We start from the raw sequence: 57671 nt of genomic DNA, 5'->3' as shown, positions 1-57671 counted from the left end.
TAAAATGGAGCACTTCCGGGGCCATTTGTATAACTGGTATGACACCCTCACCCTCGCCCCGCTCAGCCCGCGCTATGTCTCAAGCGTCGACAGCGGCAATATGGCAGGGCATTTATTGACCCTGCGCGAAGGGCTGTCAGCCATGCGCCATCAGCCGGTATTAAACAGCGCCCAGGTGCTGGCCGGACTGAACGATACGCTCAGTATTCTGGAAAAATACTGGGGGCAGAATGCGCCGACGGGGTTGCGGCTTTTGCGCAAGCACTGTATTAACGCCAGCGCACTCTCCCCGGCGCAGCTGTTTATTGAACTGAAACAGATGCGAACCCAAAGCAACCATCTGTATACCTTATGCGATCACGAGGACAAACGGGCTCTGCGCTGGATCGCCCATCTCCAGCACCAGCTGGTCCTGCTGTGTAATGAATGGTCGCATCTGCTTGGCTGGTTAACCGCGGCTTATGATGCGCCAGAACTGCCGTCGTTGAGCGCGATTGCCCGGGAGACCTATCGCGGCGAAGGCACGCCTCCGGCATCTGCGATTGCGCAGGCACGCCAGCGACTTAACATCATCACCGAACTGGAGCAGCGGCTGAACGCACATGCGCGGATGGATTTCACGTTCCTGTACAGCGAGGTGACCAGCCTGCTCAGCATTGGCTATAACTGCGACAGCAATATGCTGGATAAAAGCCACTACGACCTGCTGCCATCCGAAATTCGCCTCACCAGTTTTGTTGCCATCGCAACGAACCAGCTGCCACTGAAAAGCTGGTACGCGCTGGGAAGACTGTTCACTACTATTGATAACGAAACCGCGCTGATGTCCTGGAGTGGGTCGATGTTTGAATATCTGATGCCTAACCTTGTCATGCCCACCTGGCCCGGTAGTCTGCTGGATGAGATGAGCCAGTCGGCAGTCATGCGACAGATCCACTGGGGGAAAGAACGCGGCGTACCGTGGGGCGTATCCGAGTCCGGCTATCACGCCTTTGATGTACAGCAAAATTATCAGTATCAGGCGTTTGGTGTGCCCGGTCTCGGCCTGCGTCGCGGGCTGGCGGACGATATGGTGGTGGCCCCATACGCCACGCTGCTGGCGCTGATGATTTCTCCGCAAAAAGCCTGCGATAACCTGATACGGCTCGAAAAAAACGGTGCGCACGGTGAGTATGGTTTTTACGAAGCGCTGGACTATACGCCGTCGCGCCTGGCCACCGGCCAGTTATACGCCGTGGTGCAGTCGTGGATGGCCCACCATCAGGGCATGGCATTTCAGGCGCTGGCTCATGTGTTGCTTGACGCCCCCATGACAGACCGGTTCATGGCCAGTACGGCCTTCCAGTCCGCAAGCCTGCTGCTGCAGGAACGTGTGCCTGATGCCGTCGATCTCTACAGCCCGCGCCGTCATTTTGAGTCTCATGAAGGGAGAGTGAAACCGGTTCACTACGAACCGCGTGTTTTCACCGGTGCAGACAGCCCGACTCCGGAGGTTCAGCTGCTGTCTAACAGCCATTACCACCTGATGATGACCCATACCGGCGGCGGTTATAGCCGCTGGAACGATCTTGCCCTCACCCGCTGGCACAGCGATACCACCAGCGACAACTGGGGCGCATTCTGCTATATCAGCGATCCCCTCACGGGTGAAGTCTGGAGCAATACCTGGCAGCCCATGGGAGAGGCCGACAGCAATGACGAAGTGATATTTACCGATGCGGGCGCGGAATTCAAACGCACCCTCGGCTCGCTGAACGTCAAAACCCAGGTTGTGGTCTCGCCTGAAGACGATATTGAATTGCGGCGGGTCACCCTGCTGCATCGTGGCCGTCAGCCGCGCACCATCGAACTGACCACTTACGCTGAAGTGGTGCTGGCTCCGGCCTCCAGCGATCGGGCGCACCCGACCTTCAGCAATTTGTTTATTCAGACGGAGCTTATTCCCGCGCAGAATGCCATTTTGTGCCACCGCCGTCCGCGAGCGCCGGGCGCACAGAACCTCTGGCTGTTCCACATGCTGGTGGTGCACGGCGATAGCCAGAAGAATGTCTCGTTTGAAACCGATCGGGCGAAATTCCTCGGGCGCGGCAAGCGTCCGGCAGACGCGCTGGCGGCCGGTAAAAGCGGGCCACTGAGCAACACCTCGGGATCGGTGCTGGATCCGATGCTGGCGATCCGCCAGCCGATCACCCTGCAACCGGGACAGCCGGTAACCATAGATATCGTTTATGGCATCAGTGAAAATCGTCAGCGCAGCCTGGCGCTGCTGGAAAAATATCGCGATCACCCTATCGCCGATCGCGTCTTTGAGCTCGCCTGGTCACACAGCCTGGTGGTGTTACGCCAGATTAACGCCAATGAAGACGACGCCGCGCTGTTTAACCGGCTTGCCAGCGCGATTCTTTATCCTTGTCAGGAGTTGCGCGCCGAGAGCCAGATCATCAGCCGCAACCGTCGCGGTCAGTCCGGCCTCTGGGGCTGGGCGATTTCCGGCGATCTGCCCATTGTGCTGCTCAGCATCACCAGCGAGGAGAGCATTTTATCCATCACCACGCTTATCCAGGCGCACCGCTACTGGCGGCTAAAAGGACTGGCGGTGGATCTGGTGATCCTCAATGACAGCCCCGGCGGCTATCAGCAGACGCTGCAAAACCAGATTATGGATCTGATTTATGCCTGGTCTGAAGCCAGCCTGCTGGATAAATCGGGCGGGATCTTTGTCCGTAACAGTGAGCATCTCTCCGCCGAGGATAAACTGCTTTTGCTGAGCGTGGCGCATCTGTGTCTTGATGACCGGGCCGGTGGACTGAATGAACAACTCGACCAGCGCATTCACACCTTAAAAACGGTACCGAGACCGTTTATTGCGCACGTTGGCGCCGGGGAAAATCAACATATTCCCTGGAAGCCGGATACCGATCAGCTTCTCCATTTCAATGGTCACGGCGGTTTTTCTCAGGATGGACGGGAGTACCAGATTGTACTGCGGGAAAACGAGCCGACGCCCGCCCCGTGGGCCAACGTGCTGGCAAATCCGGTCTTTGGCAGCGTGATCTCGGAAGCCGGACAGGCCTATAGCTGGTATGAGAATGCCCATGAATATCGCATAACGCCATGGGAAAACGATCCCGTCAGCGATCGCAGCGGAGAGGCGTTTTATCTGCGTGACGAAGAGAGCGGCGCGTGCTGGTCGCCCACGACGTTACCGGTGCGCGGCCAGGGAGATTATCTCTCCCGTCATGGTTTTGGCTACAGCGTCTTTGCTCACCGTGAAAGCGGCATAGACAGCGAACTGACGGTGCTGGTCGCCGAACAGGCGCCAGTGAAGCTCGCGATCCTGACGCTCAGTAACACCTCCGGGCGCACGCGTAAGCTCTCGGTGACGGGATATGTAGAGTGGACGCTCGGCGAGTCACGTACATCATCGGCTCTGCACGTCGTCACCCATGCGGCCAGCGTCGCAGGCGGCTGCGGCGTGATGGCAAATAACTTTTACGGCAGCCACGGGAGCGGACGCACCGCCTTCTTTGCTGTCACGGGGGCGCACTGTTCGCTGACCGGCGACCGCCGCGAATTTCTCGGTCGCAACGGTTCCCTTCAACAACCGGCGGCGATGCATTTGCGCTGGCTGTCTGATAAAACGGGCGCCGGACTTGATCCCTGCGGGGCGGTACAGTCTGCGGCCACGCTGATTGATGGCGATCAGAAGACGTTTATTTTCGTGCTGGGCACCGGCGACGATCCGGCTCAGGCCCACGCGACGCTAATGCATTATCTGAACGAAGATGTCGCCCGCGAAGAGCTGAATAACGTTCATCGCTACTGGCACAAAATGCTCGATAAAATCGTCGTTAGCACACCTGACAGCAGCGTTAATTTGCTGGTGAACGGCTGGCTGCTCTATCAAACGACGGCATGTCGCCTGATGGCGCGCAGCGGTTACTATCAGTCCGGCGGTGCGTTCGGTTTCCGCGATCAGCTGCAGGACACGCTAGCGCTGAGTCACGCAGCACCGGACCGCCTGCGCGGCCAGATAGTGCTGTGCGCCTCGCGGCAGTTTATCGAGGGTGACGTCCAGCACTGGTGGCATCCTCCGCACGGCAACGGCGTGCGCACGCGCTGCTCGGATGATTATCTCTGGCTGCCGCTGGCCGTCTGTCACTATGTGGAAATCACCGGCGACAGGCACATACTTGAACAGCGTATTCCGTATCTGGAAGGCCGCCTGCTCCAGCCTGGCGAAGAATCCGTCTACGATACGCCAGTGGTCAGCGCAGTCGAAGAGACGCTGTGGCAGCACTGTGTGCGAGCCATTCAGCATGGCCTGCAGTTTGGGGGGCATGGTCTGCCGCTGATGGGCGCGGGTGACTGGAATGACGGGATGAACCTGGTGGGTATCGAAGGCAAAGGCGAAAGCGTCTGGCTGGGCTTCTTCCTGTACGACATTTTGCATCGCTTCGCCGCCCTTGCCGAACAGCATCAGGACGGCAATACCGCGTTGCTGTGCCGAACGGAAGCGTCACGTTTGCAGAAAAGTCTTGAGGCTTCCGCCTGGGATGGCGAATGGTACCGACGTGGATATTTTGACGATGGGACCCCGCTGGGTGCAAAAGCGTCTCAGGACTGTCGGATTGATGCCATTGCGCAAAGCTGGTCTGTGCTGTCCGGTGCGGCCAGCGAGGCGCGCAGCACCCGCGCCATGCAGTCACTGGATAAACTGCTGGTAGATAACGATGCCGGGCTGATTAAGCTACTCACACCGCCGTTCGATGGACACGGACCTAATCCGGGCTACATTCAGGGCTATCTGCCGGGGGTGCGAGAAAATGGCGGTCAGTATACGCATGGCGCAATCTGGGCGGTAATGGCCTTTGCCCGGATGGGTCACACGGAGCGCGCATGGCAGCTGTGGTCGATGATCAATCCGATAAACCACACGCTCAACGCCGGTGACGTGGCGCGATATAAAACGGAGCCGTATGTCATGAGTGCGGATGTTTACAGCGTTGAGCCTCATATAGGGCGCGGAGGATGGAGCTGGTATACCGGCTCCGCAGGCTGGGCATATCGCCTGCTGACAGAGGAGCTGCTGGGGATTAAACGTTACGCAGAGGTGTTAACCCTCCACGCCCAGTTACCGCAGGGCTGGCCGTCTGTCTGCATGACGTATCTGCATGGCCACAGCCAGTACGCCATCACGGTTACCGGTGGCGCAGAGGAGTACAGCGTGTTACTGGATGGCGTCGGACTACCCGACGACAAAATCCCGCTTATTGACGACGGACAACCCCATACGGTTGAGATCGTACAGCGCTAGCAGAGCCTGACCCCGAGCGCATTAACGCCTGCCGTGAATGCGCTGATTATCTCGAAGGACATCAATCGCCGTTTGCATGGCGATTTTGTTGTCCTGTTTTTTTTGCTTTTCCTGCGTCACCTGCAAATATTCGAGCAGCGTTCGGGTATTGATGGGCCGACCCTGCTTACCGACGGCCAGCACGGCTTCGCCAAGAATAATTTTTACCGGGGGGAGTTGTGCGGGGTACCAGTCCAGGGTGTCTTCTGATTTCATTCTAAATTTCTCACGGAAGGGTATTATATCATAAATCCCTCCGGTTTTCCCTGAAAGCATCCCGCCGGAATCGCAGATAATAATCACATAACCGGATTATTATTAAATAAAGGCGTATAATTATTGTTCATACTTCAGAGAATTAACGTATGTCTTATACCAGCGGTCTGCGACAATTTAAAGAAAGACCGGTACATGTGACCTGCCCTGTTTGCTCGCACATGGCCGATCAGAAAGCGGGGAAAATGCGCAAAGATGCCATTCTGGAATGCCCCGCCTGCGGATTATTATTCCGCCCTTCCGAATGTTGGTGCATTGGAGGCTAATTCAGGTGCGATCACAACGACAGGTGTGGTGAAGCAGACTAACGACATCGCTCTGTTTCGTCACGAGTTACATACTGACAGAGGCAGAGATCATGAGAACCAAAAAAGCGGTTTTTATTGAAGGGCATATCATGGCAAACCGCATGCTCGGCGAGACCAGCCAACCGTTTTGCATCCACAGTGTTATGTTTAATAATGGCAAATGCGCCATCGTGCGCGCCGCATCCGGAGTCTGTTTCAATCCCGGCGAAACGATTGAGCGAAGCGACTGCGAATGGTTTTTCAAAGACCAAAAAATACATCTCCTCCCCTTCCAGTACATCAAAGAAAATGAATCGCAAAGAGAACTGGCTGAATATTAAAAATAATATTTAATCTTTACGTCATCATGACAATAAATGACACGGCAGGCGTCCTTTATTTCTACCCGCGCTCGTACATTGGTGCTGTAATAATGTTGAATCACCGTTCGTTAATTATCATTATGAATAAACGAACGGTGATAAAACAGGCCCCTGCTTATGCACATTAACGATGTCAGTCGCGACGCTGAAGATTGACAGATCATCATCCGGAAACCTGCTCAACCCTCGAGCAGGAAAACTACCCGGATGATTTGAAGCAGACAAACTTCAGTTATCCTTTTCATAACAGCCAGGTTTTGTTGCTGGCGTTTGATTCCCCTTCTCTCGGTGAGGCGACTATGTTGCAAAAAAAAATAGTAGTGTGTCTGTCGTTAGCGTCCGTTCTTTGCGCTCCCGCGTGGGCTATCAATAAAGAGTACCGGCACAAACTGGAGCAATCCGGGTGCACGCAGGTGTCTGAAGCTCAGGGGTGTGATATCAACAAAACGAAAGCGGAAAATGCCAAAGCCGGGTTTGTCAATGACGCCAGCAGCACAGCAGAGAGTGCAAGCCCTTATACCGGCCAGTGGCAGGCCCTGAGCGACAGTGGTGCCACCGTGGCGGATATCAGCATTGATGGACAGGATAACGTGACGATTGACGGTAAGAGCGTTCATGCCAAAAAATCAGATGGCGGACTCCAGTTCAGGCAGGGCAATATTTCCTACACCATCCAGGGTGATCGACGTCTGAAAGATGAAGATGTCTGGCGGGATACCGATGCCGGAACACAGGGGAAAATCATCCAAAAGTAATCCTCGCCCTCCGATTTTTAAGCTAATCAGGCCGGGAGAACCGGATTGAGTGAGCACAGCTTTTCTTCATCATAAGCATCACAGGCTGCAATCCAGAGTCAATCTTAATGGCCAGATATGGGACTCTCCGGCTTGAGAGTCCCACTAAATTCGTGCTAAGAGGCTTATGAAGGGGAGAGATTAATCGAAAACACCGTTGATGATTGCCGTCACAATCGCCGTACTTAAGGCAACAAGTACCAGGTCATCACCCACGGCTCGCCATTCGTAACCCGGGTAATAGGGCAAATCGTTAATCATTGATGCAGGTAATGTTTTTTTAGCAATCCCCGGAGGTAAAGGTTTACCGCGTTCCAGATTTTTTGCGATACCGGGAGGCAGCGCCTGATACCCGACAAGGCCGTAATTCACTGCAAGGGAACGCGCCCGTGAGAAGCTGATATCGGAGTCAACATGGTCTGGTTTGCCATAGTTCTTGCCATTCCCGTGGTCTTCATTCGACTTTCCGTTCCCCTGGCCTTTATTACCCTGACCCTTGTTGCCATGGTCTCCGCTGTTGCCGTGATTACCACTATTACCTTGACTGCTTCCGCCGTTGCCGTGCCCTCCTCCATTGCCGTTACCCGGGTTGGCATAAAGAGGCGCAGTAAGAGTGAGGGAAATAACCGCTGCAAGTGCAGTTGTGAGAGTGCGACGGTTAAACATGATGTTTATTCCTTGAGGTGGGTACACGCTCTCAACATAGGACAAGGCGATAACCTTAACAATCTCATGTTTTCTTATTTTAATGGCGTCCAGAGACGAAATGATTCTGAAAAGTGCTCATGCTCACATTTTATTGAGTTCATAAAAAAAGAGAGAACGAATAATAGTTTATTCATTCATGACTGTATATAAATACAGTATCAGAGATTTATCGGTCAGTGCTGGCCGGTGATGATTCGATAAATCACCCCACGGGGCCACACAACATGGATTAAGGAAAGCCAATGCTCAAAGTTATCGCCGAGGATTTTATTCAACTGCAGGCTGTAGAAACCGTTCTGCCGCTTTACCGTGCGCTGGTAGAGGCAACCAAACGGGAGCCGCTTTGCATTGCCTATGACTTATATATTGATGAGAACGATCCCGGGCATTTTATCTTCATTGAGGAGTGGCCCGATCGCGCGGCGCTGGATCAACATTGCGCAAGCGAGCACTTCAGACGTCTTGTTCCGATGATTAACCAGCATCAGCGAAAGGAGCCCACCTTTATCATGATGAACTCTCTGGATGAGCGGGTCTGACGCTTAATCAGATCAGGGCTTGAAGGTAAAATCGGTTATGTACTGGTCTCCGGCATCGGCAATCGCCTTTGACAGTTTTTTGTAGTAACGCTCCAGGCCGTAATTTTCAATGAGCTGAATTTGGGCACGAACCGGCGCGCAGAACAGCTCCGGATTACCGGCCCCGACTCTTTTACTGTTCGGCGGCAGCTCGGACGAAATCGCCTTAAACCAGGTGCGGACCGCGCTCTTTAATGCGGCCGGGACTTTTGCCACCTCAGCGGTGTCGGTCAACCGTTGTACCGTCGGGAATTGATTAGCCTCGGCGGCTTTTTTCAGCCGAGAAAAAAACTGGCTGAAAAGCTCAAACGAACCCAGATCGGAAACCTTCTGTTTGGTCGAGCCTCGCCTGCGGTTTTCCGGCTTCGATTTTGACGATGCCGATCTGCCGTTAAAATGCCCTTCGTCGAGCTGCAGATCAAATAACAGATTGCAGTGCTCACGACGCTTTTTCACATCGGCGAACATTTCCAGAAAGGTCGAGATGAACTGTGGCGTCACCAGATCGTGGAGTTCATGGTTAACCAGCCACTGTGAACGGGCAAACGCCCCCGGCGTGATAAACCAGTCCGGCGTGTCGGTGAAGATTTTTGACCGGCCTTTACCATCAAACTCGACAAACTCCTTTCCCCCTTCAAAGGCAAAACGGCAGTTCTTCAGGCTGATGATCGTATGGTTCATGATCAAGGCATCTTTGACGAATCTCGCCACCACTGCACTCATGACAAAAGCAGTGTGCTGGTCTTCGCGGATGACATACTTCAGATCCTCTACAGACTTCACGCCTGGCTCAAGGTTATCGAACTCTAAGAAAAGGTGATACATGCCGGTGACTTCCCTGGTTACGCTAACCTGGACAGGATAACACATAATAATAACCGGGTTGTGTATCGCCAGTGCTTGCGGAGTTTACCAAAGGTAAATGATGCTGATTCTTATTACTCACATCACTGACAAAAAATGAATCACTTCAATCACACTACAGACAATAAAAAGACAACACTTAATTATTAATATGCACTGACTTACCATTAAAAAAAGACACTACAAACTCACTAAAATAAAACTTTTACAGTATTTTATTCTGTTTTTGCCCGTCGTGCGCCTGACCGTGTTTGCGCAAATGTTACATCATCCGCACCCCTTATCCAGAGCCACGGCAAGTGAAAAAAGCGTTGTTTTCATTCAGCGTGCATAATCACGCATTTTATTGCATAAAGCGGTGCCAGCATCAGCGTAAAATATTGCCAAACCAAAATAATGCAATTCATTGATCGGATTTACTATTGCTTCCGCTCACGGCAACCCTGTTACGAAGTCGGGTGTGGTAACGGTTACACCGCATGCAATTCTAGATGCTTAATTCGGGTAACAAAGCGCTTTTTCATATTCAATACCGCCGATTTTCATATGAAAATCGCCGTCAGAAACGAGCGTTTTTTTAACGGAAAAATCACAATTCACCTCGCCGCTGGCCAACGTTGACATGTTTTCACTCCTCGCGCATATTTCACAGCACGAATTAACAAGACAACGTTTGGAGGACTTGAGCAATGCCAAGCCGAGATTACCCGGACAAGCGTGTAGCACGCGGTACAGCAAAGGACGCAAACCTGAAGATGTTAAGTGCCAGGATTGAATCAGCACTCGTCGAATATGTCAGAGCCACCGCGTATGAAACGCGACTCAGCAAGCAGGAGATCGTGGCAGAAGCGCTGGAGCTTCACAGAAGAAGCCGACTGGCGGTATCCGCCACGGAATAAGCGTGATTCCTGACCTGTCTCCGCCCGGCCAGTACCGGGCGGAGACACAGGGCGCTACTCAGCCAGTAAATTGAGCTCAGCAAGCACATCGTCCGGCAGTACCAGCTCAGCGGCAGCCAGGTTTTGCTGCAGATGAGCAACGGAGGACGTGCCCGGGATCAGCAGAATATTCGGCGATCGCTTCAGCAACCATGCCAGCGCCACCTGCATCGGCGTCGCGCCCAGGCGATCCGCTACCGCCTGCAGTCCGGAAGATTGCAGCGGCGTGAATCCTCCCAGTGGGAAGAACGGCACATAGGCCATTCCCTGCTCCGCCAGCGTATCAATAAGCGCATCATCGCTGCGGTTAACAATATTGTACATATTCTGTACACACACAATCGAGGCAATGCGCTGCGCCTCAGCCACTTGCGCCGCGGTGACATTACTCAAACCGATGTGTCGCACCAGCCCCTGACGCTGCAATTCCGCCAGAGCGGTTAACGGCGCCTCAATCGATCCCTCCGCAGGACCATGCGCGCTGAACATAATGCGCAAATTCACCACATCCAGGACGTCGAGCTGGAGATTTCGCAGATTATCGTGGACCGCCTGGGTCAATTCATCCGCTGAAAAAGCCGGTAGCCACGATGCATCTTCCCCTCGCCGGGCCCCGATTTTAGTGACAATGGTGAGATCGTCACGGTAGGGATGTAATGCCTCACGAATCAGTCGGTTGGTGACGTGCGGGCCGTAAAAATCACTGGTATCAATATGATTGACTCCAGCCGCAACGGCTTCGCGCAGCACCGCCAGCGCGGCTTCTCGGTCTTTCGGCGGGCCAAATACGCCCGGGCCTGCGAGCTGCATCGCCCCATAACCGAGCCGGTTAACGGAACGGGTGCCTAACGCAAAAGTGCCGCTTTTCTCAATACTGGTCATCTTGGGTTACCTGATTGACTGCTTATCCATTAAGCATGGGTGAAATTAAAGTTTAGCCCTACTACGTCGATAACAATGATGCAACTACTGCACATCAAATGGGCGTCCGTTATGCTGAAAAATCTGCACGTGATTACCGGGATCATTTTTGCTCTCACTATATTCTGCCTGTTGCAAGTCGTCACGGGAGGGTTGTTCTATTCCGCAGTCAGCAACGACCGTCACAACTTTCAAAATTCGGGCAACCTCAACGCACAGCAAGAAAACCTGAGCGACAGCGTCAATACGCTGGTAAAGACCCGCGTCACCGTGACTCGCGTCGCGATTCGTTACCTTAAAAATCAGCGCGATCCGGCTTCGCTTGCCGCCATTAATACGCTGCTGGGCCATGCCAGCGATTCTCTGGGTAAAGCCGAAAAGTACTATAGCGCCTGGCAAGCTATGCCGCCTGTAAAAGGCCAGAGTCAGGAATTGACCACGGAAATGCAAAAAGCGTACAGCCAGATGCATGAGGTCATGCGCTTGTCGATTGAGTACCTGCGCGCCGACAACTATCAGGCCTACGGCGATCTGGATGCGCAGCAGGCACAGGATGCGATGGAAACAGTCTATACCCGCTGGCGCGCAGAAAATAACACCCTGCTGAATGCCGCGGCCAAAGAAAATCAGAGCAGTTTCACCCATATGCAATGGACGCTGGGCACTATTTTCCTGGTGGTGATTGCCGTGCTGGTGGTGTTCTGGCTGGGATTACAGCGTCTGCTGCTGAAACCTCTTCATAGCGTGATGAACCATATTCGCACTATCGCCAGCGGCGACCTCACCCACACGATTGCCATCGACAGTCGTAATGAGATGGGCCAGCTGGCTGCCGGTCTTCACGAGATGCAACGTTCGCTGGTGACAACCGTCAGCGCCGTGCGTGGCAGCACCGACTCGATCTACACCGGCGCAGGAGAGATCGCGGCGGGGAGCAACGATCTCTCTGCGCGTACTGAGCAACAGGCGGCTTCGCTTGAAGAGACCGCTGCCAGCATGGAAGAGCTGACCGCCACGGTCAAACAGAACTCCGACAATGCCCGACAGGCCACTCTGCTGGCAAAAAATGCCTCGGAAACAGCCGACCGCGGGGGGCGCGTAGTGGACAACGTGATCCGCACGATGACCGAAATTGCCGACAGCTCTCAGCAGATTGCCCACATCACCAGTGTGATCGACAGCATCGCTTTCCAGACCAATATTCTGGCGCTGAACGCCGCGGTTGAAGCCGCACGCGCGGGTGAGCAAGGACGTGGATTCGCCGTTGTCGCCGGGGAAGTACGCACCCTGGCAAGCCGTAGTGCGCAGGCAGCCAAAGAGATTAAAGCGCTGATTGAAAACTCGGTCAGCCGGGTAAACACCGGTTCCGGTCAGGTCAGTGAAGCGGGCGCCACCATGAAAGAGATCGTCGCGGCCGTTACGCGCGTCACCGACATCATGGGCGAAATTGCCTCAGCGTCCGATGAACAGAGCCGTGGCATCGAACAGGTTAGTCTGGCCGTGTCGCAAATGGATAGCGTGACTCAGCAAAACGCCGCGCTGGTGCAGGAGTCGGCAACCGCTGCCGCGGCGCTGGAAGATCAGGCGGAGCAGTTGCGCCAGGCCGTCGCCGCATTTCGCCTGAATACCCAGGCGCAAACCCCCGCGACCCGCCCCGCCAGTCTGAAAACGCCGCAGGTCTTACGCCCGGTAGCGGCTTCAGCGAGCGAAGGAAACTGGGAAACCTTTTAATGATGACCATAAAACGCGGGGCGTTCAGGGCCCGCGTTTTAGCATCCGCTCAGCAGAAACGGACGTTGCGGTTAACGGCTTCGCCTGGCGTGCCGTTCCCAGTTTTCGAGTTTAGCGTCATCGGATTTACGCAGCGCGACATAGCAGGCTCCGCTACCGCCATGATGGGGTAGCGCAACACAAAATGCCTGCACCTCGTCAAACTCGGTAAGCCAGCGAGCCAGATAGCTTCGCACGATGTTGGGGTGCGAATTCTGCTCCCGGCCTTTGCCGTGAATCACGATCAGATTGCGCAAACTCTGCTGGCGCGACTGCGCGATAAAGGTAAACAGCATCTGCCGACACTGTTCGACAGGCTGACGCAGGAGGTTCAGGCTGGCCTGACGGGGATATTTACCGCTGCGTAGTTTATCAAAAACGCCCTGCTGGACACCCTCTCGCTGAAAGGCCAGAGGTTCGGCGAGCGGAAGAACATCCAGGAATCCCAGCGTTAAAAAATTATCGAGCTGGGTGGTATCAATGCTCTGGCGGCTCCGTTGATTACGGCTCGGCTGCCAGGTGATATCAACCGGGCGCTTCAGGGGCTGGACATCTTCCATGGCGTCAAGAAAAAGCGATTTGTCGTCTGGTTTCATGGAATTCCTCCGGCTACATCTGAAGCTGTACTATACCCGCCCCAGACGGCGGTCTCAATGACCGGCGATTGCCGCTCCGGCGGGCAATCTGCGTGGAATAAATACAGGCGGACAAGGATAATGACATCCCAAAAAACGTTATTTCATTGAAGCACACTTAAACTAAATTTAACCAGCAATGAAATGCTAAATTTAAGTTAAAAATGAACGTAATCATGCGCTCCGATCACTTTATTTTTCAGGGAAAGGTGTTATAACTAAATAAACCTGCATAACGGAGTCATAAAGCGGGGTACGCAAAAGGATGCATTGCTGTGTGTACTGTAGGGTCTGTCAGATGTCGGCAGGCTCTATTTTTTTAACTTCTTTTCGACGTCATATTCCACTGGTATGCCTTCTGAATTGCGTTATTAATGAGGCCGTCAACGGTGTCTGTCGCGCGTCACGGCGCTGAATTAAATAATATGCCGCTTTCGGCAACTGCTCTTCAACCGGCAGCATGACCAGACGGTGCGCCAGCAGCGGGTCGCAGCCCAGTTCCTGCGGGAGGATACTCAGAAAATCGCTTTGCGCCACAAGGCTGATACACGAGGAAAACGTTTCGCAAACCACGCCGATCTGGGGTATTTGCGAACGGTGCTTAAATATCTCTTCCAGCTGTTTATAATAGCTGCCACGAGGGGTTGGCATGGTCCAGTTATAATGCAAAAGCTCACCGATAGATTTAGCACCTAATGCCGGATGCCCTGCCCGACAAAATATAGCGAAGGGTTTCTCAAAGAGTTTTTCAAAGGTGAATTCGTGATCGAAAGGGCCCTGATAATAGGTATTTATCGTAAAATCCAGCTCGCCCTGACGTAATTCATTAATCATCGACACCAGTTGCCCTTCCATTATACGCACCTTGACCTGCGGATGCTGTTCATGAAAGCGCGTGATCACGGCTGGCATTAGCGTTCGGGCTACGCTGGCCCCCATCCCGATATTAATTTGCCCCGCCAGATGCCCCTGGCGCTGCAGAATATCGTCCTGAGCCGCACGCAACTCTTCCAGGATCAGGCTGGCATGTTGATAAAAACTCTCACCACAATCGGTCAGCGCTACCCCTTTGCTGCGACGCACAAACAGCTGCGCGGCCATCCCCTCTTCCAGCTCTTTAATTGATTTTGTTAACGCCGGTTGCGACAAATTCATCGCACGGCTGGCACCGCGAATACTGCCCTGGCGCGCCACTTCGACAAACGCCCGGATTTGATGAAATTTAACCTGAAATGTCATAGCGCGACCGATAACCGTTGTTTATCAGAGTAAAGAAACTGTCATCTACTTTAATGGATATGGATGTGCGAGGGTAATTCCTGAACGGTTAAAACTGTGAAAAATTGGTTAGTGATAAGTAAAAACTATCACAGCGTGAAGTAGTTCACATATTTTAAGTATGACAGGAAGAGAGATGGATTCACTGGCAAATATCCTTCAAAAATTAACGCCACAATTAACGGCGTGGCGTCGCGATTTTCATCAGTATGCCGAATCCGGCTGGGTGGAGTTTCGCACGGCGGCCAAAGTGGCCGAGATCCTCGACAATCTGGGCTATGAACTGGCAATGGGCCGCGACGTTGTCGATGCCGACAGCCGAATGGGGCTCCCGGACGAGCAAACGCTGGCGGCTGAATTTGCCCGCGCCCGCCAGCAAGGCGCGCCGGAAAAATGGCTCACCGCATTTGAAGGCGGGTTCACCGGCCTCGTCGCCACGCTGAACACCGGTCGCCCGGGCCCGACCCTCGCGTTTCGCGTCGACATGGATGCGCTGGATCTTAGCGAGGCGCTGGATGAAAGCCATCGCCCATTCCGCGAAGGCTTTGCCTCGTGTAATCCAGGGATGATGCACGCCTGCGCTCACGACGGGCATACCACCATCGGCCTGGGTTTAGCGCATATTCTTAAGCACCATGAGTCACAGCTTTGCGGCACGATTAAGCTCATCTTCCAGCCAGCCGAAGAAGGCACGCGCGGCGCACGGGCAATGGTCGCCGCTGGCGCGCTGGATGGCATTGATTATTTCACGGCGATTCACATCGGCACCGGCGTTCCGGCCGGAACCGTGATTTGCGGCAGCGATAACTTTATGGCTACCACCAAATTCGACGTGCACTTTACCGGCGTTGCGGCCCACGCAGGCGGTAAACCGGAGGACGGGCGCAATGCGTTGCTCGCCGCCGCGCAAGCCTCGCTCGCCCTGCACAGCATTGCTTCGCACAGCGAAGGAGCATCACGCGTTAACGTCGGTGTGCTGCAGGCCGGTAGCGGACGAAACGTCGTTCCGGCCAGCGCGCTGATGAAAGTTGAAACCCGCGGCGAAAGCGAAGCGATTAATCAGTACGTTTTCGAGCGCGCCCGGGCCGTTATTGAAGGCGCAGCCACCCTTTACGGAGTCAAAAGCGACATGCGCCTGATGGGGGCCGCCACCTCCAGCTCACCTTCTCCGGCCTGGGTTGACTATCTGCGCGAACAGGCAAGCCAGGTGACGGGCGTTGCGCAGGCGATTGACCGGGTAAAAGCGCCAGCAGGCTCGGAAGATGCCACGCTGATGATGGCGCGAGTTCAGCAAAACGGCGGCCTTGCGTCGTATATGGTGTTTGGCACCGACCTGAGCGCGGGGCATCACAACGAAAAATTCGATTTTGACGAGCAAATCATGGGGGTCGCCATCGAAACGCTGGCCCGTACGGCACTCCATTTTCCGTGGACGCGAGGTGTGTGATGCAGGACATTTATGCTTTTATTGACGACGCCATCGAAACCCGATGTCAGACATTGACCGACATTGCCGATCAAATTTGGGATCATCCCGAAACCCGTTTTGAAGAGTTCTGGTCCGCCGGACGACTGGCTGATGCCCTGGAAGCTGAAGGCTTCACTCTGACGCGCGAAGCGGGCAATATTCCGAATGCGTTTATCGCAAGCTTCGGCAGCGGTCAGCCGGTTATCGCCCTGCTGGGGGAATACGATGCGCTGGCGGGTCTGAGCCAGAAAGCGCACTGCGCGACACCTCAGACGGACACCCCCGAGGCCAACGGTCATGGCTGTGGCCATAATCTGCTTGGCACGGCGGCCCTTGCCGGGGCCGTCGCCGTCAAAAGCTGGCTCGAGCAGCATGGCGGAAGTGGAACCGTTCGCTTCTATGGCTGCCCCGGCGAAGAAGGGGGTTCCGGTAAAACCTTTATGGTGCGCGAGGGATTATTTGACGATGTGGATGCGGCAGTGACCTGGCATCCTGAGGCTTTTGCCGGCATGTTTAACGTCAGCACGCTGGCAAATATTCAGGCGGCATGGCGCTTTCACGGCACGGCGGCGCATGCGGCAAACTCGCCGCATCTGGGCCGCAGCGCGCTGGATGCCGTCACACTGATGACTACCGGCACTAATTTTCTGAATGAGCACATCATTGAGAAAGCCCGCGTCCATTACGCGATTACCCAAACTGGCGGGATCTCGCCGAACGTGGTGCAGGCCCAGGCAGAGGTGCTGTATCTGATCCGCGCGCCGGAGATGGCCGATGCCCAACAAATTTACGAGCGGATCGAAAAAGTCGCCCAGGGTGCGGCGCTGATGACGGAAACCACCGTCGAATGCCGTTTTGATAAAGCCTGCTCCAGCTATTTGCCCAATCGCACGCTTGAAGCGGCCATGTACAGCGCGCTACAACACTACGGCACGCCAGCATGGACGGAAGAAGAACGCGCTTTCGCCCGTGAGATCCGCGCCACACTCACCGCCAACGATCTGCAAAACAGCCTGAAAAATATCGCCGCCACGGGCGCTGAAGAAGGCAAAGCTTTTGCCCGTCGGAATCAGGAGACGCTGCTGGTGGACGAAGTTGCGCCCTACGCCATCACCGATAACGTGCTGGCGGGATCGACGGACGTGGGAGATGTGAGCTGGAAAATGCCGGTCGCCCAGTGCTTCAGCCCCTGCTTTGCCGTCGGTACGCCGTTGCATACCTGGCAGCTGGTGGCGCAGGGACGGACCTCCATCGCACATAAAGGCATGCTGCTGGCCGGAAAAGTGATGGGCGCCACCGCGTTAAACCTGCTACGGGATCCCGCGCTGCTGCAGGCCTGCCGGGAAGAATTTGCACAACAGATCGCAGAAAGACCGTACGAGTGTCCGATCCCCCATAACGTGACGCCGTCACCTTTAAAATAATAAAACACGCAAACAACAACACAACAGTCCCGAGGAACGCCCATGAGTATGTCTTCCATACCTTCGCATTCCCCATCCGGTAAGCTCTATGGCTGGGTTGAAAGGATCGGTAATAAAGTGCCGCACCCTTTCCTGCTTTTTATCTATTTGATCGTCATTTTGATGGTGGCCACTGCCGTGCTGTCCGCTTTTGAGGTCAGTGTGCGCAGTCCGGCAGATGGCAGTATGGTGGCGGTGAAAAACCTGCTGAGCGTTGAGGGGCTGCACTGGTTTTTACCCAATGTGATTAAAAACTTCAGCGGTTTTGCTCCACTCGGGGCGATTCTGGCGCTGGTGCTCGGTGCCGGTCTGGCCGAACGCGTTGGACTCCTCCCTGCGCTGATGGTGAAGATGGCATCCGTTGTGAGCGCCCGTTACGCCAGTTATATGGTGCTGTTTATCGCGTTCTTCAGCCATATCTCCTCTGACGCGGCGCTGGTGATTATGCCGCCAATGGGAGCGCTGATCTTCCTCGCGGTGGGTCGCCATCCGGTGGCCGGTTTGCTTGCCGCTATCGCCGGTGTCGGCTGTGGCTTTACCGCCAATCTGCTGATCGTGACCACCGACGTGCTGCTTTCAGGGATCAGCACCGAGGCGGCGAAAACCATTGACGCCGCTATGCACGTCAGCGTGATCGACAACTGGTACTTTATGGCCTGCTCCGTGGTTGTGCTGACGATCGTCGGTGGCCTGATTACCGATAAAATCGTCGAACCGCGCCTGGGAAAATGGGAAGGCCGCAGTGACGAAAAACTGCAGACGCTGGGCAAAGAGCAGCGTTACGGTTTGCGCGTGGCCGGGATTGTCTCAGTGCTGTTTATTGCGGTCGTTGCGCTGATGGTCGTTCCTGAAAACGGCGTGCTGCGCGATCCGGTGAAACATACCGTGTTGCCATCGCCGTTTATCCAGGGGATTGTGCCGCTGATTATCCTGTTCTTTTTTGTCGTCTCGCTCGCCTACGGTATCGCAACGGGCAAAATCCGCCGTCAGGGCGATCTGCCGCAGTTGATGATCGAACCGATGAAAGAGATGGCCGGATTTATCGTGATGGTCTTCCCGCTGGCGCAGTTCGTGGCCATGTTTAACTGGAGCAACATGGGCAAGTTTATGGCTGTCGGTTTGACCGATATTCTGGAAACTGCCGGGTTAAGCGGTATTCCGGCCTTTGTCGGGCTGGCGTTGCTGTCATCATTGCTGTGTATGTTTATCGCCAGCGGTTCTGCTATCTGGTCTATTCTGGCTCCCATCTTTGTGCCGATGTTTATGCTGCTCGGCTTTCATCCGGCGTTTGCACAGATCCTGTTCCGCGTGGCGGATTCCTCTGTCATTCCCCTCGCCCCGGTGTCGCCGTTTGTTCCGCTGTTTCTGGGCTTCCTGCAGCGCTATAAACCGGAAGCGAAGCTGGGTACCTACTATTCGCTGGTGCTGCCGTATCCGCTTATCTTTTTAGGGGTATGGTTGATGATGTTGGTGGCATGGTATCTTGTCGGTCTGCCAATTGGACCGGGGATTTACCCACGGCTGAATTAAGGGACAAAGGATGCTGAGATTACTTGAAGATAAGATTGCCACGCCGCTTGGCCCGCTGTGGGTGATCGCCGATGAGCAGTTCAATCTGCGGGCTGTGGAGTGGGAAGAGCACAGCGACCGAATGGTTGAATTGCTCAATATCCACTATCGCGAGGGTTACGAGCGCATTAGCGCCACCAATCCGGGCGGTTTAAGCGAGAAGCTTGCCGCCTACTTCGAGGGCAATCTCAGCATTATTGACACGTTGCCAACCGCGACCGCAGGCACCGCCTTCCAGCGCGAAGTGTGGCAGGCGCTGCGGGCCATCCCTTGCGGGCACGTCATGCACTATGGTCAGCTTGCCGAACAGCTAGGCCGTGCCGGAGCCGCTCGCGCCGTGGGGGCGGCAAACGGCTCCAATCCGGTCAGTATTGTAGTGCCCTGTCATCGCGTGATTGGGCGCAACGGCACCATGACCGGCTATGCCGGTGGGGTTCAGCGTAAAGAGTGGTTACTGCGTCACGAAGGCTATTTATTGCTGTAGCGACCAGGCTTTTAGTGCTTAATTTTCTATGATTTAGGTCATTATTCCACAATCAAACTGTGGAATTTCAAGAAGATGGCGACACATTGTCGCCACTTGTCCTTATTGATGGTTTACCAGACTTACGTCTACTCCAAAAAGATGTTAAAATTGACCAATATCAATTAAGGCTTGAGCAAACCTATGATCCCGGAAAAGCGAATTATACGACGCATTCAGTCTGGCGGTTGTGCTATCCATTGCCAGGATTGCAGCATTAGCCAGCTCTGTATCCCTTTTACCCTGAATGAGCATGAGCTTGATCAGCTTGATAATATCATCGAGCGTAAAAAGCCTATTCAGAAGGGACAGACGCTGTTTAAAGCGGGAGACGAACTGAAATCGCTCTATGCTATCCGTTCTGGCACGATTAAAAGCTATACCATCACCGAACAAGGCGATGAACAGATCACTGGCTTCCATCTGGCGGGCGATCTGGTGGGCTTTGACGCTATCGGCACTGGCCACCACCCGAGCTTTGCTCAGGCGCTGGAAACCTCTATGGTTTGCGAAATTCCGTTTGAAACTCTCGACGATCTGTCCGGCAAAATGCCGAATCTGCGCCAGCAGATGATGCGTCTGATGAGCGGTGAGATTAAAGGCGATCAGGACATGATTCTGCTGCTTTCCAAAAAGAATGCAGAAGAGCGTCTGGCCGCGTTTATCTATAACCTGTCTCGTCGTTTTGCCGAACGGGGTTTCTCTCCGCGTGAATTCCGCCTGACCATGACGCGTGGTGATATCGGTAACTACCTGGGCCTGACGGTGGAAACCATCAGCCGCCTGCTGGGTCGTTTCCAGAAAAGTGGCATGTTAGCGGTGAAAGGCAAATACATCACCATCGAAAATGGTGAAGCCCTGGCGGTTCTCGCCGGTCACTCCCGTAACGTCGCCTGACCCCTCGCTTTTCTTCTGCCAGGTCAGTAAATTTTTAAGATTTATTGATCTGGCAAAACCTTCTCCCCTGTTTCATTCAACGTATATAGGTTACTCTTTTAATTACAGACTGAGGTGACAGTTGTAAGGAGACCTGTATGGCAAAGTATCAAAACATGCTGGTGGCCATCGATCCTAATCAGGACGATCAACCTGCATTACGGCGAGCTGTATATTTACATCAACGGATTGGCGGCAAAATCAAAGCGTTTTTGCCGATCTATGACTTCTCATACGAGATGACCACCCTTCTGTCGCCTGATGAGCGCACCGCTATGCGTCAGGGCGTGATCAGCCAACGGACCGCGTGGATCCGCGAGCAGGCAAAATATTATATTGATGCGGGCATCCCCATTGATATCAAAGTGGTGTGGCATAACCGTCCTTTTGAAGCCATCATCCAGGAAGTGATCGGCGAAAAACACGATCTGCTGCTGAAGATGGCGCATCAGCACGACAAACTGGAAGCGGTGATCTTCACGCCAACCGACTGGCACTTGTTACGCAAATGTCCGTGTCCGGTCTGGATGGTGAAAGACCAGCCCTGGCCGGAAGGCGGTAAAGCGGTGGTTGCCGTTAACCTCGCCAGTGAAGAGGATTACCACAACGCCCTCAATGAAAAGCTGGTGAAAGAGACGATCCAACTTGCCGAACAGGTTAACCATACCGAGGTGCATCTGGTCGGGGCCTATCCCGTCACACCCATCAATATTGCTATCGAACTGCCTGAGTTTGACCCGAGCGTTTACAACGATGCGATTCGGGGTCAGCATCTGCTGGCGATGAAAGCACTGCGCCAGAAATTTGGCATTGATGAGAAAATGACCCACGTAGAAAAAGGACTGCCTGAAGAGGTTATTCCTGATCTCACTGAGCATTTGCAGGCGGGGATTGTGGTGCTTGGCACGGTGGGCCGGACCGGTATTTCGGCGGCCTTCCTCGGCAATACGGCTGAACAGGTGATTGATCATCTGCGCTGCGACCTACTGGTGATTAAACCGGATCAGTATCAAACGCCCGTTGAACTGGATGACGAAGAAGACGATTAAACGTCGTCACCCAGCCATAAAAAAAGCCGCCCTCTCAGGCGGCTTTTTCACATCTGACGCATTACAACGCTTTCAGAATCGCATCCACGCTGGCTTTGGCATCGCCAAACAGCATATGGGTGTTCTCTTTGAAGAACAGCGGGTTCTGGACGCCGGCATAGCCAGTATTCATTGAGCGTTTAAAGACGATCACATTCTGCGCCTTCCACACTTCGAGAACCGGCATTCCCGCAATCGGGCTGCCCGGATCGTCCTGTGCGGCCGGGTTAACGGTATCGTTCGCACCAATGACCAGCACCGTGTCGGTATCGGCGAAATCGTCATTGATCTCGTCCATTTCCAGCACGATATCGTATGGCACTTTCGCTTCAGCCAGCAGGACGTTCATGTGGCCCGGCAGACGCCCTGCAACAGGGTGAATACCAAAGCGCACTTTGATGCCACGCGCACGGAGTTTCTCGGTAATTTCAGCGACCGGATACTGCGCCTGCGCCACCGCCATACCGTAGCCCGGGGTGATGATCACCGTATGCGAGTTTTTCAGCATATCAGCCGTATCTTCTGCAGTGATCTCACGGTGTTCACCGACTTCTTCATCACCGCTGGACGCCGCGCCGTCGGTACCAAACCCGCCGGCAATCACGCTGAAGAACGAACGGTTCATCGCCTTACACATGATGTATGACAGGATAGCACCCGACGACCCCACCAGCGCACCGGTGACAATCAGCAGATCGTTGCTCAGCATGAAGCCCGCCGCTGCCGCTGCCCAACCTGAATAGGAGTTCAGCATCGACACGACGACCGGCATATCAGCACCACCGATAGACGCCACCAGATGCCAGCCAAACGCCAGCGCAATGATCGTCATCACCAGCAGCGCCAGCACTTGCATGCCGGTGCTTTCGGTGCGCACAAACACCATCAGCAGCAGGAAAGAGACCACCAGCGCCGCCAGGTTCATTTTGTGACGATTCGGCAGCATCAGCGGCTTAGAGGAGATTTTGCCGCGCAGCTTGCCAAAGGCAACGATAGATCCCGTGAACGTTACCGCCCCGATGAAGATCCCAAGGAACACTTCGGTCAAATGGATATTAACCAGAATCGGCTCCATGCCGGGTTCGTGGTACAGATAGCTGTTAAAGCCCACCAGCACCGCCGCCAGACCCACAAAGCTGTGCAGAATAGCCACCAGCTCCGGCATCTCCGTCATCTCTACGCGCTTCGCCAGACGAATACCGATTGCGCCACCGATGATCATCGCCACCAGAATCCACGCCACGTTGCCGGTATCCGGCCCAAAAATAGTGGCAATCAGCGCAATCGCCATCCCCGCGATACCGAAATGGTTCCCGCGTTGTGACGTTTCGTGTTTGGAAAGCCCCGCCAGACTACAAATAAACAGGATTGCGGCAACAATGTATGCAGCTGTTACTAATCCTCCAGACATATGCTACCCCTTAGCCTTTACGAAACATTTTCAGCATGCGCTGAGTCACGGTGAAACCACCGAAAATATTGATACTGGCGATGAGCACCGCGATAAAGCTCAGGAAGCTAATCCAGCCGCCGTGACCAATCTGCAGCAACGCCCCTACCACAATGATCCCTGAAATGGCGTTCGTCACCGACATCAGCGGCGTATGCAGCGCGTGAGAGACGTTCCACACCACGTAGTAACCGACGACGCAGGAGAGCGCAAAGACGGTGAAATGGCCGAGGAACTCTTTAGGTGCCACGTCAGCCAGCCAGCCGAACAGAATAATCACCAACGCCATCAGCGCGTATTTGCGCCACGGGGAAACGGGTGTAGGCGGTTCTTTTGGTGCAGGAGCAGCTTTAGCGGCTGCCTGCGGCTGCGCAGAAACCTGAATCGGCGGCGCAGGCCAGGTGATCTCGCCGTCGCGAACCACAGTCACGCCGCGCACCACCACATCATCAAAATCAACGGTGATGTTACCGTCTTTCTCTTTGCAGAGCAGTTTCAGCAGGTTAACGAGGTTGGTTCCGTACAGCTGGGAGGATTGCGTCGGCAAACGGCCCGGCAGATCGGTATAGCCAATGATCTTCACGCCGTTTGCCGTCGTCATGACTTCGTTCGGGACGGTGTATTCGCAGTTCCCGCCGTTTTGTGACGCCAAATCGACAATCACGCTCCCCGCTTTCATCGAGTCGACCATTTCACGGGTGATCAGCTTCGGCGCGGGTTTGCCAGGAATCAGCGCGGTGGTGACGATGATATCGACCTCTTTTGCCTGCGTGGCAAAGAGTTCCATTTCCGCCTTGATGAACGCTTCGGACATCACCTTCGCGTAGCCATCACCACTGCCCGCTTCTTCTTTGAAATCCAGCTCAAGGAACTCGGCGCCCATACTCTGCACCTGCTCTTTGACTTCTGGACGCGTATCGAACGCCCGCACGATAGCCCCAAGGCTGTTCGCCGCGCCGATGGCCGCAAGACCGGCAACACCGGCCCCAATCACCATCACTTTTGCCGGTGGGACTTTCCCCGCCGCCGTGATTTGACCGGTAAAGAAGCGGCCAAACTCGTGGGCGGCCTCAACGATGGCGCGATAGCCCGCAATGTTAGCCATTGAACTTAACGCATCCAGCGACTGGGCACGCGAAATACGCGGCACCGAATCCATCGCCATCACCGTGACGCCGCGCGCGGCCAGCTTCTCCATCAGCTGCGGATTCTGTGCCGGCCAGACAAAGCTCACCAGCGTCGTGCCGGGATTCAGCAGCGCAATTTCGCTCTCTTCTGGCGCATTCACCTTCAGAATGACAGGCGATTGCCATATCTCCGCCCCGTCCACCACTTCAGCGCCAGCCTGAATAAATGCCTCGTCATCAAAGCTCGCCAGTTTGCCCGCGCCGCTTTCAATCGCGACGGTAAAACCCAGTTTCAGCAGCTGCTCGACCGTTTTCGGCGTTGCGGCTACGCGGGTTTCATTGGCTAACCGTTCTTTTGGTACCCCAATACGCATAGTTTTCCCTTCCATCGGTTCTTGATGATGGTTTGTCGATAAATGACCGCGATTTGCATGAGTTGTCGCCAATTCGATAGCTCTGCGGGATGAATAACCACGGAAAATAAAACAGTAACAAACTTTCTATAACCTACTGAAAATAGCGCCTGTGATCCACAGCAAGAAAACACTATTTCTGACTTTATCTGTGAAAAATAAGTGATCACCGTCTCTGACAGCGATATTTACCTTAATTTCATCGCCAGGGCCGATAAATAGCTCAAGCGAAGCGGTAAAACATGATATAGCCCCATACGAGAACAACTCATTAACATTAAATTAACTTGTAAAAGTCATATACTTCATCAGTTTTACTGTTCAAACGCGTGTTTACTCAACATATCACTAAATGTTATCGGATTTGATCCTGACGGGAGCACAGTCAGTAAAAAATGGCGCAGACAGCAACGGGTTTTAAATGCCATAATCGGCGACGATTTCAAATTAACAACAACACCAGTACCTGGTTTGCGCAAGGCGAAGGATTATTTTATGAAGCTTAAGAACACTCTCCTGGCGTCCGCACTCCTTTCTGCGATCGCCCTGTCCGCTCACGCTGCGACAGAGTTAACGCCGGAGCAAGCGGCAGCGTTGAAACCTTACGATCGTGTCACCATCACGGGTCGTTTTAACGCCATTGGTGACGGGGTGCAGGCTGCCTCTCGTCGTGCTGATAAAGAAGGCGCTGCCTCTTTTTACGTCGTTGATACCTCTGATTATGGCAGTGGTGGCAACTTACGCATTGTGGCCGATTTATATAAAGAAGACGCGCCGAAAGCTACTGCCCCAAAAAATCGCGTTATCAATGGCGTGATGGAGTTGCCTAAAGACCAGGCCATTGCACTGGAGCCGTTCGACACTGTCACCATTCAGGGCTTTTACCGCAGCCAGCCAGAAGTGAATGACGCCATCACCAAAGCCGCGAAAGAAAAAGGTGCAGCCTCTTTCTACATCGTGCGTCAGATCGACGCCAACCAGGGTGGCAACCAGCGTATTACCGCATTCATCTATAAAGCGGATGCCAAAAAACGCGTTCTGCAAAGCCCGGACGTGATCCCGGCAGATTCTGAAGCGGGCCGCGCAGCTATCGCTAAAGGCGGTGAAGAAGCGAAGAAAGTCGAAATTCCAGGCGTTGCCACGACAGCAACACCCAGCGCTGAAGTCGGTCGTTTCTTTGAAACGCAAACCACTAAAGGCGGTCGTTACACAGTCACCCTGCCGGACGGCACAAAAATTGAAGAGTTGAACAAAGCCACTGCCGCGCAGATGGTGCCTTTCGACAGCGTTAAATTCACCGGTAACTACGGCAACATGACCGAAGTGTCTTACCAGGTGGCGAAACGCGCGCAGAAGAAAGGCGCGAAGTATTACCACATCACCCGCCAGTGGCAGGAACGTGGTAACAACATGACCATCAGTGCTGACCTGTATAAATAACAAAACGGGTTAACCAAAGGCGGCGCAATGCCGCCTTTTTTGTAACTTTTAATTGAATTTCTGCCTCACGTCATTGCATGCATTCAAGACACTCCGTAAAATCCCGCGCCTTAGTGTGATCCACCATTTTTATGCGCTTGTGCGAAATAATTATTCTGGATTTGGTCCTTTCATAACAGGAAGCCAATGGAAAAGAAACTTGGCCTGAGCGCTTTAACTGCGCTCGTTTTAAGCTCCATGCTGGGCGCAGGCGTATTCAGTTTGCCGCAGAATATGGCGGAAGTCGCCAGCCCGGCGGCGCTGCTCATCGGCTGGGGGATCACCGGCGTTGGGATCCTGCTGCTGGCCTTTGCCATGTTAATACTGACGCGTATCCGCCCGGATTTGGACGGTGGAATATTCACATACGCCCGTGAAGGCTTTGGCGAACTGATCGGCTTCTGCTCCGCCTGGGGTTACTGGCTTTGTGCCGTTATCGCCAACGTCTCTTACCTGGTGATTGTTTTCTCCGCGCTCAGTTTCTTTACCGATAGCCCCGAACTGCGCTTCTTCGGCGACGGAAATACCTGGCAATCTATTGTTGGCGCATCGGTTCTGCTGTGGTTAGTTCACTGGCTGGTCCTGCGCGGCGTGCAGACGGCGGCGAGTATTAATCTGGTGGCTACGCTGGCAAAACTGGTGCCGCTTGGCCTGTTTATCGTGCTGGCGTTTATCGCCTTTCGTCTTGACGTCTTTAGCATGGATTTCACCGGCATTGCGCTGGGCGTCCCGGTTTGGGAGCAGGTAAAAAACACCATGCTGATCACCCTGTGGGTGTTTATCGGCGTGGAAGGTGCAGTAGTAGTCTCGGCAAGAGCGCGTAACAAGCGCGACGTGGGCCGCGCCACGCTGTTAGCCGTGCTGGCCGCGTTGAGCGTCTATCTGATGGTCACACTGCTCTCTATCGGGGTGGTGGCGCGTCCGGAGCTGGCAGGCATGCGTAACCCTTCAATGGCCGGATTAATGGTCAAGATGATGGGCTCCTGGGGCGACGTGGTGATTGCGGCAGGGCTGATTGTCTCGGTCTGCGGGGCCTATCTGAGCTGGACCATTATGGCGGCAGAAGTGCCTTTCCTCGCCGCGACGCATAAAGCCTTTCCCCGCCTGTTTGCGCGTCAGAACAAAAACAGTGCGCCGTCCGCGTCACTGTGGCTGACAAACATCAGCGTACAGGTGTGCCTGGTGCTGATCTGGCTCACAGGTTCGGACTATAACACCCTGCTGACCATTGCCTCGGAGATGATTCTGGTACCCTATTTCCTGGTCGGCGCGTATTTGTTAAAAATTGCCACCCGTCCGGCTCATTACGTGGTCGGTGTCGGAGCCTGTATCTATGGGTTATGGTTACTGTATGCTTCCGGGCCAATGCATCTGCTGCTGTCCGTTGTGCTTTATGCGCCGGGGCTGCTGGTCTTTATCTATGCCCGCCGCACACACCAGCTGGGACATGCCCTGAAGCGTCGGGAGATGGCGTTGATCGGTATGCTACTGATTGCTGCCGTTCCGGCAACGTGGATGTTGATGGGATAAGCCTTCTTTTCCCATTGTCGAACTGAAAGGAGAAAGCGATGGGAAAAGCACCGCAACGCCCCATTTTGATTACCGGAGGAGGCCGACGCATCGGCCTCGCCCTTGCCCACCATTTTCTGAATCAACGCCAGCCGGTGATCGTCAGCTATCGCAACGATTACCCCTCCATCGAGGGATTACGCGAGGCTGGAGCGCTGTGTATTCAGGCCGATTTTGCTACGGACGCAGGCATTGCTGAATTTGCCGAAAAGGTCAAATCGGCGACGGGCGGGTTACGCGCCATTATCCATAACGCCAGCGCATGGTTGCCGGAAAAACCGGGCACGCCGCTTGGCGAAACCCTCTCCAGCATGCTGCAGATCCACGTTCACGCGCCTTATTTACTGAATCATGCTTTAGAGGCGTTACTGCGCGGTCATGGCCATGCCGCAGGCGATATTATTCACTTCACCGATTACGTTGTGGAGCGCGGCAGCGACAAACATATCGCCTATGCCGCCAGCAAAGCGGCACTGGACAATATGACGCGCTCGTTCGCGCGCAAGCTGGCTCCGGAGGTCAAGGTCAACGCGATCGCCCCTTCGTTAATTCTGTTTAACGAAGGTGACGATGCCGAATATCGCCAGAAAGCACTCAATAAATCGCTGATGAAAATCGCGCCGGGCGAGAAAGAGGTGATCGATCTTATCGACTACCTGCTGACCAGTTGCTATGTCACAGGGCGTTCGTTTGGCGTCGACGGCGGCCGTCCGCTCAATTAATGGAAACGGCTCCAGAAAAAGATTAACACCCAGGCGCTGAGGCTCCAGCACACCACCGCCCCACCCAGCGCCAGCGGGAGACGCATCGTCGCGGTGAAATACCACAGCGAAAGCAGATAAATAAAATAGGGAATAATCGACCACATCCCGAAGACGATAGTAGTCCGCAGCGCCTCAATGCCCCGTTCAGAGGCCACAATATAGTGCGCAATAAGCGCAAACGTCGGGAACAGGGGGATCAGTCCGGCGATATAGTAATTTTTTGTCCGGGCTAAAATACCAATCAACACCACCACCAGCGCACCCAGTGCGGCTTTGATCAACAGCGCCATTCTTTTCCCTTAACAATCAAATAACAATACCAGCCAGAATAACGGAATGACGGCTAATTGAGAAAGATTAATGGAAGGTTGAGGTAACGCGGTGTATGTTGACATTTTTCGCGAAAACAGACGTGGTATGAATAAGATCGTTTTTGTTGAGGATGAGCCAGAAGTCGGCCAGCTGATAGCCGCTTATCTGGGAAAACACGATATGGACGTTGTTGTCGAGCCGCGTGGCGATCGCGCCGAAGAGGTGGTGTTGCGTGAAAAACCCGACCTGGTGCTGCTGGATATCATGTTACCCGGCAAAGACGGTATGACCGTCTGCCGCGATTTACGCGCGCAATGGGATGGCCCGATTGTGCTTCTCACCTCGCTCGACAGTGACATGAACCATATTTTATCGCTGGAGATGGGCGCGAATGATTACATTCTCAAAACAACGCCCCCGGCGGTGTTACTGGCCCGTTTGCGTCTGCATCTACGCCAGCGCGTCACCGCGGAGAGCCAGACGGCGTCGGCGTCCCTGACACCACACAAAGCGATGCGTTTTGGAACACTTTCTATCGATCCGGTGAATCGCCAGGTCCTGCTCTCGGGAATGGATATCGCCCTCTCCACCGCCGATTTTGATCTGCTGTGGGAACTGGCGACCCACGCCGGACAGATTATGGATCGTGATGCCCTGCTGAAAAACCTGCGCGGTGTGAGCTACGATGGAATGGATCGCAGTGTTGATGTGGCGATCTCACGCCTGCGTAAAAAGCTGCTGGATAACGCAACCGAGCCGTATCGCATAAAAACCGTGCGTAATAAAGGCTATCTTTTCGCACCGCACGCGTGGGAAACCTGATGAGTTCGTTCCGGGCAACGAAGTCATGGCGGCGCATTTTTCTGGTGAGATAGCTTCTGCAGTCGCTGTAATAGCGGCAAGTCCCCTACAGGGATGTTAAGGTGAATTACCGTCTACAGCCACTGACGCCAAATAATCTATCTCGTTGAAAATTATGTGATCTTGATCCAGGGCAATGTCAACATTGCCACTTAGGCTAAATTTCTGTTTCAATTTGAACGAGCCCCTATCTTTATTATGTTTTTAAGAGCTGTACTGTTTTGCCTGCTATCCATCCCCTGCTTTACCCACGCCTTAAATTTCTCCTCCACTTTTTTACGCCTTAACTGCCCGCAAAGAGGTCTGGTAGAGATTATTCTTCACGTATACGACCACACCCAGGAAAGGTGGAAAGGAAACTTCGAAACCGGTGCCGGACATAAACGCTCTGGTGATACCGAGATCATTCCTTTTGCGAATGGCGACATGCTTTTCCACTCACTATCCAGAGACTCATTTGGCTATCTGTATGCGGGCGAAGATAAGCTGTCCGTCTGCGCAAAAATCGACGAGCGGCCCGTTTACTCTTCATTTTGAAAAGGGTCATCTGTCCATCACGGCTTTCCACGCGCTCATCCCGCCAGCCCAGCAATGACGGCGCTGGGCTTGCTGCTTTGACAAGCGCACTGGCGTTTTTGGCCGTGCGCACTTCTGCCAGACAGTGAAAAAGGTATCCATTCCCCGCACAACACCGCCCCGTCGCGGTAATGATAACGTTTAGTCATCATCTCGCATTGACACCCCCTATAGGTCAATGTATAAAACCCCGCTTCAGTAATGAGATTCATTCACATTAAAAATACCTCCCGGGTTTTCGATAACGATTTTAATGAAGGATAGCGTTTAATGAAAAAGGCCATCTGCGCGTTAGGCATGGTGTTTGCGTCGGTCAGTTCTGCACTGGCAACGACATATCCTCTGACCATTGAAAACTGTGGATACAAAGAGACCTTTACCCAACCGCCGGAGCGCGTTGTGGCGCTGGGACAAAATACCGTTGAGATTTTGCTCCTGCTGGGGCTGCAAAATAACGTGGCCGCCAGTGCGTTTTGGCCAACGAAGGTTCTTCCGCAGCTGGCTGCTCAGAACGCCAAAATCAAACTGCTGACGGTAGAAATTCCCACGCTGGAATCCATTCTTGCCCACAACCCTGATTTTGTTCCTGCTCAACTCCCTCTTTTGTTAGGCCCGGAAAGTAAAGTCGCCAAACGCGAAGATCTGGCTACCGTCGGCGTCAACAGCTATTTATCGCCAGGCATGTGCGCGACCAAAAAAGCCGCAGGGGATATGTACGGCAGCCGTCAGAAGCTGTGGGATATGACCTATCTCTATAAAGAGATTGACGATTTCGCCACGATTTTTAATGTCCAGGATCGGGGAAATGCAGTCGTTGCCGATTTCAAAAAACGGGAAAATGACCTGCGTACCGAATTCAGCAAGAATAAAAAAGATCTCTCCTTTGTGTTCTGGTTCTCAAGCGCATCACCGTCAGCGGACGCCTACGTGGGGGGAAAAAACAGCGCATCCGGCTTTATCGCCAACGTCCTGGGCGGGCATAACGCCATCACTTCAGAGACCGAATGGCCGACCGTAAGCTGGGAAAGCATTATTGCAGCAAATCCGGATGTGATTGTGGTTTCCAGCCTTGACCGTAACCGCTGGGCGCTGGATAACGCGGAAGAAAAAATCAAATTCCTGAAAACTGATCCGGCGGTCAGCCAGCTGGACGCGGTGAAGAAGGGTCATATCGTGGTGATGGACGGCCAGGCGATGAACCCGACCATCCGGACCATTTACGGCGCTGAACAGGTGGGTGAACAGCTCAGAAAACTGGGACTGAACTGATGACCACTGCCGCTCTTCCGTCGCGACAGGGTTTGTTTCTGACCACGTCGTTTCTGCTGTCTCTCATCTTGCTTTTCCTGGTGATTGCTGTGGGCGTCAGCGTGGGTGAACTCTCGATCCCGCTGCAGCAGGTTTTTTACACCATCAGCAATAAAATGGGGCTCACCGAGGTCCCACTGAACCGGATCTACGAAAGCGTGATCTGGGACTTTCGCCTGAGCCGCGCGCTGGTGGCGGCATGCTGCGGCGCAGGATTAGCCATCTGCGGTGCGGTTCTACAAAGCTTATTGAAGAATGCGCTGGCGGAACCCTACGTGCTTGGCGTCTCTGCGGGGGCATCAACAGGGGCAGTTTCAGTTGTGGTACTGGGCATCGGTACGGGCGCAGTGTCGCTGTCGGCCGGGGCTTTTGCCGGGGCGTTCGCCGCCTTTGCCTTCGTCGCCTTTTTGACCAACGGCGCCCGCGGCGGCAACGAACGCACAATTCTGGCAGGGGTCGCGGCTTCTCAGCTGTTCAACGCCATCACGGCTTATACCATCAGCACCTCCGCCAGCGCGCAGCAGGCCCGCGATGTGATGTTCTGGCTGCTGGGCAGCTTTAGCGGCGTGCGCTGGCCTGAATTTCAGCTGGTGTTGATGGTGGTTCTGGCCGGGCTTGCCGTTTGTCTTTACTACTCCCGCGCGCTGGATGCATTTACCTTTGGAGATGATGCCGCCGCCTCACTGGGGATTGCCGTTCCCTGGGTGCGTCTGATCCTCTTTACCACCACCGCGCTGATCACCGCGACCATCGTCAGTATGGCCGGCTCGATTGGCTTTGTCGGGCTGGTGATTCCCCACGTCATGCGCTATTTCTTCGGCCCCTTGCATCGCACATTGCTGATCGCCAGTGCGCTGGCCGGAGCCATTCTGATGGTGCTGGCCGATATCGCCTCGCGGTTGCTGATTGCGCCACAAAGCCTGCCGGTTGGGGTCGTGACGGCTCTGGTCGGCGTGCCTTTCTTTGCCGTGATTATCTATCGCTCAAGGAATAAGTGATGAGTATTTCCGCTGAAAACATTACCTGGAAAGTGGGGAAAAAGGTCATCGTCGATGGTGTATCGCTGAAGGTGTCTCGCGGCGAAACCGTCGGGTTAATCGGCCCCAACGGCTGCGGTAAATCGTCCCTGCTGCGTGTGCTGGCTGGCTTGCGCCGTCCGGATGCAGGCTGCGTGACCCTCGACGAGAAAGACATTGCGCGGATGGCTAAAAAGCAGCTTGCCCGTCGGGTGGCGTTCGTCGAACAACATGGGTTAACCGATGCCAATATGCGCGTTCGTGACGTGGTAAAACTGGGCCGGATCCCACATCACTCTCCCTTTTCTAACTGGAGTACGCACGATGACGAAACCGTCACCGCGGCGCTACAACGAGTGGATATGCTGGAAAAATGCGATCAGGGGTGGCTCAGCCTGTCCGGTGGTGAGCGTCAGCGGGTCCATATCGCCCGCGCCCTGGCACAGACTCCCAGCGAAATCCTGCTCGATGAACCCACCAATCACCTCGATATTCATCATCAGATGCAGTTAATGAAGCTGATTAGCGAACTACCGGCGACCTGTATTGTGGCTATCCACGATCTCAACCACGCCGCCATGTTCTGCGATTCGTTGATTGTGATGCAGCAGGGAAAAATTATCACGACCGGGACACCGCAGGATATTCTCTCTGAGGAGCTGCTGTGGGACGTTTTCCGGGTGAAAACCAAAATTGAGATCTCCCGGTTCCATGGTAAAAAACACATTCACTTTATCGCTTAGGAGCGGGTCATTTCATGCCGCGGTTTTCCCTACGCCCAGCCGTCACGCTCTGGCCACCCTTATTACCTGGTAGCCAGTTTGTATTTAATATTGGCTTTTACGCAGTCGTCCCCTTCCTGGCGATATTTCTGCGCAACGATATGATGCTCTCCGGCGGGCTTATCGGGCTGATTCTGGGGCTGCGGACATTCTCACAGCAGGGGATGTTTATCGTCGGCGGTGCGCTCTCCGATCGGTTTGGCGCACGGACGATCATCCTTTACGGCTGCCTTATTCGCGTGCTGGGTTATCTGCTGCTGGCATTCGGACAATCGCTCTGGCCAATCATTCTGGGGGCGTGCCTAACGGGCGTCGGCGGAGCGCTGTTCTCCCCGTCGATTGAAGCCTTACTGGCCAAAGCAGGGACGCAAAGCGAGGCGAATGGCAAGCGCAGCCGCGCGGAGTGGTTCGCGATCTTTGCCGTGTGGGGTGAACTGGGTGCCGTTCTGGGCCCGGTGGCGGGTGCGTTATTGACGGGGCTGGGTTTCCGACAGGTTGCCCTGGCAGGGGCTGGCGTCTTTATCATCGCGCTGATATTGCTGTCCGTCGCGCTTCCCACCGAACAGCGCGGCAAACACGCGCTAAACGTTCTGCCGTGGTGGACCACGTTCCGCCAGCCGCGCTTTGTTGCGTTTATCATTGCCTACAGTTCGTGGCTTTTAAGCTACAACCAGCTCTATCTGGCGCTGCCGGTGGAAATCCAGCGTTCGGGAGGAAGTGAGAAAGACCTCGGGCCACTCTTTATGCTGGCCTCCGTTCTGATCGTTGTGTTTCAGCTGCCGCTGGCGCGTTTCGCACGGAAGACCGGAGCTATCAAGGTCTTGCCCGCCGGTTTTTTGCTGCTCTCCACCGCCTTTGCCAGCGTGGCGGTATTCGCTGCAACGGAACCAGCGGAAGGCTGGCTTCGATTATTGCCTTCAGTCTGTTTTGTGACCCTGCTGACCACAGGACAAATGCTGCTGGTACCGGCAGCAAAAGATCTGATCCCATGGTTTGCTGAAGAGTCGACGCTTGGCGCGCACTACGGCGCACTGGCCACTGCCGGAGGCGTTGCGGTGTTGGCGGGCAATTTTGCGTTTGGCGGGCTGCTCGATAACGCGTTAGTACCGTCAACGCAGGCCATCTATCCCTGGCTGCTGTTGGCGCTGTTCCCGTTGTGTAGCGCCGTTGCTATGGTCCTGATTTGTCGCCCGCTTCAAACAGCGCTTATCACGAAAACCTGAACTGCCTGATGATCCCGTCTGGAAGAGAAGCCGTAAGTGAAAACGGTTAAAGACGGAATCTTTACAGCGGAAAAATGACGCCAGCAGAATGAGCGTCATTTTCAGCTTTCCTACCAGATACCCATAAACATCATCACCATTACATGCCTTGAGAGTTGTCAGCCGGGGCAAACCCTGCTTTCATAGCAACGCCGACGAGGCATGGAACGCATGAATAAACACTACGCGGTTCCGTTATGCCCCAGAACGTAAAGCAATTTAGCTAACCCGGTATTGATGGTGTGATTTCATGAAAAAGCTGTTTGTGCAGTTTTATCTTTTACTGTTTGTCTGTTTTCTGGTGATGACCATGCTGGTCGGGCTGGTTTACAAGTTCACCGCCGAGCGTGCAGGCCGACAGTCACTGGATGACCTGATGAAAAGTTCGCTATATCTGATGCGCAGCGAACTGCGTGAAATCCCCCCGCACGACTGGGCGCGAACGCTAAAAGAGCTGGACCTGAATCTGTCTTTTAATATGCGCATTGAGCCGCTGAAAAACTACGCGTTGGATGCCGCAACCACCCAGCGCCTGCGTGATGGCGACATCGTGGCGTTAGACGATCAGTACACGTTTATTCAGCGTATTCCGCGCAGCCACTACGTGCTGGCCGTCGGTCCCGTCCCCTATTTATATTTTTTACACCAGATGCGGTTGCTGGATATGGCGCTACTGGCGTTTATTGCCATCTCGCTGGCCCTTCCGGTCTTTATCTGGATGCGGCCACACTGGCAGGATATGTTGCGTCTGGAAACCGCGGCACAGCGCTTTGGTGACGGGCATTTTACCGAGCGGATCCATTTTGACAGCGGTTCCAGCTTTGAACGTCTGGGCGTCGCCTTTAATCAGATGGCCGATAATATCAATGCGCTCATCGCCAGCAAAAAGCAGCTGATCGACGGCATTGCCCACGAGCTGCGTACCCCCCTGGTGCGCCTGCGTTATCGTCTTGAGATGAGCGAGAACCTGACCGCGACGGAATCTCTGGCGCTCAACCGCGATATCGGCCAGCTGGAAGCGCTTATCGAGGAGCTGTTGACCTACGCGCGCCTGGATCGTCCGCAAAACGAGCTTAACCTCAGCACGCCGGACCTCTCTGGCTGGCTGCGCAGTCATATCGAGGATGTGCAAAGCGTTAATCCGCAGCGCGCGTTGCGGGTAGAGAACAGCCCCGGCGACTATGGCGCGCTGGATATGCGCCTGATGGAGCGCGTCCTGGATAATCTGGTCAACAACGCCCTGCGCTATAGCGAAACCACACTGCGCATTCGTTTACACCTGAACGGCAGCGAGGCCAGTTTATCTGTTGAGGATGACGGCCCGGGAATTTCCGCCGATGAACGCGAACGCGTATTTGAGCCGTTTGTCCGTCTCGATCCGAGCCGGGACCGCGCCACGGGCGGCTGCGGGCTGGGACTGGCTATTGTTCGCTCTATTGCCCTGGCGATGGGCGGTCGCGTCAGTTGCGAAGCGAGCGACCTGGGTGGCGCTAAATTCTGCTTTAGCTGGCCAGTCTACCATCACATCACAATTCCCGCGGCGGTCTGACGGGCTATTCCTCGTCAGGCAGACACTGTAAATGCCCATGCCGCACACCGCGCTGGGCAATGACATCATCGGCAAAATGCTGCACATCCCCCATATCGCCTTTCAGCACAGCGATCTCCAGACAATCGTCATGGCTGACATGGACGTGCAGCGTGGCGACGGACAAATCATGGTGATGGTGTTGCGTGGAAACAAGGCGGCGAGCCAAATCGCGTTTCTCGTGTTCGTAAACGTAAGAAAGCACCGCGAATCCCTGCCGGCCATGCTCCTGCGTGGTCTCCTGCGCCAGCGCGCTACGCAAGATATCGCGTATCGCTTCTGAGCGGTTGTGATAGCCGCGGCGTTGACTGAGGCTGTCCAGCGTTTCGAGTAAATCATCATCAAGCGTAATGGTGACACGTTGCATCGGGCTTAAACCTCTTCTGGGGTGCGACGGCGCACGGGAAAGGCAGGAAGAACCGCTTGTTGTAACTGGCGTCCGGCGTCGGAGGAAAAGGTGAGCGTCTCGCCCACGTTCTGTGTTTCAATAATTTCCCCCGCCTCCATCACCATCACCCGATGACAAAAGCGCTCCACCAGCCGTAAGTCATGAGTAATAAACAGACACGCCATCCCAAACTGCTGCTGAAGTTTTTTGAGCAGACCAATTACCTCCGCCTGGAGCACCAGATCGAGATTTGAAACCGCTTCATCGAGGATCAACAGCCGGGGCTCAACCGCCAGCGCCCGCGCCAGGCAAACGCGCTGTAGCTGTCCACCGCTCAGTTGCGATGGCCGTTTATTGCGCATGCTGTCGTCCAGATCCACTGCCCGTAACAGCGTTGTGACACGCGCCATCTGCTCTGCTCTGGACAATGACAACAGATGACGCATCGGTTCCCGCAGAATGTCACTCACCGTTTTACGCGGATTAACCGCGCTGATTGCGTCCTGAAAAACCATCTGGATCTCGCGCCGAAACGCTTTTCGCCGGGCGTGACTGAGCTGTGAAAGCGACTCCCCCTGCCAGGAAACCGTCCCCTGGCTGGGCGTCTCCAGCCCGACCAGCAACCGGGCCAGCGTACTTTTCCCGCAGCCGCTGCGCCCGAGCAGAGCCACCGTTTCGCCGCTTTTCAGGCTCATGGAGACGTCGTTCAGCACCCGTTGAGATCGGCAATAGTGGTGCGACAGCGCAGAAACCGTCAGTAGCGTCATAAGGCCAGCTCCATTCCATACAACGCCAGATGTGCCGCAATCAGCCTGCGCGTCACCGCATGGCCCGGCGCGTGAAACAGCGTCTCCACCTCGCCCTGCTCAACGATAATGCCGTGATCCATCACCGCCACATCGTCCGCCAGCCGTGCGACCACGCCCATATCGTGCGTGATCAACAGCATGCCTGGCCCCCGGCTATGCATAATGCTCTCCAGCAGATCAAGAATGCGCGCCTGAGCGACGGCATCCAGATCGGTTGTTGGCTCGTCGGCAATGATATAAGGGGCATCGCACAACAGCGCCATTGCAATCATCATTCGCTGGAGCATCCCTCCGCTCATCTCGAAGGGATAGAGCCGGAGTACGCGGTTCGGCTCCTCCAGCCCCACCGCCTGCAGAGCCGTGATAAGCGTCGTATCGTCGGCGGCTTTACCTACCGCCTGACAGGTCTCTTTCGCATGCGTTGCCATCGTATGCAGCGGATTAAAAGCGCTTCGCGGATTTTGCATAATGGTGGCGACCGTTACACCGCGTAGCGCCTCGGGGGCGACCGGTTTGCCGTCCGCCAACAGTTGGCCTGAAATTTGACGCACTCCCGCTGGCAAAATACCGAGCGCAGCGGCACAGGTCAGTGATTTGCCACTCCCGCTTGCGCCGACCAGCGCCAGCACCCGCCCCCGTTTAAGGGTCAGCGATACCCCATTGACCAGCACCTGTTCGGCCTGGATGACAATATTTTGCAATTCAATGTGTTGCGGCATTAGTGAGCGTGCTCCGCCACCAGATGAGGGTCAAGGTGATCGCGCAGAGCGTCACCCACCAGATTAAAGGCCATCACGCTGATAAACAGCGCCAGTCCCGGCCAGAACATTTGCAGCGGCTGCGTCCAGATATACTGGCGGGCATCGTTAATCATGACCCCCCACTCAGCAGTCGGCGCGGTCACGCCTAACCCCAGAAACGACATTCCGGCGACATGCAGCATCATGTGGCCGATATCCAGCGTCGCCAGCACCAGCAGCGAGGGGAGCACCGCACCGGTTAAATGGTCGATAAAAACGCGAGTATGTCCCGCGCCGCAGAGCCGCGAGGCGAGCACAAACTCTCGCTGACGCAGCGCGATCACCAGGCTGCGCACCATTCGCGCATACCAGGCCCAGTGGGACAAGGCGATAGCGATGATCACATTTGTCAGCCCCGTTCCCAGCACCCCGACCATGAAAAAAGAGAGAATCGAGGTCGGAAAGGTCATAAACATATCCGCCACCCGCATGGTGAATTGATCGACGCGTCCGCCAAGTAGCCCCGCCGCGCCGCCCACCAGCAGCCCCAGGGCCAGAACCAGCAGCAGGCAGATTATGACCGAGCCCAGCGACACGCGCGTGGCCGCCAGCAGACGTGAAAAAATATCGCGCCCCAGATGATCGGTGCCCAGCCAATGCTGGCTATCCGGGGAAAGCAAGCGCGCAGGCAAGTTAATGGCCTGCGGATCGTATGGCAGCCACCACTGACTGGTGAGTGCAATCGCGGCCAGCAGCAGGATAATCAGCAGTGCCAGGCGCACCGGCCAGCGCGCAGAAAAGTAAAAGTTCACGAATGCGCTCCTTCATGGCGTCGAATGCGCGGATCGAGCGCCGCATTCAGCACATCGACCATCAGGTTACAGATGACAAACACCACCACCATGATCAGCGTGAAGCACTGAATGACCGGATAGTCGCGATTGAAAATCGCGGACACCGCATAGCGCCCGACGCCCGGCCACGCGAAAATATTCTCAATAATCATCGTGCCGCCGATCAACTCACCGATATGCATCCCCACAGCCGTGATCATCGGCAGCGAGGCATTGCGCAAAATGTGCCGACGCTCGGTCTGTTGATGACTTAACCCCCGCAGGCGCGCCCAGGTGACATGACGCTGTCCGGCGGCCTCCAGCATGCTGGCCCGCAGCAAACGCGCGTTGATCGCCAGTGACATAAACGCAATCGACACAGCGGGCAAAATCAGATGCTGCCAGCCGCCGTAACCCATCGCGGGCAGCCACTGGAGCCAGACCGAGAAACACATCACCAGTAAAAAGGCGAGCCAGAAATTGGGCATCGACACGCCCAGAAAAGCGATCACCCGCACGATGAAGTCAGGCAGACGGTCGCGATGGCGTGCCGCCCAGATCCCCAGCGGCACAGAAGTGAACAGGATCAGCACCAGCGCCGCCCCCGCCAGCAGCAGCGTGGCGGGCAAAAACTGGAGAAGATCATCCAGCACCGGACGCTGTGTGGCGAACGAGAGGCCAAAATCAAGATGTAACGCGTTCCAGAGCCAGCTGCCATACTGAACGATCAGCGGCTGATCCAGACCGAGCATCACGCGCGTGGAGGCCACCATGTCTGGCGTCGGCGGCAAATTAGACAGCCGCAGATAGTCGAGCGCCGGATCGCCGGTCCCCAGGCGCAGCATCAGAAAAATAATCACCGAGGCCGCAAATACCATCGGGATCAGCAGCGCGATACGCCGCAAAATGTAGCGTAGCATCAGGGAGTCACCGGCTGGATCTGTTCAAAGGGGATGTCGGACGCGACGGGAGCAAACGGAATGACGCCAAGCTCAGGCCTGGCCACCACCATCATCGACACATAGCTAATCGGCAGATAAACCGCATCGTTGTGCAGACGGGTCAAGATATCGCGATAGAGCGCCTGTCGGCGGGATTCATCCGCCGTGGAAAGCACTTCGCCAATCTCTTTATCTATCACCGGCTTGTCCGCCAGGCCAAGCTGAGCCTGAAAATCCGCGTGTGATGGCACGCGCATCGAGCTCATAAAAGCGTGTGGGTCGTAAGGCGCGCCCCAGGTGCGGTTGAAAATCATGCCAAAACGGCCATCACGCTGGCGGGCATAAATACTGCTCTCCTCTTCGCCGACCAGCGCGACATCAATGCCCACCTGACGCATATCGGCCTGGATGATTTCAGCCATTGATTTGCTCAGGGCATCGGTGCCGATAAACGACAGTTCAACCCGGAAGGACTGCCCATTTTTCTCGCGAATGGTTTTTCCTGTCGGGAGGACCCATCCTGCTTTTTCCAGCAGCGATCTTGCCTGCTGCGGATTGTACTGACGCGGTTTCAGATTGACGTTGGCGTAAGGCACGCTCGGGGAAAATAACGTCTCTGCAACCTGCTGTGTGCCGTACAACGCATTGTCGATCAGCGATTTTTTATTGACCGCATAGTTCAGGGCCTCACGCACCGCCAGTTCGTTGGTCGGCGCTTTGGCGGAATTGAGTGCCAGCATGATGGTTTCGATGGGCTGCGAAAGCTGGGTGCGGTAGGACGGGCTTTGGCTGAAACGGGCAAAAGTATCGAGCGGCAGCAGCCCTTCGTTACCGTATAACAGATCAATTTCACCGGTTTCAAACGCGACCGCACGGGTGGTCGGGTCCGGGATCACCTTCACCGTAATCTGGCGAATTTTTGGCTTTTCTCCCCAGTAGCGGTCGTTACGCTCCAGGATATCGTACTGGTTGAGTTTTGACGCTTTCAGCACCCACGGTCCGGTGCCGATGGGGGAGCGGATGCCGTTCATCGTTTCGTTATTTTTAAACTGTGACGGGGCGATAAAACGGAACGGACGCGGCAAGGCGAGCTCTTGCAGGAAGGGGTAGTAGGCGCTCTTCAGGGTGATTTGCAACGTATTGCGACTTAACGCTTTCACTTCGGTTATCTGACGGGCCAGCTCCAGCCAGGCATGACGCTCGCGATTATCCAGTACCGCGCGGAAATTCTCTGCCGCCGCCTGGGCATTAAACGGCTCACCGTTGGAGAACGTGACGCCGTCACGCAGAGTGAATACCCAGGTTTTACCGTCCGCCGACGTGGTCCAGCTTTGGGCAAGCCACGGTTTTACCGAACCATCCGCCTGATATTTCACTAACGGCTCATAGACCATGCTCTGGGCATACATCTGATTGGGCGTATAAAGATGGGGGTTGAGCGGTCCTGCATTTACCGGCCATGCGGTGGTTATTTCATCGGGGGCGGCGGCCTGAGCGAAAAATGATGCACACGCCAGAATCGCACAGACAATACGGCCTGGTCTGGACAAGGGGTTGCCTCTAATCATTTTGGAGTAAGAAAAAACGTGTGACGATTTTAATAATTCATCATACTTTTAACCTGCTCTGGATCAACAGAGTGGCCTCCACAGTAGATAAATATACAAAACCCGTATAATTAAACCTCAATCAATAAGCTTATCTTCTCCCTGCGAGACTCACGCGCACCCTGGCCGGACCGGGCAAACTGTGTTATACGGTAAGTATGTTGTAACTACTGACGGGGCTTTATGGCTACTTACGATCTTCTCGAACGGTTAAACTCGACTTTCCGCCAGATGGAACACGAGCTGGCAGGCTTGACGGAACGTCTGCAAAAATGCCGGTTGCTGGCTGCGCGTGTCTTCACGCTGCCGGATGTTGTCAAAGGCGCCGAACATGATCCGCTGGAGACTATCGAGGTCAAACAGCATATCGGTAAAGCAGCGCTGGAGATGGCGGTCGCCCACTACCGCCATCTGTTTATTCAGCAACAGTCGGAAAACCGCAGCAGCAAAGCCGCGGTGCGCCTGCCCGGCGTGATTTGTCTGCAGTGCGAGCCAGCCCTGAGAGAGCAGATTGAAAGCCAGATTGACCATATTAATGCGCTGAAAGCCGCGTTTGAGAAAATCGTCACTGAAGAGTCAGGCCTGCCCCCCGCCGCGCGCTTTGAATGGGTACACCGGCAGTTGCCGGGGCTTATCACCCTCAACGCCTATCGCACGCTGACGATCCTGCGTCATCCCGCCACGCTGCGGTTTGGCTGGGCCAACAAACACATTATTAAGAATTTTACCCGCAATGAGGTGCTGGCCCTGCTGGAGAAAAGCCTGAAAAGCCCGCGCACCGTGGCCCCCTGGTCTCGCGAGCAGTGGATTGAGCGTCTGGAGCAGGATTACGAGAATATTGCTGCGCTGCCTGCCGATGCCCGGCTCAAAATCAAACGTCCGGTGAAGGTGCAGCCGATTGCGCGGGTCTGGTATGCCGGGGAGCAAAAGCAGGTGCAACACGCCTGCCCGACGCCGCTGATTGCGCTGTACGATACACAACAGGGGGCGATGGTGCCTGATATCGGTGAACTGCTGAATTACGATGCTGAAAACGTTCAGCATCGTTATAAACCCCAGGCGCAGCCGCTGCGATTGATCATTCCCCGGCTGCACCTGTATGTGGCGGAGTGATTATTTCATGCTGCCGACCATCTCTTCCGGGCGCACCCAGCGGTCAAACTCGGCCTCGGTCAGATAGCCCAGCGCCAGGGCGGAGGCCTTAAGCGTCAGCCCCTCTTTGTGCGCTTTTTTGGCAATTTCGGCGGCTTTATCGTAGCCGATATGGGTGTTAAGCGCGGTCACCAGCATCAGCGATTCATTCAGCAGCTGGCTGATACGCTCCCGGTTTGGCTCGATGCCTGTCGCACAATGCGCGTTGAAACTCTCCATGCCGTCTGCCAGCAGCCGCACCGATTGCAGGAAGTTATGGATGACCATTGGACGATAGACGTTCAGCTCAAAATTCCCCGATGCGCCGCCCAGATTCACCGCCACATCGTTGCCGATGACCTGGCAGCAGAGCATGGTCATGGCTTCGCACTGGGTCGGATTGACTTTACCCGGCATGATGGAGCTGCCCGGCTCGTTTTCAGGAATACTGATTTCGCCGATGCCACAGCGTGGGCCAGAGGCCAGCCAGCGCACGTCGTTAGCGATTTTCATCAGCGATGACGCCAGACCTTTTAGCGCACCATGAGCATGCACCAGCGCATCGCAGGTTCCGAGCGCTTCGAATTTATTTGGCGCGGTGACAAACGGTTGACCGGTGATATCCGCCAGCTCTTTTGCCACGCGTACCGCGTATTCAGGATGCGTATTCAGCCCCGTTCCCACCGCCGTGCCGCCCAGCGCCAGTTCGGCCAGATGCGGCAGACTGTTGTCGAGGTGCTTAAGGTTATGCTCCAGCATCGCCACCCAGCCAGAAATCTCCTGTCCGAGGGTCAGCGGCGTGGCGTCCTGAAGATGGGTACGGCCAATTTTGACGATATCGCTGAAAGCTTTCGATTTGGTATCAAGCGTCTTCCTTAGTACCTCAAGCTGTGGGATCAGGTGCTTGCGCAGGGCAATGATGGCCGCGACGTGCATCGCCGTCGGAAACACGTCGTTAGAACTTTGGCTTTTGTTCACGTCGTCGTTCGGGTGAACTTTACGCTCCATGCCGCGCACGCCGCCCAGCAGTTCGCTTGCGCGATTGGCCAGCACTTCGTTCATGTTCATGTTGCTTTGCGTTCCGGAGCCGGTTTGCCAGATCGCGAGGGGAAACTCATCCGGGTGTTGGTCAGCCAGCACTTCATCGGCAGCGCTGATGATGGCCGTCGCCTTTTCAGCGCTCAGCAGGCCTAAATCCTGGTTAACTTTTGCCGCGGCACGTTTGGTCAGCGCCAGCGCGTGGATCAGCGAGACGGGCATTTTCTCGGTAGAAATTCGAAAATGTTCAAGTGAACGCTGGGTTTGCGCGCCCCACAGCTTGTCAGCCGGAACGTCGATAGCGCCCATGGAATCTTTCTCGCTACGATGCGTTGTCATTACTTTCTCCTTGATAACAATGAATTTGGGGACATTGCTCACATGCTGGATTAAGTATTGTTGGCTTCAAAAAATCAGTATGGCGCTTTGTGCGCTCTTAGAGAAAACCCGGCGACGCGAGCGCCTGCCGGGCCGAAGGATATTTTACTTCACGCACGCCGAACACTGGGACGACTGGATCTGTTTGAAGAAGTCGTTGCCTTTGTCATCCACAAGGATAAAGGCCGGGAAGTCTTCAACTTCAATTTTCCAGATCGCTTCCATTCCCAGTTCCGGATATTCCACACACTCCAGGCTCTTGATGCTGCCTTGCGCGAGGACTGCGGCGGGGCCGCCAATGCTGCCGAGATAGAAACCGCCGTGTTTATGGCAGGCATCCGTCACCTGCTGGCTACGGTTGCCTTTCGCCAGCATGATCATACTGCCACCGTTAGCCTGCAGCTGATCCACGTAGGAATCCATGCGCCCTGCGGTGGTTGGCCCGAGTGAACCCGAGGCATACCCTTCAGGCGTTTTGGCCGGACCGGCGTAGTAAATCGGGTGATCTTTAATGTACTGCGGCAAACCTTCGCCCTTCTCCAGCCGCTCTTGCAGCTTCGCGTGCGCGATATCGCGTCCGACGATAATCGTGCCGTTCAGCGACAGGCGCGTAGAGACCGGATACTGCGAAAGCTGCTGCAGAATGTCGCTCATTGGGCGGTTGAGATCGACGTGAACCGCCTCACCCTCACCCGCTTTACGCAGTGATTCCGGAATGTACTTGCCCGGGTTGTTTTCCAGCTTTTCGATCCAGATCCCATCGCGGTTGATCTTTGCTTTGATATTGCGATCCGCCGAGCAGGAGACGCCCATGCCGACCGGGCAGGAGGCGCCGTGGCGCGGCAGGCGAATAACGCGGATGTCATGGGCGAAATATTTGCCGCCGAACTGCGCGCCCAGCCCCAGGCTCTGCGCTTCTGTCAGCAGTTCCTGCTCAAGCTGAATATCGCGGAACGCCTGACCGTGTTCGTTCCCTTCCGTCGGCAGGCCGTCGTAGTATTTGGTGGAAGCCAGTTTGACCGTCTTCAGCGTGCTTTCAGCCGACGTCCCGCCAATCACAAAGGCAATGTGATAAGGCGGACAAGCGGCCGTGCCGAGGGTTCGCATCTTTTCCACCAGATAGTTTTTCAGTTTACCCGGTGAAAGCAGCGCTTTGGTTTCCTGATACAGATAGGTTTTGTTCGCTGAACCGCCGCCTTTGGCGATGCAGAGGAATTTGTATTCGTCGCCATCCACGCTGTAGAGGTCAATTTGCGCAGGCAGGTTGGTGCCGGTGTTCACCTCTTTATACATATCCAGCGCGGCATTTTGCGAGTAGCGCAGGTTATCTTCAATGTAGGTGTTGTACACGCCGTGTGCCAGAGCCGCTTCGTCACCGCCACCGGTCCAGACGCGCTGGCCCTTTTTGCCGGTGATGATAGCGGTCCCCGTATCCTGACAGGTTGGCAGAATGCCTTTAGCCGCGATATCGGAGTTACGCAGGAACTGTAGCGCAACGTATTTATCATTTTCGCTGGCCTGCGGGTCGTTGAGGATATCGGCTACCTGCTGCTGGTGCGCCGGGCGAAGCATAAAGGAGGCATCGTGGAACGCCTGCTGCGCCATTAACGTCAGCGCCTGCGGATCCACTTTCAGGATCTCCTGCCCTTCAAATTCAGAGACAGAAACGTGGTCGCGGGTTAACAGATAATATTCGGTCTGATCCTTGCTCAGTGGGAAAGGATCCTGGTAATGAAAGGGTTTGTTCGACATTGTGCTCTCACTTACGACATTGCTGATTTGATACAGGCAGTTCTTCCGTTTGCCCTGCTTCCCCTTGATAGTTCGAGTGGCAGATACGTTGCTTCCTGAGACTCAATCTATTCGGGGTATTAAAAGCGAGTTAGCTTATCCTACACAATTTTTTAACAAAAACTGAGACTAATACGACTTTTTGCATGCGCAGGTTACTTCCGCATGGTTTATTGCTTTAATACGCAAAGATAATTCCACATTCGAAACAGGGCTTGATAATGCAAAAACTCATCAACTCAGTGCAAAACTATGCCTGGGGAAGTCAAACTGCGTTAACGGATCTCTACGGTATCGCCAATCCCGACAACCTGCCGATGGCAGAGCTGTGGATGGGCGCGCATCCGAAGAGCAGCTCGAAAATTGAAGATGCCAGCGGCCAGGTGCGCTCGCTGCGCGACGTGATCGAGGCGGATAAAGCCACGCTGCTGGGTCAGGCGGTAGCCACTCGTTTTGGCGAGTTGCCGTTCCTGTTTAAAGTGCTGTGTGCGGATCAGCCGCTTTCCATTCAGGTTCATCCTAACAAAAAGGCGTCTGAAGCCGGATTTGCGAAAGAGAACGCGGCGGGTATTCCGCTGGATGCAGCCGAACGTAACTATAAAGATCCTAACCACAAACCGGAGCTGGTTTTCGCCCTGACGCCCTTCCTGGCGTTGAACGCTTTCCGCGAATTCTCAGAGATTGTCTCTCTGCTGCAACCCGTCGCAGGGGCACACAAAGCCATTGCTCATTTCCTGGAAAACCCGGACGCCGCCAACCTGAGCCAACTGTTTGCCAGCCTGCTGAATATGCAGGGTGACGAAAAGGCGCACGCGCTGGCGATCCTGAAGGCAGCCCTTCAAAGCCAGCAGGGCGAGCCGTGGCAAACCATCAGCCTGATTTCCACCTTCTATCCCGACGACAGCGGCCTGTTCTCTCCCCTGCTGTTGAATGTGGTGAAGCTGAATCCGGGCGAAGCGATGTTCCTGTTTGCCGAAACCCCGCACGCCTATTTGCAAGGCGTCGCGCTGGAAGTCATGGCCAACTCCGATAACGTACTGCGCGCGGGCCTGACGCCGAAGTATATTGATATCCCTGAACTGGTGGCGAACGTGAAGTTCGTGGCGAAGCCAGCGAAAGCGCTGCTGACGCAGCCGGTGAAAAACGGCGCGGAGCTGGACTTCCCTATTCCGGTAGACGATTTTGCCTTCTCACTGCACGATCTTAGCCAGACAGAAACCGCGATGGCTCAGCAGAGCGCCGCTATTCTGTTCTGCGTCGAAGGGGAAGCAGTCCTGAGCAAAGGTGAACAGCGTCTGGTGCTGAAACCCGGTGAATCTGCGTTTGTTGCGGCGAACGAATCTCCGGTTAACATCAGCGGCACTGGCCGACTGGCCAGAGTGTTCAATAAGCTGTAAAAGGCGTTGTCGTGGATAATTCGCGCTGTCAGAACCGATACAATCTGATGGATGACGGCTATACTGAATTATCGAACCACTTTTGTTAAGCTGGTCAGAGCCTTATTACAACATCAGGCGGTTTTTACCGCCTGATTTCATTTTATGGATAATCATGATGAAAAAATCGGTCGTAGCGGTTGGCGTTGTTGTTGCATTAGGGGTTGTCTGGACGGGCGCCTCGTGGTTCACGGGCAAACAGCTGGAAAGCCGCCTGGCTGAAATGGTGGCCCAGGCGAACAGCGAGCTCAAACGCACCGCCCCTGAAGCCGGTCTGGAGCTGAGCTACCAGGACTATCAGCGCGGTGTGTTCAGAAGTCATATGCAACTGGTGGTAAAACCGGTTGCGGGCACAGAAAACAGCTGGCTTAAGGCCGGACAAAGCGTGGTGCTGAATGAAGTCGTCGATCACGGTCCGTTCCCGCTGGCGCAGCTTAAACATTTCAACCTGATCCCTTCGATGGCATCGGTGAACTCCACGCTGGTGAACAACGAAGCGTCCAAACCGCTGTTTGATCTGGCGAAAAATGAATCCCCGTTCGTGATTGATACCCGCATCAGCTATGCCGGTGATACGAGCTCAGATATCGCCCTGAAAGCGCTGAATTATGAAAATGGCGACGAAAAAGTGGCCTTTAGCGGCGGCGATTTCAAACTGGATGCGGATCGCGACGGTAAAGTGTTCTCCCTGACCGGCAGCGCAGAAAGCGGTCTGGTGAACGCGGTAAACGAATATAATCAGAAGGTTCAGCTGACGTTCAACAACCTGAAAGCGGACGGCAACAGCCGTATGACCAGCTTTGATGAGCGCATTGGCGACCAGAAAATCAGCCTTGATAAACTGGCTATTGCCGTTGAAGGCAAAGAGATGGCCGTGCTCGAAGGGATGGATCTGGACGGTAAATCCAGCGTCTCGAAAGATGGCAAAAGCATCGACACCCAGATGGATTACACGCTAAAAAGCCTGAAGGTGCAGAGCCAGGATCTCGGTTCCGGTAAATTAACCGTGAAAGTGGGCAATATCGACGGTCAGGCGTGGCATCAGTTTAGCCAGCAATATCGTGCGCAGAGCCAGGCCCTGCTCGCCGATAAAGAGCTGATGACCAAAAATCCGGAGCTGTATCAGCAAAAAGCGATGGATGCCCTGCTAAGCAATCTGCCTGTGCTGCTCAAAGGCGAGCCGGTGATCACCATCGCGCCACTGAGCTGGAAAAACAGCAAAGGCGAGACCAATTTCAACCTGTCACTGTTCCTGAAAGATCCGGCGACAGCCACTGGCGAAGCGCAAACGCTGGCTCAGGAAGTGGATCGCAGCGTTAAATCCATCGACAGCAAACTCACCATTCCGGTGGATATGGCTACCGAGTTTATGACCCAGATTGCGAAACTGGAAGGTTACAACGAGAAGGATTCGGCGAAGCTGGCGAGCCAGCAGGTGAAAGGCATGGCGGCCATGGGCCAGATGTTCCGTATCACCACGCTTGAAGACAACGTTATTGGCACCAGCCTGCAATACGCGAATGGCCAGGTCACGCTGAACGGGCAGAAAATGCCGCTGGAAGATTTTGTCGGCATGTTTGGTATGCCAACTCTGGGGATCCCTGGACAGGCAGAACCGGTCGATCCGGCAGCCCCGACCGTACCGGTAGTCCCTCAGCAGTAAGCCTTCTGGCCCCTCTCCGAGGGGCCTTTTTACAGCGGTAAGCGCTACTTCACCGTGACCAGTCTCGCCGGAACGATCTGATGCCCCACCTGAACATCTGATTTTTCAATCCGCTGCATGATTCTGTCCGCGAGGGTATAGCCCATCTCCCGCGCAGGCGTCGTTGCCCAGACGATGGGTAAATCATCCAGTGCGTGTTCGCCGACATCGGCGAAAGCCCCCAGCGCAACCTGATGGTCAAAGAACGCTTCTACACCGCCTTCTCCGCCCTGGCGGCCCGCACGCATCAGCCCAAACCACGCGCCCATCGCAATAATATCGTTATAGCAAATCACCGCGCTAATGGTCGGACTGCTGCGCAGCAGCGCCCCCATGGCCTCTGCGGCTTTCTTCTGGCTGGATTCACACTCCACCACCCACTCGCTGTGAAAGGGCAGACCATATTTGATAAGCGTCGCACAGTAGCCGCCCACGCGTTCGGCACGAGTCAGTGAAGAGCTTTTACCGCCGAGCCAGGCAATTCGCTGGTGACCGCGGCGAATAAGATGTTCGGTCAACATTTGTGCCGCCTGCATGTTATCCGGCCGCAGCGTGTCGGCTTCGTCGAGATAGCTCGCGCGCGAGGCGAAAACCAACGGGATACCTTTCACCGCCGCGCGTTCGCACAGCTCGCTGCCCACCCCCGATGCCCCGGCGATAATCACGCCGTCCACGCCCTGCGTCAGCAGCATATCCAGGCGAGAAAGCAGTTGCTCCGCCTCGCGTCCGCCGTGCATTAAAAAGACCATCCGCCCCTGCGCTTCCAGCGCTTCGGTAAGACCGGCGGTCAGCTCAGCGTAAAACGGCGATGTCAGATCGCGAACCATCAGGCCGATCACCCCGCTTTGACCACCGCGCAGCGACGCGGCCTGGCGGTTGCGCACAAACCCCAGTTGCTCCACGGCCTCGTTCACGCGCTGCCCGGTGGCAGGAGAGATGCGCCCTTTTCCACTGAGCACCAGCGAAACCGTACTGACCGAAACGCCTGCCGCCAGCGCAACGTCGTTAATGGTGATTTTCTTCGCAACAGACATGTAAACGCGTAACTCCCTGATGTTCAGTACGGTAAAACGTTTTATCAATACGTTATCTTTATACTGCGGATTAAAGCATGAGAATGTGATTCAGCGCGCACTAAACTTTGGTAAAACGTTTTATCTTTTCGCTGCGATGAAACAGGTACATCTATTTTAACAATAAAGGAGTCGTTTTATGACGGCGAAAGCAGCACAAAAAATATCGCTGTGGGAGTTTTTCCAGCAACTGGGTAAAACCTTTATGTTACCCGTGGCACTGCTCTCATTCTGCGGAATTATGCTGGGGATTGGCAGTTCACTGAGTAGCCATGATGTCATTACCTTAATTCCCTTCCTGGGCAATCCTGTGCTGCAGGCGATCTTTGTCTGGATGAGCAAAGTCGGCTCCTTTGCGTTTAGCTTCCTGCCGGTGATGTTCTGTATCGCCATTCCTTTAGGGCTGGCGCGCGAGAATAAAGGCGTCGCGGCGTTTGCCGGTTTTGTCGGATACGCGGTGATGAACCTGGCGGTCAACTTCTGGCTGACGGCGAAAGGTATTCTGCCCACCACCGATGCCGCCGTGCTTAAAGCCAATAATATTCAGAGCGTGTTGGGGATCCAGTCCATTGACACCGGGATCCTCGGGGCGGTTATTGCCGGTGTGATCATCTGGATGCTGCACGAGCGCTTCCATAACATCCGCCTGCCGGATGCCCTGGCCTTCTTCGGCGGCACCCGCTTCGTGCCGATCGCCACCCTGGTGGTAATGGGTCTGTTTGGTCTGGTGATCCCGCTGATTTGGCCGGTTTTCGCCATGGGTATTACTGCGATTGGCCGCATCATCAATAGCGCGGGCGACTTTGGACCGATGATTTTCGGTACCGGCGAGCGCCTGTTGCTGCCGTTTGGTTTGCAACACATTCTGGTGGCCCTGATTCGCTTTACCGAAGCGGGCGGTACGATGGATGTTTGCGGGCATGATGTGAGCGGCGCGCTGACGATTTTCCAGGCACAGCTCAGCTGCCCGACCACGCACGGCTTCTCCGAGAGCGCCACCCGCTTCCTGTCGCAGGGTAAAATGCCGGCCTTCCTCGGCGGCCTGCCGGGGGCGGCGCTGGCGATGTATCACTGCGCGCGTCCTGAAAACCGTCATAAAATTAAAGGGTTGCTGATCTCTGGCGTGATCGCCTGTGTGGTTGGCGGCACCACTGAGCCGATTGAGTTCCTGTTCCTGTTCGTGGCACCGGTGCTGTATCTTATTCACGCAGTCCTGACCGGTCTGGGCTTCACGACGATGGCTGTTCTCGGCGTCACCATCGGGAATACCGACGGCAACGTGATCGACTTCGTGGTATTTGGCATTCTGCATGGCCTGTCTACCAAGTGGTATCTGGTACCGGTTGTCGCGGCGATCTGGTTTGCGGTGTACTACGCGATTTTCCGTTTCGCCATTACCCGCTTTAACCTCAAAACCCCCGGGCGTGATACGGATACCGCCAGCAACGTTGAGCAGGCTGTCGTCGGGACCGTCGGTAAATCGGGGTATAACACGCCTGCAATTCTGGCGGCCCTCGGCGGCGCGGACAATATTACGTCACTGGATAACTGCATCACCCGTCTGCGCCTGTCGGTGAACGATATGTCGAAAGTCGATACCAACGCCCTGAAGGCAAACCGGGCGATCGGTGTGGTACAGTTGAATCAGCATAATTTGCAGGTCGTGATTGGCCCGCAGGTGCAATCGGTCAAAGACGAGCTATCGACACTGATGAGAACGGTAGAAGCCTGACGTCTCGCCCCCTTCTCTGAAGGGGGTTTTTACTTAAAGGACGAGAAAGATGTTCGATTTTTCCACCGTCGTGGATCGCCACGGCACCTGGTGTACCCAGTGGGATTACGTTGCCGACCGCTTTGGCGCTGCCGATCTCCTGCCATTTACGATTTCCGACATGGATTTTGCCACCGCCCCCTGTATCACCGATGCCCTGCAGCAGCGCATCAGTCACGGCGTGTTTGGCTATAGCCGCTGGAAAAATGACGCGTTTCTGGCGGCCGTTGCGCACTGGTTCCACCAGCGCTTTAACAGTCAGATTGACACCCATACTCTGGTCTACGGCCCGTCGGTCATTTATATGGTGTCGGAGCTGATTCGCCTGTGGTCGAAGCCCGGCGACGGGATCGTGGTTCATACTCCGGCTTACGATGCTTTCTATAAAGCCGTAGAGGGCAACCAGCGCCACATCGTTCCTGTCGCCATGGAGAAGCGTGCGACGGGCTGGCAGTGCGATATGGCAAAACTCGAAGCCGCGCTGTCACAGCCAGAGAACTCCCTTTTGCTGCTGTGCAGCCCGCAAAATCCGACCGGAAAGGTGTGGACCCGCAGTGAGCTGCAAACCATAGCCGGGCTTTGTGCGCGCCATAACGTGGCGGTAATCAGCGACGAAATTCATATGGATATGGTATGGGGAAATCATACACATACCCCGTGGAATGAGGTGGCCCGCGGCAAATGGGCGCTACTGACCTCCGGCTCCAAGAGCTTTAATATTCCCGCGTTGACCGGCGCTTACGGATTGATTGGCGACGACGAGAGCCGTGAGCAGTATCTCAGCGCGCTCAAAGGCCGCGACGGGCTTTCTTCCCCTTCCGTGCTGGCGCTGACCGCGCATATTGCCGCCTATCATCAGGGAGAGCCGTGGCTGGACGCGTTGCGTGACTATCTGGAAGCCAATCTGCATTTTATTGCGGAACGCTTAAACGGCGCTTTTCCGGCACTGAACTGGCAGCCGCCTGAAGCCACCTATCTTGCATGGATTGATTTGAGCGCACTCGGCATTGACGACAAAGCGCTGCAAAAAGAGCTGATCGAGCAGCAGAAAGTCGCCATCATGCCAGGCTACACCTATGGCGTGGAAGGAAACGGTTTTGTGCGCCTGAACGCCGGTTGCCCGCGTAGCAAGCTGGAGCAAGGCGTTGAGCGGCTGATTGCGGGGATTCATTCTCTGCTGTAACAGGTTGCGCAATGGAATATTCCATTGCGCAAATAGCTTTTTACCCGCAAATGTTTTTATAATGTGGCGCACTTTAACCAGAAAATGAGTGCGACCATGATTGATACACGTCTTCCTTTAACTGATATTCATCGTCACCTTGACGGCAACATCCGTGCCCAAACTATTCTCGATCTTGGCCGCCAGTTTAATTTATCCCTTCCCGCTCAAACCATTGAGACCCTCATTCCGCACGTTCAGGTGATCGCCAACGAGCCGGATCTGGTGAGTTTCCTGAGTAAACTCGACTGGGGCGTCAAAGTACTCGCCTCTCTGGATGCCTGTCGCCGCGTGGCCTTTGAGAATATTGAAGATGCCGCACGTAACGGGCTGCACTATGTTGAACTGCGCTTTTCTCCCGGTTACATGGCGATGACGCACAATCTGCCGGTTGAAGGCGTGGTTGAAGCGGTGATTGAAGGCGTACGCGAAGGGTGTAAAGCCTTTAACGTTCAGGCGCGTCTGATTGGCATTATGAGCCGTACCTTTGGCGAGGCAGCCTGTTTGCAGGAGCTGGAAGCCTTACTGGCGCATCGCGATCGTATTACCGCCATCGACCTCGCCGGTGATGAGCTGGGCTTCCCGGGAAGTCTGTTCCTTTCCCACTTCAACCGCGCGCGCGATGCAGGCTGGCATATTACGGTGCATGCGGGTGAAGCCGCTGGCCCGGAGAGCATCTGGCAGGCGATTCGTGAGCTGGGCGCTGAGCGTATTGGTCACGGCGTGAAAGCCGTTGAAGATCGTGCTCTGATGGACTTCCTTGCCGAACAACGCATCGGTATTGAATCCTGTCTGACATCCAATATTCAGACCAGCACCGTCGCCTCGCTGGCGCAACATCCGCTGAAAACGTTCCTGGACCACGGTGTTCTGGCTTCGTTGAATACAGACGATCCGGCGGTTCAGGGTGTTGATATTATTCACGAATATAACATTGCAGCGCCTCAGGCTGGCCTGAGCCGTGAACAGATTCGCCAGGCGCAAATTAACGGCCTTGAGATCGCGTTTTTAACCGCGGCAGAAAAAGCAGCGCTGCGCGCGCAGGTAGCAGGCTGACAACAAAAAGGCCGGCAAATTTGCCGGCCTTTTTCATGGCGGTTGGTCTACGCCAGACAGAGCGTCGAGCGATGCTTCGCGGATTCCATCCCCAGCTCGATCAGTTCCATAATCTGGATGGCCTGACTGGCCGGTACCGGGTTTTCACCCGTCCCGTTCAGCGCATCACGGATTCCGGCATAATAAGCCGGATAGTTACCCGGCAGGGTCAGCCAGGTTTCCTGCACCTGCTCTTCGCCTTCGACACGCGTCAACACGCCGTCGCGCATGTCGTAGCCCCAGTCTTCCTGCGGCAGGCGTTCCCCGTTTTTCAGCCGGTCTTCCTGCGGATCGAGGCCAAACTTCACGTAGCTACCGCGGGTGCCGTGAACGATATAACGCGCCGATTCCGCCGCCGCCAGCATCGTGCCGTGCAGGACAATTCTGCGCTGCGGATAGCTTAAAATCGCGTGAAAATAGTCCGTGGCCTGTGCGCCCGGGCGAAGCTGCGCCAGATCCACCGTCATACTGACAGGCAGACCAAACAGATTGACGGCCTGGTCGAGCAGATGAGGAGCCAAATCATACCAGATCCCACTCCCCGGCCCGCCCTGCTCACGCCAGCGGTTACGCACCTGCGGACGGAAGCGGTCAAAATGCGATTCGAAATAGGCCACTTCTCCCAGCGTCCCCTCGCCGATCAACGCTTTAACCGTCAGGAAATCACTGTCCCAGCGACGATTATGGAATACCGAAAGGAGGCGTCCCAGGCTTTTGGCCAGCGCATCCAGCTCACGCGCCTGCGATAACGTCACCGTAAACGGTTTATCCACGACAACATGTTTGCCAGCCTCCAGCGCGGCTTTTGCCAGCGGGAAGTGGGTGTCATTTGGAGTAGGAATGACGATCAAATCAATATTGGGATCGTTGAACAGATGCTTCGGTTCAGAAACCACCGGCACGGCAGGCCAGTCGGCATGCACTTTAGACGCATCGCTGCTCGAAACTGCCGCCAGCTCCATGCCTGACGTTCCGGCAATTAAGGGAGCGTGAAACGTTTTACTGGCGTAACCATAACCAATCAATCCGACGCGGATTTTGTCATTCATGTCGTTGCCTCTCGTCTTGTCATACTCACATTTTCACACTATCAACGATGTCGTCACAATAGATTAATAATGTGTTATGCAAAGTAAAATAGCATGTCCCACCAGATATCTTTGTTACATTCATATAACCTACTGAATTAATGAAGAGAAACCGTTCCCAAAGCGCTTGCGCACGTTGAAACCGCGCTGTAACATTCCGGGGATGTATTTATGGATAAATCACGAATAAGAATCATGACGTCAGTTATTAATCGAATCATTGAATTAGCGGGATGGGTCGTCCTGGGTGTTTCCGTCATTTTGCTCGGCGTGGCCAGCCATATAGATAACTATCAGCCGCCTGAGCCTGTTGCAGCCGTCCAGCCAAAGTAACGTTGACGGGCAAAAGAGTGACATATGCTGTCAGTGGGATATTGCCAGCGATCTGAATCAGAGTTAACCTTCTTTCCCGGGCGTCGTCCGACGCCTGTTATCACCAGAGAATACTCCTAATTTCGCCTTAACACCTGAGTGGGCTGTTTACGTCTTTATTTAACCGTTTATTATTCGGGCGAATTACCCTACTGGTGCGATTTACTTTTTAAAAAATGGAAGATAATTAATATGACAGTTCAGGATTATTTATTAAAATTTCGTAAGATCAGTTCTCTCGAGAGCCTGGAAAAACTGTTTGATCATTTGAACTACACGCTGACCGATAACCAGGAAATTATCAATATGTACCGCGCCGCTGACCATCGCCGCGCAGAGCTGGTCTCCGGTGGTCGTCTGTTCAACGTTGGTGAAGTTCCCAAATCCGTTTGGCGCTACGTGCTCTAAGGGGATAGCCATCTGCGCGAAATGTTATATACTCACGCCCCGGCCAATTGCCGGGTCATATTTTGCGCAGACTTAACGGAGATAACATGACCACATCACCCGGAGAAAAGATCGGAGGCTGGTTGCTCGCCCCGCTTGCCTGGTTACTGGTTGCCTTATTGAGCGCATCATTAGCGCTGCTGCTTTATACCACGGCGCTCGTGACGCCCTATGCATTAAAGAATTTGACCTCGCAAAATACGCTCAATATTGCCCTGTGGTTTATTTCTTTCGGGTTTGCCATCGCCATGTGGTACTACACGCTGTGGCTGGCCATCGCCTTCTTTAAGCGCCGTCAGAAAGTGCCTAAGCACTATATTATCTGGCTGCTTATTTCGGTTCTGCTGGCTGTGAAAGCCTTTGCTTTCTCGCCGGTTTCTGACGGGCTGGCGGTACGGCAACTGCTGTTCCCGCTTCTGGCTGCAGCGCTTTTCGCACCCTACTTCAGACGCTCTGCCCGTGTGAAGAAGACCTTTGTGAATCCGTAATAACCCTACAGTTAACCTGTTGTCGCTTGTTGTGCTTTATCCGATAATAAGCGGCTTTTTTATTTCAGGCTGAATAATGACTGATTACTTACTGCTTTTTGTCGGAACGGTGTTGGTTAACAACTTCGTACTGGTGAAGTTCCTTGGCCTTTGCCCGTTCATGGGGGTTTCCAAAAAGCTGGAAACAGCCATGGGGATGGGCCTGGCGACCACATTTGTGATGACGCTGGCCTCGATTTGCGCCTGGTGGATAGACACCTGGATCCTGATCCCGCTGGGCCTGATCTATCTGCGTACCCTGGCTTTTATTCTGGTGATTGCCTTTGTGGTGCAATTCACGGAAATGGTGGTGCGTAAAACCAGCCCTGCGCTGTATCGTCTGCTGGGGATTTTTCTGCCGCTCATTACCACCAACTGCGCCGTTCTGGGTGTCGCGCTGCTTAACATTAACCTTGGGCATAATTTCCTGCAGTCCGCGCTGTACGGTTTCTCCGCCGCCGTGGGATTCTCACTGGTCATGGTTCTGTTTGCGTCAATCCGCGAGCGGATGGCCGCCGCCGATATTCCGGCACCCTTTCGCGGTAACGCCATTGCGCTGGTGACGGCGGGATTAATGTCTCTTGCCTTTATGGGCTTCAGTGGTCTGGTGAAGTTGTAATGAATGCTATCTGGATTGCCATTGCCGCCATCAGTGTTCTGGGGCTGGTTTTCGGCATTATTTTGGGTTATGCCTCGCGCCGCTTTGCGGTCGAGGGCGATCCGGTTGTTGAAAAAATTGATGAGCTGCTGCCGCAAAGCCAATGCGGGCAATGCGGCTATCCTGGCTGTCGCCCTTACGCTGAAGCGGTGGGTAGCCAGGGTGAGAGTATTAACCGCTGCGCGCCGGGCGGCGAAGCCGTCATGCTCAAAATCGCTGCGCTGTTAAACGTGGATCCTCAGCCCATAGGTGGCGACGAAAGCGCGCAAGAGCCAGCTCGCG

Annotated in this window: 53 protein-coding genes (2 of these 53 running past the window's edge); 33 read left to right on the top strand and 20 right to left on the bottom strand. The window is 54.8% G+C overall.

Going from position 1 to position 57671, the window contains the following annotated elements; translation table 11 throughout:
• Positions 1-5317, top strand: partial view of a GH36-type glycosyl hydrolase domain-containing protein gene (locus SOM82_RS09455; protein WP_320459387.1) — the 3' portion only. The gene continues 3266 nt to the left of window position 1, outside the view; only the last 5317 of its 8583 coding nucleotides appear in the window; the start codon falls outside the window, past its left edge; its stop codon occupies positions 5315-5317.
• Between the two features lie 21 nt (positions 5318-5338).
• On the opposite strand, the gene SOM82_RS09450 is transcribed toward SOM82_RS09455, so the two are convergent.
• Positions 5339-5572 carry a YnaE/YdfK family cold shock protein gene (locus tag SOM82_RS09450; RefSeq protein ID WP_154125321.1) on the bottom strand — a complete coding sequence of 78 codons (234 nt, stop codon included), beginning with the start codon at positions 5570-5572 and terminating at the stop codon, positions 5339-5341.
• Between the two features lie 149 nt (positions 5573-5721).
• Here SOM82_RS09450 and SOM82_RS09445 point away from each other — a divergent pair, with 149 nt between their 5' ends.
• The 3 genes from SOM82_RS09445 (at position 5722) to SOM82_RS09435 (ending at position 7057) form a co-directional block, all read left to right on the top strand.
• Positions 5722-5898: a YnfU family zinc-binding protein gene (locus SOM82_RS09445; protein WP_414672101.1), complete on the top strand. Its 177-nt coding sequence runs from the start codon at positions 5722-5724 to the stop codon at positions 5896-5898.
• 92 nt (positions 5899-5990) lie between these two features.
• On the top strand, positions 5991-6260 hold the full coding sequence (locus tag SOM82_RS09440) for a hypothetical protein (protein WP_320459386.1): 270 nt from the start codon (positions 5991-5993) through the stop codon (positions 6258-6260).
• A 455-nt stretch (positions 6261-6715) separates the two neighbouring features.
• Positions 6716-7057: a hypothetical protein gene (locus SOM82_RS09435; RefSeq protein WP_320459385.1), complete on the top strand. Its 342-nt coding sequence runs from the start codon at positions 6716-6718 to the stop codon at positions 7055-7057.
• A gap of 180 nt (positions 7058-7237) precedes the next feature.
• Here the strand turns inward: SOM82_RS09435 and SOM82_RS09430 are convergent, their stop codons facing one another.
• The gene (locus SOM82_RS09430) at positions 7238-7762 is read right to left on the bottom strand and encodes an anti-virulence regulator CigR family protein (protein WP_320459384.1); all 525 of its coding nucleotides are present in this window, start codon (positions 7760-7762) and stop codon (positions 7238-7240) included.
• 284 nt (positions 7763-8046) lie between these two features.
• Here SOM82_RS09430 and SOM82_RS09425 point away from each other — a divergent pair, with 284 nt between their 5' ends.
• The gene (locus SOM82_RS09425) at positions 8047-8343 is read left to right on the top strand and encodes a putative quinol monooxygenase (protein ID WP_154125312.1); all 297 of its coding nucleotides are present in this window, start codon (positions 8047-8049) and stop codon (positions 8341-8343) included.
• A 12-nt stretch (positions 8344-8355) separates the two neighbouring features.
• On the opposite strand, the gene SOM82_RS09420 is transcribed toward SOM82_RS09425, so the two are convergent.
• The gene (locus SOM82_RS09420; protein ID WP_320459383.1) at positions 8356-9207 is read right to left on the bottom strand and encodes a hypothetical protein; all 852 of its coding nucleotides are present in this window, start codon (positions 9205-9207) and stop codon (positions 8356-8358) included.
• 534 nt (positions 9208-9741) lie between these two features.
• The gene (locus SOM82_RS09415) at positions 9742-9870 is read right to left on the bottom strand and encodes a hypothetical protein (protein ID WP_320459382.1); all 129 of its coding nucleotides are present in this window, start codon (positions 9868-9870) and stop codon (positions 9742-9744) included.
• 131 nt (positions 9871-10001) lie between these two features.
• Between SOM82_RS09415 and SOM82_RS09410 the strand changes: the two genes are divergently transcribed.
• On the top strand, positions 10002-10145 hold the full coding sequence (locus tag SOM82_RS09410; protein ID WP_414672100.1) for a hypothetical protein: 144 nt from the start codon (positions 10002-10004) through the stop codon (positions 10143-10145).
• A 54-nt stretch (positions 10146-10199) separates the two neighbouring features.
• Here SOM82_RS09410 and SOM82_RS09405 read toward each other — a convergent pair whose 3' ends face one another.
• Complete coding sequence (locus tag SOM82_RS09405) at positions 10200-11066, bottom strand: aldo/keto reductase family oxidoreductase (protein ID WP_320459381.1); 867 nt, start codon at positions 11064-11066, stop codon at positions 10200-10202.
• Between the two features lie 111 nt (positions 11067-11177).
• Between SOM82_RS09405 and tcp the strand changes: the two genes are divergently transcribed.
• Positions 11178-12836, top strand: a complete 1659-nt coding sequence (gene tcp, locus SOM82_RS09400; RefSeq protein ID WP_320459380.1) for a methyl-accepting chemotaxis citrate transducer — start codon at positions 11178-11180, stop codon at positions 12834-12836.
• A gap of 71 nt (positions 12837-12907) precedes the next feature.
• Here the strand turns inward: tcp and smrA are convergent, their stop codons facing one another.
• Positions 12908-13471, bottom strand: a complete 564-nt coding sequence (smrA, locus tag SOM82_RS09395; RefSeq protein WP_320459379.1) for a DNA endonuclease SmrA — start codon at positions 13469-13471, stop codon at positions 12908-12910.
• Between the two features lie 375 nt (positions 13472-13846).
• Positions 13847-14749 carry a LysR family transcriptional regulator gene (locus SOM82_RS09390; RefSeq protein WP_320459378.1) on the bottom strand — a complete coding sequence of 301 codons (903 nt, stop codon included), beginning with the start codon at positions 14747-14749 and terminating at the stop codon, positions 13847-13849.
• A 175-nt stretch (positions 14750-14924) separates the two neighbouring features.
• On the opposite strand from SOM82_RS09390, the gene SOM82_RS09385 reads away from it, so the two are divergent.
• The 6 genes from SOM82_RS09385 (at position 14925) to uspE (ending at position 21796) form a co-directional block, all read left to right on the top strand.
• Complete coding sequence (locus SOM82_RS09385) at positions 14925-16235, top strand: M20 family metallo-hydrolase (protein WP_320459377.1); 1311 nt, start codon at positions 14925-14927, stop codon at positions 16233-16235.
• Positions 16235-17680 (top strand): M20 family metallopeptidase, encoded by a 1446-nt coding sequence (locus SOM82_RS09380; protein ID WP_320459376.1) that lies wholly within the window; start codon positions 16235-16237, stop codon positions 17678-17680. The genes SOM82_RS09385 and SOM82_RS09380 overlap by 1 nt, the downstream gene beginning before the upstream one ends.
• A 42-nt stretch (positions 17681-17722) precedes the next feature.
• Complete coding sequence (gene abgT / locus SOM82_RS09375) at positions 17723-19249, top strand: p-aminobenzoyl-glutamate transporter (protein ID WP_320459375.1); 1527 nt, start codon at positions 17723-17725, stop codon at positions 19247-19249.
• Positions 19250-19259: 10 nt separating this feature from the next.
• Positions 19260-19772 (top strand): methylated-DNA--[protein]-cysteine S-methyltransferase, encoded by a 513-nt coding sequence (gene ogt / locus SOM82_RS09370; RefSeq protein WP_154125302.1) that lies wholly within the window; start codon positions 19260-19262, stop codon positions 19770-19772.
• A 183-nt stretch (positions 19773-19955) separates the two neighbouring features.
• Positions 19956-20708, top strand: coding sequence for a fumarate/nitrate reduction transcriptional regulator Fnr (gene fnr / locus SOM82_RS09365; protein WP_014070017.1), 753 nt, complete (start codon positions 19956-19958; stop codon positions 20706-20708).
• Between the two features lie 137 nt (positions 20709-20845).
• A complete protein-coding gene (gene uspE, locus SOM82_RS09360) occupies positions 20846-21796 on the top strand; it encodes a universal stress protein UspE (RefSeq protein ID WP_154125301.1) in 951 nt (316 codons plus the stop codon).
• Between the two features lie 61 nt (positions 21797-21857).
• Here uspE and pntB read toward each other — a convergent pair whose 3' ends face one another.
• A complete protein-coding gene (pntB, locus tag SOM82_RS09355) occupies positions 21858-23246 on the bottom strand; it encodes a Re/Si-specific NAD(P)(+) transhydrogenase subunit beta (RefSeq protein WP_154125300.1) in 1389 nt (462 codons plus the stop codon).
• 10 nt (positions 23247-23256) lie between these two features.
• The gene (gene pntA / locus SOM82_RS09350) at positions 23257-24786 is read right to left on the bottom strand and encodes a Re/Si-specific NAD(P)(+) transhydrogenase subunit alpha (protein ID WP_320459374.1); all 1530 of its coding nucleotides are present in this window, start codon (positions 24784-24786) and stop codon (positions 23257-23259) included.
• Positions 24787-25320: 534 nt separating this feature from the next.
• Between pntA and ydgH the strand changes: the two genes are divergently transcribed.
• The 3 genes from ydgH to folM all read left to right on the top strand — a co-directional run bounded on the left by ydgH (position 25321) and on the right by folM (position 28595).
• A complete protein-coding gene (gene ydgH / locus SOM82_RS09345; RefSeq protein WP_154125298.1) occupies positions 25321-26265 on the top strand; it encodes a DUF1471 family protein YdgH in 945 nt (314 codons plus the stop codon).
• 186 nt (positions 26266-26451) lie between these two features.
• Positions 26452-27834, top strand: a complete 1383-nt coding sequence (locus SOM82_RS09340; RefSeq protein WP_154125297.1) for an amino acid permease — start codon at positions 26452-26454, stop codon at positions 27832-27834.
• Between the two features lie 38 nt (positions 27835-27872).
• Positions 27873-28595: a dihydromonapterin reductase gene (folM, locus tag SOM82_RS09335; RefSeq protein WP_154125296.1), complete on the top strand. Its 723-nt coding sequence runs from the start codon at positions 27873-27875 to the stop codon at positions 28593-28595.
• Here folM and SOM82_RS09330 read toward each other — a convergent pair.
• On the bottom strand, positions 28592-28927 hold the full coding sequence (locus SOM82_RS09330) for a GlpM family protein (protein WP_154125295.1): 336 nt from the start codon (positions 28925-28927) through the stop codon (positions 28592-28594). The two genes, folM and SOM82_RS09330, sit on opposite strands and share 4 nt — an antisense overlap.
• A gap of 127 nt (positions 28928-29054) precedes the next feature.
• Here SOM82_RS09330 and rstA point away from each other — a divergent pair, with 127 nt between their 5' ends.
• The 6 genes from rstA to rstB all read left to right on the top strand — a co-directional run bounded on the left by rstA (position 29055) and on the right by rstB (position 36303).
• Complete coding sequence (gene rstA / locus SOM82_RS09325) at positions 29055-29771, top strand: two-component system response regulator RstA (RefSeq protein WP_320459373.1); 717 nt, start codon at positions 29055-29057, stop codon at positions 29769-29771.
• An 885-nt stretch (positions 29772-30656) separates the two neighbouring features.
• Positions 30657-31655: a siderophore ABC transporter substrate-binding protein EitA gene (gene eitA, locus SOM82_RS09320; protein ID WP_154125293.1), complete on the top strand. Its 999-nt coding sequence runs from the start codon at positions 30657-30659 to the stop codon at positions 31653-31655.
• Positions 31655-32692 carry a FecCD family ABC transporter permease gene (locus tag SOM82_RS09315; protein ID WP_320459372.1) on the top strand — a complete coding sequence of 346 codons (1038 nt, stop codon included), beginning with the start codon at positions 31655-31657 and terminating at the stop codon, positions 32690-32692. The genes eitA and SOM82_RS09315 overlap by 1 nt, the downstream gene beginning before the upstream one ends.
• Complete coding sequence (eitC, locus tag SOM82_RS09310; RefSeq protein ID WP_320459371.1) at positions 32692-33453, top strand: siderophore ABC transporter ATP-binding protein EitC; 762 nt, start codon at positions 32692-32694, stop codon at positions 33451-33453. Before SOM82_RS09315 ends, eitC begins: the two co-directional genes overlap by 1 nt.
• Before the next feature lie 14 nt (positions 33454-33467).
• Complete coding sequence (locus tag SOM82_RS09305; protein ID WP_320459370.1) at positions 33468-34715, top strand: MDR family MFS transporter; 1248 nt, start codon at positions 33468-33470, stop codon at positions 34713-34715.
• 289 nt (positions 34716-35004) lie between these two features.
• Positions 35005-36303: a two-component system sensor histidine kinase RstB gene (gene rstB / locus SOM82_RS09300; protein WP_320459369.1), complete on the top strand. Its 1299-nt coding sequence runs from the start codon at positions 35005-35007 to the stop codon at positions 36301-36303.
• Positions 36304-36307: 4 nt separating this feature from the next.
• On the opposite strand, the gene nikR is transcribed toward rstB, so the two are convergent.
• From nikR to nikA, 6 genes are read right to left on the bottom strand one after another with little or no spacing between them, the layout of a single operon-like run.
• A complete protein-coding gene (gene nikR, locus SOM82_RS09295) occupies positions 36308-36709 on the bottom strand; it encodes a nickel-responsive transcriptional regulator NikR (RefSeq protein ID WP_154125288.1) in 402 nt (133 codons plus the stop codon).
• 5 nt (positions 36710-36714) lie between these two features.
• Positions 36715-37497: a nickel import ATP-binding protein NikE gene (gene nikE / locus SOM82_RS09290; protein WP_320459368.1), complete on the bottom strand. Its 783-nt coding sequence runs from the start codon at positions 37495-37497 to the stop codon at positions 36715-36717.
• Positions 37494-38258 (bottom strand): nickel import ATP-binding protein NikD, encoded by a 765-nt coding sequence (gene nikD, locus SOM82_RS09285; protein WP_320459367.1) that lies wholly within the window; start codon positions 38256-38258, stop codon positions 37494-37496. The genes nikE and nikD overlap by 4 nt, the downstream gene beginning before the upstream one ends.
• Positions 38258-39091, bottom strand: a complete 834-nt coding sequence (nikC, locus tag SOM82_RS09280) for a nickel ABC transporter permease subunit NikC (RefSeq protein ID WP_320459366.1) — start codon at positions 39089-39091, stop codon at positions 38258-38260. The genes nikD and nikC overlap by 1 nt, the downstream gene beginning before the upstream one ends.
• Positions 39088-40032 carry a nickel ABC transporter permease subunit NikB gene (gene nikB, locus SOM82_RS09275; protein WP_320459365.1) on the bottom strand — a complete coding sequence of 315 codons (945 nt, stop codon included), beginning with the start codon at positions 40030-40032 and terminating at the stop codon, positions 39088-39090. Before nikB ends, nikC begins: the two co-directional genes overlap by 4 nt.
• Positions 40032-41603: a nickel ABC transporter substrate-binding protein gene (nikA, locus tag SOM82_RS09270; protein ID WP_414672099.1), complete on the bottom strand. Its 1572-nt coding sequence runs from the start codon at positions 41601-41603 to the stop codon at positions 40032-40034. Before nikA ends, nikB begins: the two co-directional genes overlap by 1 nt.
• Before the next feature lie 240 nt (positions 41604-41843).
• Between nikA and tus the strand changes: the two genes are divergently transcribed.
• Positions 41844-42773 carry a DNA replication terminus site-binding protein gene (gene tus / locus SOM82_RS09265; protein WP_320459363.1) on the top strand — a complete coding sequence of 310 codons (930 nt, stop codon included), beginning with the start codon at positions 41844-41846 and terminating at the stop codon, positions 42771-42773.
• Here tus and fumC read toward each other — a convergent pair whose 3' ends face one another.
• Together fumC and fumA are read right to left on the bottom strand one after the other, a co-directional pair.
• Positions 42774-44168, bottom strand: coding sequence for a class II fumarate hydratase (gene fumC / locus SOM82_RS09260; protein WP_320459362.1), 1395 nt, complete (start codon positions 44166-44168; stop codon positions 42774-42776).
• Between the two features lie 144 nt (positions 44169-44312).
• Positions 44313-45959 carry a class I fumarate hydratase FumA gene (gene fumA / locus SOM82_RS09255; protein ID WP_320459361.1) on the bottom strand — a complete coding sequence of 549 codons (1647 nt, stop codon included), beginning with the start codon at positions 45957-45959 and terminating at the stop codon, positions 44313-44315.
• A 260-nt stretch (positions 45960-46219) separates the two neighbouring features.
• On the opposite strand from fumA, the gene manA reads away from it, so the two are divergent.
• Both manA and SOM82_RS09245 read left to right on the top strand, forming a co-directional pair.
• A complete protein-coding gene (gene manA / locus SOM82_RS09250; protein WP_320459360.1) occupies positions 46220-47395 on the top strand; it encodes a mannose-6-phosphate isomerase in 1176 nt (391 codons plus the stop codon).
• Between the two features lie 157 nt (positions 47396-47552).
• Positions 47553-49097 carry a YdgA family protein gene (locus SOM82_RS09245; protein WP_320459609.1) on the top strand — a complete coding sequence of 515 codons (1545 nt, stop codon included), beginning with the start codon at positions 47553-47555 and terminating at the stop codon, positions 49095-49097.
• A gap of 44 nt (positions 49098-49141) precedes the next feature.
• Here the strand turns inward: SOM82_RS09245 and SOM82_RS09240 are convergent, their stop codons facing one another.
• Positions 49142-50170, bottom strand: coding sequence for a Mal regulon transcriptional regulator MalI (locus tag SOM82_RS09240; RefSeq protein WP_320459359.1), 1029 nt, complete (start codon positions 50168-50170; stop codon positions 49142-49144).
• Between the two features lie 178 nt (positions 50171-50348).
• On the opposite strand from SOM82_RS09240, the gene malX reads away from it, so the two are divergent.
• From malX to add, 3 genes are all read left to right on the top strand, one after another.
• Entirely contained in the window at positions 50349-51941 is a 1593-nt protein-coding gene (gene malX, locus SOM82_RS09235) for a maltose/glucose-specific PTS transporter subunit IIBC (RefSeq protein ID WP_154125278.1), read from the top strand.
• A 49-nt stretch (positions 51942-51990) separates the two neighbouring features.
• The gene (locus SOM82_RS09230; RefSeq protein WP_320459358.1) at positions 51991-53163 is read left to right on the top strand and encodes a MalY/PatB family protein; all 1173 of its coding nucleotides are present in this window, start codon (positions 51991-51993) and stop codon (positions 53161-53163) included.
• Between the two features lie 96 nt (positions 53164-53259).
• The gene (gene add / locus SOM82_RS09225; RefSeq protein ID WP_320459357.1) at positions 53260-54258 is read left to right on the top strand and encodes an adenosine deaminase; all 999 of its coding nucleotides are present in this window, start codon (positions 53260-53262) and stop codon (positions 54256-54258) included.
• 47 nt (positions 54259-54305) lie between these two features.
• On the opposite strand, the gene SOM82_RS09220 is transcribed toward add, so the two are convergent.
• Positions 54306-55346: an oxidoreductase gene (locus SOM82_RS09220; protein WP_320459356.1), complete on the bottom strand. Its 1041-nt coding sequence runs from the start codon at positions 55344-55346 to the stop codon at positions 54306-54308.
• A gap of 246 nt (positions 55347-55592) precedes the next feature.
• On the opposite strand from SOM82_RS09220, the gene blr reads away from it, so the two are divergent.
• The 5 genes from blr to rsxB all read left to right on the top strand — a co-directional run.
• Positions 55593-55718 (top strand): division septum protein Blr, encoded by a 126-nt coding sequence (blr, locus tag SOM82_RS09215; protein ID WP_320459608.1) that lies wholly within the window; start codon positions 55593-55595, stop codon positions 55716-55718.
• A gap of 231 nt (positions 55719-55949) precedes the next feature.
• Positions 55950-56165, top strand: coding sequence for a transcription modulator YdgT (gene ydgT / locus SOM82_RS09210; RefSeq protein WP_154125273.1), 216 nt, complete (start codon positions 55950-55952; stop codon positions 56163-56165).
• Between the two features lie 86 nt (positions 56166-56251).
• Positions 56252-56692, top strand: a complete 441-nt coding sequence (locus SOM82_RS09205; protein WP_154125272.1) for a DUF2569 domain-containing protein — start codon at positions 56252-56254, stop codon at positions 56690-56692.
• A 76-nt stretch (positions 56693-56768) separates the two neighbouring features.
• Entirely contained in the window at positions 56769-57350 is a 582-nt protein-coding gene (gene rsxA / locus SOM82_RS09200; RefSeq protein WP_100780381.1) for an electron transport complex subunit RsxA, read from the top strand.
• Positions 57350-57671, top strand: partial view of an electron transport complex subunit RsxB gene (rsxB, locus tag SOM82_RS09195; RefSeq protein WP_154125271.1) — the 5' portion only. Its footprint extends 257 nt past the window's final position; only the first 322 of its 579 coding nucleotides appear in the window; its start codon is at positions 57350-57352; the stop codon falls past the right edge of the window. The genes rsxA and rsxB overlap by 1 nt, the downstream gene beginning before the upstream one ends.

The organism is Lelliottia sp. CFBP8978 (genome assembly GCF_034046055.2).
GTDB lineage: Bacteria > Pseudomonadota > Gammaproteobacteria > Enterobacterales > Enterobacteriaceae > Enterobacter.
Note: the sequence above shows the minus strand (reverse complement) of the source record. Positions and strands in the feature narration are given on the sequence as shown.

What these genes read in the sequence shown, in the direction of transcription:
- SOM82_RS09430 (WP_320459384.1), bottom strand. Translation starts at nt 7,762, where the DNA reads ATGTTTAACCGTCGCACTCTCACAACTGCACTTGCAGCGGTTATTTCC.
- SOM82_RS09440 (WP_320459386.1), top strand. Translation starts at nt 5,991, where the DNA reads ATGAGAACCAAAAAAGCGGTTTTTATTGAAGGGCATATCATGGCAAAC.
- rstA (WP_320459373.1), top strand. Translation starts at nt 29,055, where the DNA reads ATGAATAAGATCGTTTTTGTTGAGGATGAGCCAGAAGTCGGCCAGCTG.
- SOM82_RS09405 (WP_320459381.1), bottom strand. Translation starts at nt 11,066, where the DNA reads ATGACCAGTATTGAGAAAAGCGGCACTTTTGCGTTAGGCACCCGTTCC.
- smrA (WP_320459379.1), bottom strand. Translation starts at nt 13,471, where the DNA reads ATGAAACCAGACGACAAATCGCTTTTTCTTGACGCCATGGAAGATGTC.
- fnr (WP_014070017.1), top strand. Translation starts at nt 19,956, where the DNA reads ATGATCCCGGAAAAGCGAATTATACGACGCATTCAGTCTGGCGGTTGT.
- fumA (WP_320459361.1), bottom strand. Translation starts at nt 45,959, where the DNA reads ATGTCGAACAAACCCTTTCATTACCAGGATCCTTTCCCACTGAGCAAG.
- ogt (WP_154125302.1), top strand. Translation starts at nt 19,260, where the DNA reads ATGCTGAGATTACTTGAAGATAAGATTGCCACGCCGCTTGGCCCGCTG.
- SOM82_RS09220 (WP_320459356.1), bottom strand. Translation starts at nt 55,346, where the DNA reads ATGAATGACAAAATCCGCGTCGGATTGATTGGTTATGGTTACGCCAGT.
- SOM82_RS09415 (WP_320459382.1), bottom strand. Translation starts at nt 9,870, where the DNA reads ATGTCAACGTTGGCCAGCGGCGAGGTGAATTGTGATTTTTCCGTTAAA.
- SOM82_RS09240 (WP_320459359.1), bottom strand. Translation starts at nt 50,170, where the DNA reads ATGTCTGTTGCGAAGAAAATCACCATTAACGACGTTGCGCTGGCGGCA.
- rstB (WP_320459369.1), top strand. Translation starts at nt 35,005, where the DNA reads ATGAAAAAGCTGTTTGTGCAGTTTTATCTTTTACTGTTTGTCTGTTTT.
- SOM82_RS09450 (WP_154125321.1), bottom strand. Translation starts at nt 5,572, where the DNA reads ATGAAATCAGAAGACACCCTGGACTGGTACCCCGCACAACTCCCCCCG.
- nikD (WP_320459367.1), bottom strand. Translation starts at nt 38,258, where the DNA reads ATGCCGCAACACATTGAATTGCAAAATATTGTCATCCAGGCCGAACAG.
- nikE (WP_320459368.1), bottom strand. Translation starts at nt 37,497, where the DNA reads ATGACGCTACTGACGGTTTCTGCGCTGTCGCACCACTATTGCCGATCT.
- uspE (WP_154125301.1), top strand. Translation starts at nt 20,846, where the DNA reads ATGGCAAAGTATCAAAACATGCTGGTGGCCATCGATCCTAATCAGGAC.
- malX (WP_154125278.1), top strand. Translation starts at nt 50,349, where the DNA reads ATGACGGCGAAAGCAGCACAAAAAATATCGCTGTGGGAGTTTTTCCAG.
- eitC (WP_320459371.1), top strand. Translation starts at nt 32,692, where the DNA reads ATGAGTATTTCCGCTGAAAACATTACCTGGAAAGTGGGGAAAAAGGTC.
- SOM82_RS09445 (WP_414672101.1), top strand. Translation starts at nt 5,722, where the DNA reads ATGTCTTATACCAGCGGTCTGCGACAATTTAAAGAAAGACCGGTACAT.
- nikB (WP_320459365.1), bottom strand. Translation starts at nt 40,032, where the DNA reads ATGCTACGCTACATTTTGCGGCGTATCGCGCTGCTGATCCCGATGGTA.
- SOM82_RS09305 (WP_320459370.1), top strand. Translation starts at nt 33,468, where the DNA reads ATGCCGCGGTTTTCCCTACGCCCAGCCGTCACGCTCTGGCCACCCTTA.
- SOM82_RS09385 (WP_320459377.1), top strand. Translation starts at nt 14,925, where the DNA reads ATGGATTCACTGGCAAATATCCTTCAAAAATTAACGCCACAATTAACG.
- nikR (WP_154125288.1), bottom strand. Translation starts at nt 36,709, where the DNA reads ATGCAACGTGTCACCATTACGCTTGATGATGATTTACTCGAAACGCTG.
- SOM82_RS09340 (WP_154125297.1), top strand. Translation starts at nt 26,452, where the DNA reads ATGGAAAAGAAACTTGGCCTGAGCGCTTTAACTGCGCTCGTTTTAAGC.
- folM (WP_154125296.1), top strand. Translation starts at nt 27,873, where the DNA reads ATGGGAAAAGCACCGCAACGCCCCATTTTGATTACCGGAGGAGGCCGA.
- tus (WP_320459363.1), top strand. Translation starts at nt 41,844, where the DNA reads ATGGCTACTTACGATCTTCTCGAACGGTTAAACTCGACTTTCCGCCAG.
- eitA (WP_154125293.1), top strand. Translation starts at nt 30,657, where the DNA reads ATGAAAAAGGCCATCTGCGCGTTAGGCATGGTGTTTGCGTCGGTCAGT.
- SOM82_RS09410 (WP_414672100.1), top strand. Translation starts at nt 10,002, where the DNA reads ATGTTAAGTGCCAGGATTGAATCAGCACTCGTCGAATATGTCAGAGCC.
- ydgT (WP_154125273.1), top strand. Translation starts at nt 55,950, where the DNA reads ATGACAGTTCAGGATTATTTATTAAAATTTCGTAAGATCAGTTCTCTC.
- SOM82_RS09315 (WP_320459372.1), top strand. Translation starts at nt 31,655, where the DNA reads ATGACCACTGCCGCTCTTCCGTCGCGACAGGGTTTGTTTCTGACCACG.
- SOM82_RS09420 (WP_320459383.1), bottom strand. Translation starts at nt 9,207, where the DNA reads ATGTATCACCTTTTCTTAGAGTTCGATAACCTTGAGCCAGGCGTGAAG.
- SOM82_RS09330 (WP_154125295.1), bottom strand. Translation starts at nt 28,927, where the DNA reads ATGGCGCTGTTGATCAAAGCCGCACTGGGTGCGCTGGTGGTGGTGTTG.
- SOM82_RS09245 (WP_320459609.1), top strand. Translation starts at nt 47,553, where the DNA reads ATGAAAAAATCGGTCGTAGCGGTTGGCGTTGTTGTTGCATTAGGGGTT.
- manA (WP_320459360.1), top strand. Translation starts at nt 46,220, where the DNA reads ATGCAAAAACTCATCAACTCAGTGCAAAACTATGCCTGGGGAAGTCAA.
- SOM82_RS09205 (WP_154125272.1), top strand. Translation starts at nt 56,252, where the DNA reads ATGACCACATCACCCGGAGAAAAGATCGGAGGCTGGTTGCTCGCCCCG.
- ydgH (WP_154125298.1), top strand. Translation starts at nt 25,321, where the DNA reads ATGAAGCTTAAGAACACTCTCCTGGCGTCCGCACTCCTTTCTGCGATC.
- rsxA (WP_100780381.1), top strand. Translation starts at nt 56,769, where the DNA reads ATGACTGATTACTTACTGCTTTTTGTCGGAACGGTGTTGGTTAACAAC.
- pntB (WP_154125300.1), bottom strand. Translation starts at nt 23,246, where the DNA reads ATGTCTGGAGGATTAGTAACAGCTGCATACATTGTTGCCGCAATCCTG.
- pntA (WP_320459374.1), bottom strand. Translation starts at nt 24,786, where the DNA reads ATGCGTATTGGGGTACCAAAAGAACGGTTAGCCAATGAAACCCGCGTA.
- abgT (WP_320459375.1), top strand. Translation starts at nt 17,723, where the DNA reads ATGAGTATGTCTTCCATACCTTCGCATTCCCCATCCGGTAAGCTCTAT.
- fumC (WP_320459362.1), bottom strand. Translation starts at nt 44,168, where the DNA reads ATGACAACGCATCGTAGCGAGAAAGATTCCATGGGCGCTATCGACGTT.
- tcp (WP_320459380.1), top strand. Translation starts at nt 11,178, where the DNA reads ATGCTGAAAAATCTGCACGTGATTACCGGGATCATTTTTGCTCTCACT.
- SOM82_RS09380 (WP_320459376.1), top strand. Translation starts at nt 16,235, where the DNA reads ATGCAGGACATTTATGCTTTTATTGACGACGCCATCGAAACCCGATGT.
- SOM82_RS09390 (WP_320459378.1), bottom strand. Translation starts at nt 14,749, where the DNA reads ATGACATTTCAGGTTAAATTTCATCAAATCCGGGCGTTTGTCGAAGTG.
- add (WP_320459357.1), top strand. Translation starts at nt 53,260, where the DNA reads ATGATTGATACACGTCTTCCTTTAACTGATATTCATCGTCACCTTGAC.
- SOM82_RS09425 (WP_154125312.1), top strand. Translation starts at nt 8,047, where the DNA reads ATGCTCAAAGTTATCGCCGAGGATTTTATTCAACTGCAGGCTGTAGAA.
- SOM82_RS09230 (WP_320459358.1), top strand. Translation starts at nt 51,991, where the DNA reads ATGTTCGATTTTTCCACCGTCGTGGATCGCCACGGCACCTGGTGTACC.